Origin of the sequence: Rivularia sp. UHCC 0363 (genome assembly GCF_034931125.1) — a bacterium.
GTDB lineage: Bacteria > Cyanobacteriota > Cyanobacteriia > Cyanobacteriales > Nostocaceae > Rivularia.
Window position 1 is genome coordinate 1 of the sequence record NZ_JAYGHM010000063.1, and the last position, 46,236, is coordinate 46,236.

The window sequence follows — 46,236 nt, forward strand, 5'->3', positions numbered from 1 at the left end:
TAACTCCTAACTCCTAACTCCTAACTCCTAACTCCTAACTCCTAACTCCTAACTCCTAACTCCTAACCTAATCTTCATACCAGCTAGAACGCCAAGCTGCTTCTGCGGTAGCTATAGTACGTTCTCGCTGTTTCTTTTGATACTCTCTTCCCAGCTTGCCTAATTGATTCAAAATATTGCGAATCTGCTTGCGTTCGTGAGAAAGTTTAACGTCAGCAAACTCAATTTCAACTAACCGCAGGTTTAGAGCCATGACTTGTGTTAAGTTTTCGGAGTTCAATTGTTTTTCTTCGCTTTCAATTCCTACCACCAAGCTCAGTAAATTGGGAGGTCCGGGCATGATTTCTGTAGATGCTTCCGCTGAGGCTGCTGCGGCTTCTAGAATGCTTTCTGGCAACTTTTGAGGTAAAATATTGATTTTTTGTAATAGACGATTACCATCACGAGACAAACTTTTCAATTCGTAAGCAATAGCTCTTTCTAAATTTTTTTGCCAAGCAGCTAATTCCATCGGATTAGAAGTATTAGGGCTAAACCAGTTTTTCCAATCTTTGCTGAGTGGGGGTTCTAGCGAGAACATGGGAGCAGAACGATTAGACGAAAAAGATGGTATTTTAGCATTTGGAGGAATTGAAGTATAGGTAGCATTTGCAGAAAAATTATTTGCCAGGTTGATCCGATCTTCCATTTCCAGTTCTCGGGCAATTTCTTCTAAATCTTCATCGTCTTCTATTTCCAGTTCTCGGGCAATTTCTTCTAAATCTTCATCATCTTCTATTTCTAATTCCTGGGCAATTTCTTGTAAATCTTGCTCCTCCAACTCCAACTTTTCTTCTATTTCTGCTTCTTCTAATTCATCATCAACTTCTTCTAATTCCGGATCGTTAATTAAAGCTTGCATATCTTTGGATGCAGATTTTGCTAAATTACGCATAGCTTGCTGTAATTTCTGGCGTTGATTTAAAGATAATTTGAGAAATTTTTCTGGATAACCCTGAGTACACAGATGATAGCTTGCTAAAATCAACTGTTGAGATACCGCTTGTCCCAAAACAGATAAATAACTCTCATAGGCATTTTTGAGTTGTTTTGCGATCGCCCCTATAGCTTTTTCTAGCTCGACAATATCCTGTTCTATTCGCTCGATTGGTCTTGCCATATCTGATTGTTTTCCATTTTATCTTAGTGGTACACAAGTACGCAATTATCCCTACGTAACCACTGCTAAGATTTGAATTAACACAAGAGTAAAAAGTAATTTCAGTTTAAGTTTTTTAATTTTTGAATTGCTCGCGTTCAAAATTCCTAAAGATGCAATTAATTTACCAATTACCAATTACTAATTACCAATTATTTACTTAATATATGAAAAACAGGTCAACCGAACCGAAGATTGACCTGTATAAAAACGAAACTACTCTCAACTGAATTATTTATTGCCCAATTGTGCGGCAACTTCATCAGCAAAGTTTTCTTCTTTTTTCTCAATACCTTCGCCAAGAATATAGCGGTCGAAGCGAGTAATAGAAATTTCTCCGCCGACTTTGGAACCCGTTTGTTTGACCAATTCTTCAATCGATGTACTTTGATCGCGGATGTAAGGCTGATCCAACAAAGTCATTTCTTGAAGACGCTTATCGATTCTTCCTTGAACAATCTTTTCTTTAATATTGTCAGGCTTTTTCGCTAAGTCATCGCGTCCCATTTCGATTTCTTTTTCTTTATCAGAAATTTCAGCGGGAATTTGATCTACACTGATGTACTCAACGTTTGGACAAGCAGCAACCTGCATGGCAACGTTTCTTGCTAAAGTTTGAAATTCTTCGTTACCAGTAGCAGCTTCCGAATCGGATTTGAGTTCAACTAATACACCAACTCTACCGCCAGTATGAATATAGCTGTCTACAACACCTTGGTTATCTCCGGATAAGGAGTAATTAACAAAACGTCGGACTTTGATATTTTCACCTAGAGTCGCGATTGTTTCAGCAATAAATTGCTCAACCGTTTTGTCCTTACTTTCTGTGTAGGGTTGAGCTAATAAAGACTCAACGCTATCAGCCGTCGCCGCTTGCTTAGCCAAGTTTTGCACTAAGGTTTTAAAAGCTTCATTGCGAGCAACAAAGTCAGTTTGACAGTTGACTTCTAATAATACGCCAACTTTACCATTAGGCTCAATATAGGTCTCAATTAAACCCTCAGCAGCAATGCGATCGCTTTTTTTAGTTGCGCCAGTAATGCCTTTTTGGCGTAACCATTCGGTACCTTTCTCAATGTCTCCATCGTTTTCTTTTAGCGCTTTTTTGCAGTCCATCATCCCAGCGCCAGTTTTCCGCCGTAACTCCTGGACTAATTTTGCAGATATTTCCGCCATATTGCCTCAATTTCTATACTGACAGTTCCAATCGCTCTCCGGGATTGAGTATTTCTATATTACTCGTGCCGTGGGATATTCAGAAAATTTTGATCTAATTATCTCAAACCTAAAGTATAAAAAAGCAGGAGGCAGTCTAAATAATCAACATTTGTATTACCGTTCGTGCCTTCCTGGTTTCTGAATTCATAAAATTGTTTAGACTTTAGTCTTCAGAGTCATCTTCATCACCACTATCATCGAAGGATTGATCGGTTGATTCCCCTTCGTCTTCGTAATCGTACTCTTCCTCGGAGCCTTCATAATCGTACTCTTCATCACCATCCAATTGACCGTGATGACCTTCATAAATAGCATCCGCTAATTTACCTACGATCAATTTGATCGAACGGATCGCGTCATCGTTAGCTGGAATGGGAATATCCACCACATCCGGGTCGCAATTTGTATCTAACATAGATACGATTGGCAATCCCAATTTCTGACATTCCTGAACTGCGTTATACTCCCGGCGTTGGTCTACAATTATGACCACATCGGGGATTTTCCGCATATTTTTGATCCCACCGAGGTATTTTTGCAGCTTTGATAATTCCCGACGCAGCATTGAGGCTTCTTTCTTCGGCAATAAATCCAGCGCACCGCTATCTTCACGACGCTCTAAATCTTTTAAACGGTCTACCCGTGTTTTAATAGTCGTCCAGTTGGTGAGCATTCCACCCAACCAGCGCTGGTTGATATAGTGCGCTCCACAACGACTTGCTTCTTGAGCAATGATTCCCGCAGCTTGTCTTTTAGTGCCAACAAACAGAAACTTCTTACCTTGTTCTGCATTAGTTCGCATATAAGAATACGCATCTTCCATCAACTGGGCTGTTTGCACCAAGTCGATGATATGCACTCCATTACGAGAAGTGTAGATATAAGGAGACATTTTCGGATTCCATCTGCGGGTTTGATGTCCGAAATGAACTCCTGACTCCATCATTTGAGCCAATGAAACAACAGCCATATTTTTTCTCCGATTCGGGTTAAACCTCCATCTAGTTGCATTTCCTGACTGGAAACACCCGAATTTCTAGATGTGCGAGATTAGAAAACTTTTCTAATTTACCACATAAAAATGCTGTGTTTGGGGGGGAAAACCGAATTTAAGCGTCAATTGTGTTTTTTCTGAAAGGTGAATAAAACTGAGTTAGAACTAATTGATTAATTATACTTAGATACATATGAATCTACCGCCATTGCCTACCAACGAAGATGATAGACTCCAAGCGCTCCTGCAATATCAAGTCCTAGATACAGAATCCGAGCAAGCATTCGATGACTTAACGGCGATCGCAGCACACATTTGTAATACCCCCATTTCTTTAATCAGTTTGGTAGATAAAGACCGGCAATGGTTTAAATCTAAGATTGGTTTAGGAGCAACACAAACACCTAGAGAATTAGCTTTTTGCGCTTATACCATACTTGACCCAGAACAAATGCTGATTGTACCTAACGCCCAAGAAGACGAAAGATTTGCAGATAACCCGTTGGTAACATCCGATCCTAATATTAGATTTTACGCTGGCTCACCTCTAGTAACACCCGATGGATTTGCGATCGGGACGCTATGTACTATCGACACCAAACCGCGAAATCTCAGCCCTGAAGAAATAGAGACGCTACAGGCTTTAAGCCGTCAAGTAATTAGTCAGTTAGAACTAAGAATTAACTTAGTTAAATTAAAGCAAAATATCACTAATCGCGAGCAAATAGAGATAGATCTACGCAGTACAAATAAACAACTAACTAATACTTTGAAGAAGCTAAAACAAACACAAGTTCAACTTATTCAAAGTGCCAAAATGTCGAGTTTGGGTGAAATGGTAGCTGGAATTGCCCACGAAATCAATAATCCGGTCAACTTCATTTATGCAAATCTTAGTTACGTTAATCAGTATGTTAATGACTTGCTTAACTTGCTATCTCTTTACGAGCAGCACTATCCCAATCCTCATCCCGAAATTAAAGATCAAATTGAAGCAGTAGACAAAGATTTTTTGATTGAAGATTTACCTAAAATATTATCTTCAATGGACATGGGAGCCGAGCGCATTCAAAATATTGTTTTGTCTTTACGTAATTTTTCTCGATTGGATGAGACTCAAAGAAAACCTGTTGATATTCATGAAGGTATAGATAATACATTACTAATTTTGCAGCATCGGTTAAATGCAACAGCCCAGCGCCCTGAGATCAAAATTATCAAAGAGTATGGCAAAATAACAAAAATAGAATGCTATGCCGCACAACTGAACCAAGTTTTTTTTAATATATTATCGAATGCAATTGATGCTTTAGAGGAAAAATTTAACAATCACTTAGAAAATAATCTCACCCAATCGCCGACAATTCTAATTCGTACTAATATTTTTGGTAACAATCATTTTGTAGTTAGAATTGCTGATAATGGAACGGGAATTGCAAAAGAAATTCAACCAAAAATATTCGACCCTTTCTTTACAACTAAACCAGTAGGCAAAGGTAAAGGTTTAGGACTCTCAATCGGCTATCAAGTTATAGTTAAAAAGCATAACGGTACCCTAAAATATAGAACTACAAATGGAAAATGCAGCGAGTTTGTCATTGAAATTCCAATTCAAAGTAATTAGATAATATTAGTTAAATAGGTTGACGTTGAAAATTGTACAGGAATGGCCGCAATTGTCACAAGACCGAGGGAACGGTGCGTGACACATAAACCTTATTATTGCGTTATAAATCAAGCGAAGTGTTACAGCACCCTACGACCAAAATATGCCAGTTGCGTAAGTCCTATGTAATTAAGACAAGGGAGTAGGCAATAGGGAGTAGGAGTAAGGCTTTTAATCAAATTTACATTTTGTTACATAGTTGAGTTTATTTGTGCCAACTTACTTCAAATACAGGACTTACGCAAAAATAACGTAATTTCGTCATTGCGATCGTAGGGAAGCAATCCTAAAGCCTTGTTTTCCGTCACGAATTACGAATTACGAATTATACTCACGACTGCGTAAGTCCTAAAACAGAAGGCAAAGCCTTGTTAAAATGCATTACAAAGTAGAACCTTGTAACGAGATTCTAACTATATTTTCTGTTCTTTTTTCGCTTCCACGTAAGCAGCGTAAACACCTTGGACGTTATACCAGTTCAAGAAAATTCGAGCTAATTCCAAAGCTAATTGCGGTTTACCCGATTTAATTAACTGTCGCAATAAGGGAGCCATCGTCCGTTCATTTACGGCACCATTCAGCGAAAGCACACCCCAAAGTAAACGGTGTATCCAGGTCATTTGAATCATCATTCGCACATTCCAAGTGGGATGTTTTTGATAAAATAAAACTCCCATTCGTCCCCGTTGAATTTCCTTATCAATCAAATTAGGAATCTGCTCTAAATTGAAAGCAGGATGCCAATGATAACCCACAGCTTCGGGACATTTAATCAACTTTAAGCCTAAATTTTTCAGCCGCACGCCTAATTCTAGATCTTCCCAACCATAAAGTTGAAAACCAGTATCGAAAAGTCCAGCTTCCTCTAACCAATGTTTGGCGATCGCGACGTTTCCCGTAGCAAAAAAAGCAGCGGAATAATCGGTTAATTTATATGGTTCGGAAGTTGGATTCTCGAAGTTCGCAGTATTAATTACCGCACCATAAGTAAAAAACTTGTCATTGCCAAACTTTTCCTTTGCCTCAGTCAGCGCATCTGCATGAGCTTGCAGAAAAGCTTCCGTAACAACTAAATCGCTATCAATAAAAATAATTGTATCGCCTTTCGCTTTTTCTACACCCAAATTCCGCGCCGCAGCTGGTCCCATGTGTTCTTGCTCGAAGGTTCGGACGTGGGGAAATTCATCTTTATGTGTTTCCAACCACTCTAAAGTCCCATCGTTAGAACCGTCATCAACCAAGACAATTTCGTAATCCGATACTATACTAGACGCACTCAAAACTTGTAGCTCTAAAGCTTTGAGGCACTTCTCTAAAATCGGCTTGCGATTGTAAGTCGGAATCACAACACTAAAAAACACAGTCTCACCCCCAACACTATTCCCTTCAGCATAGGACAGCTATAAATCTTATGCTGTTCCTTGCCTTACTGTGGTTACGGAAATTGTGTAGAAATACATAACTATATATAAAATATTTTATACCTTTATTTACGTATTATTCCCAGTTTGTAAACTGGGAAATTCTATTCTTATGGCTTCAAAGTTACCTTGTGACCCTTTCGACGTAAGATCAAACCAGTTCCAACGATTCCCGTCAATAAACCAAAAGCATTAGTTGATTCTGGAACTTGTCTGGGTGTTTGCACGGTGAATTTTAATGTCGCGACACCTGGAGCGGGAGCATTTTGATCTAACGGAAGTTTATCGTTCTGCTCAAAAGTTATTTTACCGTTAGCGTTCTCAAATATTCCCGTTCCTCCAGTGATGGTTATGGTACCTCCACCGCTGACTCTACCTGGAAAGTCTGGAGAACCTGGAGGAAAGAAGTTAATTGTAGCCATATCATCAGCTTTACCAAATAACTTATTAGCACTGTTCCCGAAATATATATCAGAATTTTCTTCTGAGTTAGGTATTCCTAATCCAACACGCTTATCTATCACAGATTGCGGTGGATTTTCTAAACCTAAGACATTGGGATTTGCGTTGAATTTAAATTGTTGAGTTACTGGTACTTTATTCCCATCCTTATCGGTAATAGATTCCTCCGATACTAATTTACCGAAAGTATTACTTTCAAAATTAGTTAATCCGAAAACAGTATTATCTTTAGACGTACCTGAAATATTAGCAGTAAAAAACCCCGATTGTTCTTCAATTGGCATCAATGTAAATAGCGTATTGTATGTAATCTCGAATTCTTTATTTACACTTGTTTGTGCTTTTGCGCTTTGTACATTTAACCCGAAAGCCACGCAAGTCAAAGCTACGGGAATCAACCATTTAATTTGCGATTTCATAATGATAGATACCTAGATTAATAAGATAACCAATTTTGCTTATATATACGTTTTAGGGAAATATTATATTTAATATATCTTCATAGTAGAATGATTTTGAATGAAGAGAATCAAATTCCTAAACTTTGATAAAATTTAGCTAAAAATACTTCAATCAAGCATTAAAAAATTAGTACTTTGAGTTATCGATTTACGAACAAATTGCTTGCAAAAAATATTGAGAAAGTCGCTTGTTTTACCTTTTATACTTCTATGTCAGTTCATCAATAGCTGCGTTTTTTCAGAATATTTTACTAAAAAGCACATTAAAAACATCGCTTTTGCCTTGATTCCTTATACCCTGCATCGAACGGTATTAATAACCACAATCTAAAAACTAACAGTTAGGAAGTTAGATTATATTTACTTGTTCTTTTAGGTAAACATAGAAAATTGGTTTAATACGCATTGATGAAATTACATCAACTGTTATCGATGCAAGCTTAAAGCAAGTTTAATTATTATCGCTTCAAAGTAGTTTTACGACGCTTCTGACGTAGAAACAAACTAGCCCCTAATGCTCCCGTAATCAGCCCAACAGTGGTTGTTGGCTCTGGAATTTGATGGGGAACTTGGAAAGAACCGCTAATAATAGCTTCACCTAAAATAGGAGCAGTTGGATTTGGATCGAAATTGCCGTTTTCCGTAAAAGCCAAGCTGCCACTAGCACCAGTAAATCTACCAGCCCCACCCGTGATATTTATAGAACCTTCACCCGATACCTTGAAGGTTTGAAAATCAAATAAAGCTGTAATTTTACTAAATCCAAACAGCTTATCATCACCACTACCAAAGAATTCGTCTGTAAGCAAAGGAAAAACTGCTGGATCTAAACCTAAATCTGTTGGATCTGCACTAAACGTGCCTACACCAGTCCCAGGGTCTATACGACTATAGTTTTCGCTCATAAAGTTAGTTAAACCGTAAGGAGCATTACTGTTTGTACCTGAAACAGACGCTTTTACAACATCTGAATTATCAATAGGTGTAACAGTTACTTCTGTGTCATAAACGGTATTAAATGGAAATGTCGTATTTGCGGCAGCCCTTTGTATATTCGACCCGATACTAAAGGAAGCTAAAGCTACTGGAATCAACCATCTAATCTGGGAAGTTATCATAAACTAAGCCTTTATACCTAAGTAATGAATGTTACGTTAACAAATCAGCAAGTTTCACTTGTCTATAATTATCAGCCAAAATACTGAGGATAAATATAAAAATCACGTATTTTTTGCTTAAAATTTAGTACAGCAAATTATTTTATTTTCATATAGCTTATGTAAAAATACTTATATTTTATTTGATCGGTACTCCGCCATATAAGTTATGGGGGGGTCGGAGTAGTGCGAGCGTCCCGCTCGCTCGTTGCTTTTAGCTCGCTGGTTGTAACGAGCGTTCACGAAGTGTGCGCTTCCCTGCGGGAACACCTTGCGGTGAACGCGCACACTACCCTTCGGGCAAACTTCGTTAACGTGAATCTGCGCTTACGCACACGCACTACGAATATATTACTCATCAAAATTAATGTGGTAGACTACTAGTTTCTTCAAAGTCAACGACAAAATTTCTCGCTCAAAATCAAAAAGTCCTTGATTTTACATTTGATATCCTGTCAAATCATTAACCCTTCATTTATGCTGAAGACTTTAGTTACACCAATACTTAAGCAGGTATGTATACAGTCTGTAAGAAATACTTAATTAGTAGAAATACTGAGGAGAATATACCTAAATTAATTGGATAATAAACAATCGTCGTTTTGCAGCATCAGAAAATAATCAATGGGTCGCGCTAAAAAGGTTGTCTTAGCATATTCCGGTGGAGTAGATACATCAGTATGTATCCCCTACCTCAAACAAGAGTGGGGAGTAGAAGAAGTAATTACCCTCGCAGCAGATTTAGGTCAAGGTGAAGAATTAGAACCAATCCGTGAAAAAGCTCTCAAGTCCGGTGCAAGTGAATCGCTAGTAGTGGATGTCCGTGAAAGCTTTATTAAAGATTATGCATGGTTAGCCATTCAAGCTAACGCTATCTACGAGAATCGTTACCCCCTAGCAACTGCTCTTGCACGTCCGTTAATTGCCAAAGCATTGGTAGAAGCAGCCCATAAATATGAAGCGGATGCGATCGCGCACGGTTGTACTGGTAAAGGTAACGACCAAGTTCGTTTTGACGTAGCCGTTACAGCGATGAATCCCCATCTTAAAATACTCGCACCAGCAAGGGAATGGGGGATGAGTAGGGAAGAAACTATTGCTTATGGGGAACGTTTTGGTATTCCTTCACCAGTGAAAAAATCTTCCCCTTACAGTATTGACAAAAATATGCTCGGTAGGAGTATTGAAGCTGGTTTATTAGAAGACCCATCCTACGAACCCCCTGAAGAAATCTACGAAATGACAAAGGCGATCGCGAATACTCCGGATGAGCCAGAGTACATCGAAATCGGTTTTGTTAAAGGTATTCCCACGACTTTCAACGGTGAATCCAAAAACCCACTTGAAATGATTTCCCTACTCAACCAATCGGTAGGAAATCACGGTGTAGGACGCATCGACATGATCGAAAACCGTTTGGTAGGCATTAAATCGCGGGAAATTTACGAATCTCCGGCAATGGTGGCACTAATTCAAGCCCATCGCGACCTAGAAAGTTTAACTTTGACAGCGGATGTCAGCCACTACAAGCGGGGTATTGAAGAAACTTACAGCCAATTAATTTACAACGGTTTGTGGTTTAGTCCGCTCAAAGCAGCACTTGATGCTTTTATTCAAAAGACACAAGAGCGAGTTTCCGGAACAGTGCGGATGAAACTTTTCAAAGGTAACGCGATCGTTGTTGGTCGTCGTTCGGAAAGTTCCCTTTACAATCCTGAATTAGCAACCTACGGGGCTGACGATCAATTCGACCACAAAGCTGCCGAAGGCTTTATTTACATTTGGGGATTACCTACTCGCATTTGGTCGCAGCAGAAATAATAGGGAATAGGGAGTTGGGAGTTAGGAGTTAGGAGTTAGGAGTTAGGAGTTAGGAGTTAGAAATTAGTACCACCGGACTTATTAATCAGTGTCATCAGTGTCACCAGTGTCATCAGTGTCATCCATTTAATCTGTGTTCGGAGTTAGAAATTAGTACCACCGGACTTATTAATCAGTGTCATCAGTGTCATCCATTTAATCTGTGTTCGGAGTAGGAAGTAGAGGAAGAGGAAGGAAATGTTGACGCAAATAATCATACTTAGTTATTCCCAATTCCCAATTCCCAATTCCCTACAAAAATTCATTCCTCACTAGTTATCTCCTTAACCTGACGCGACTCTAGCCACAAAGGTACAGCGATCAAAGCAACAAGAATCAACAATGCCAAAATAGCAAATTGACCTACCCACTTTACCAACTGTTCTAAAGGGACTGCTTTACCAGCGAAGAAAGCCAAGGAAACCATCGTCCCAGCCCAAGCACCAGCACCCAAAAAGTTGTACAGCATAAATTTTGCAAAAGGCATTTCGGCGATACCAGCTAATGGTGACGCAAAAATTCGCAGTAAAGCGAAAAATCTGCCAAAGAATACGGCTTTAGCAGCATTTTCGCTAAATTTTTCTTTTATACCCAAAACTTTAACTTCAGAAATTCTTAATAAACTTGCGAGACGCATTAGCAACGGCCAACCACCAATGCGACCGATCCAGTAGCCACAAGTGCCGCCAATCGCAGCACCTGCGGCTGCATCTCCCAAAACTAACCAGTAATTAAGTTCATTATTCCCAGCCAAAAAACCGCCCACCAAAGTTACTGTTTCACCAGGAAGCGGAATGCCTAAATTTTCTAATAAAATACCTACAAAAATTGCCCAATAACCGTATTGATGAGCAATTTCCTGAATATTCTCCAATGATATGAAATCGAGAGACATCCAGCCTTACCATATTTATATAATTTTACATTTCTATATCTTGACTCTTTTCAAGATAATGTGTCAACGAAGTTGCAGTTTATTTTGGTAACGCATTCCTCACGCATAGAATGCGGGGGCTTTTAGTAGTCCTGTCCACCAACGGTGTCAAAGATGTTCACCTCCAATCACATTAGCTTCCGAGCCTAATCGGTGCGGTTACGACTAAAAGAGAGTGTACTGTATTTATCTTTTAGACAGTAGCTGCAATACGCATAGTTTATTATACTTAGTTTCATGCGTGAATATAATTAATTAGTTAAGATAAAATATTTGATAGTTGTTTATTAAGTTAGGAATTTGAAGAGTTATAATTTTTCTTCGTTCAACTTAAATGTATTTAATAATACTTGCTAACTGTATATTGCTTTACCACAACCTTACACTTCTTAGTATTGATAGCAATAATTTCACATAAAATTCATAAAACTACGAGAAAATTATAAAAATTTTGTAAAAGAAGCAGTTGTTACGGAAAAAGCAAATCCCTTATGCATATACTGAGAGTTGTTTGGAAAAATTATACGACATAAATACTGATTAAATTTATCTCAACGCACTGCCCAAAACCCGATCTAATATGTATGTAAAGACGGTAGGCTTCTAGTTGAGAAAACAGTATTTGTGTCTGTTTTTGTTTTTTCTTCAGTACTTCAATTACTTAGTTAAATTTATGACTTTCACATTAGAACGTCAAGTTATTGTATTCAAGCCCGAAGGACGTATGGATTTACAAGGTGGAAATACCTTGAGTGAAAAGATAGATCGGGTTGTACCTCACCCAGAGCAATTCTGGGTTATAAATTTACAACTAGTAGATTTTATGGACAGTTCTGGTTTAGTTAGCTTAGTTAGAGGACTTAAAATAGCGCGTCAATCCAATTGTCGTCTAGTTCTTTGCAATGTTACGGCACCAGTTCGCTTGGTTTTGGAACTTACCCATCTAGATTCTGTGTTTGAAATTTTTAATACTTACGAAGACGTTTTGAGCATCATATAAAAACAAAAATTTAGCTGTAGCGAGCTAAATGATTGTTAACCCGATCTCAAAATGCCGAGATTTAATTTTAGTCCCGGTAAGTAATCAAACTCAAGCTTTAAGGCTATTGTTAGTCAATATATCGATATCAACCGTTGTGCTAATTCACTTTTTATATAGACAAACTTCACTCAGCAATTAGCTAGGAGTGATGTTGAGTTGATGGAATTTTCTTCAACTTTTTGCACAAAAGCAACAGAAGAATTTATCAGTGGGTAAAATTGGTAATTATTCGTTTTTTTATCGTTTTACCCAAGTAATTCTTCGTTTTCCCATGTCAATTTTACTGTTTTTACAATTTTAGAATCTAATATTTATTTTTGTATAAGTGTTTTTTTAACTAAAACAAATTTGAATTCTAAACAAATTACCTAATATAAACCACTCAATTATCCCGTAGCTTTTTAAAATCAACCAGTAAGCTACAGGTACATATAAGACTAAAAAGTAATCTTAATAATTAATATTTTGAATTAAACATTTGGTACGGTAGAAATACTACCTGGAGGATTTGAGCGAGGAAATGAAGGCAAATCAATACCGCTGTGAGAAGCCGTGCGAGATTTAAGTGCTAAACGGTAGCTTACACTTTGCAATTCTGCCTGCAACTGACGGTTTTCCTGCTGTAGCACCGCTAACTTATCTCTAACCGGAGCCATCCGTTCCTCGAACTTATGACGATAGATTAAAGGTAATTCCTGCACCACCTGCTCTAACATCCGACTACGATCCGTTAATTCTTGAACCGATTGACGTAATTGATAAATTTCGCTGTCGCGAGTACTAATTTGCTCTTGGTAAAAATTGACCTGTTCTTCTACTGCTTGCAGTTGTTCTCGTAAAGCATTTAGCTCAACAGAATGACGTTCGGAAACTTCTGGCTGGGGCATAAAATCGGTATTACCCTTGACCAGTCGGAATAGCTCTTGAGACAACTGCTGCACTAATTGGTCTCGAAGCTGTAACTCTTGACGCAATTTTGATACTTCAGTAGAGAGAGCTTGGATGGTGGAGTTATCTGTTTGGCTCACAGTGTCTTATAGTTTACTTGATAAATCTTTTCCACGCTTAGAGCAATAAGTATATCGATCGCTTAAAGGTAAGTATCTGTTAATTTAACATCCTCAGCCGTAATGGCAAGGGAAAAGGAATATATTTTTTTACTTTTATTAAAGATTAAATTTTGGATGTAGCGAATTGGGATAGTTTTAACTAAAATCCCAAAATACTGATTACCAAAACTTAATCTTATTTGACGTTCGATCCTAGAAGATAATTATCTTTCTTGAGCGATCGCTGCGATCGAGACTTCCTCTACGGCTGTCTCCTCTTCTGATGTTGGGTGCTTTTGTTTAATAGTCAAATAGCGAATTACCTCTTCGCTTAAGCGCATCGCACGCTCCATAGGAGCAATTGCATCACCCTTGCCAGTGTAATTCATTTGGACGTAGACACCATCCCGATGTCTATTAATCTCATAAGCTAAACGACGTTTACCACGATTTTGGATTTCGAGATTTTCAGCCCCATTCTCTTTGAGTAAGTTCTCGTACTTAGAAATATTTTGCTCTACCTGCTCGTCTATCAAGTCTGGTCGCAAAATATACATCGTTTCGTAGTATGTAGCCATTTATTTTAATCTCCTTTTGGACATTTGGCTGCCAATTTCAAAGAAAGCCGCTAAGTAATATAAATTACAATACTCAAGCAAACAAACATTTTGAGCAGCAAGGAATTATAATCTTACCAGTTTTTGATTTTAATTGACGACCCTTTAAAAATCTACTTTGTGTGTGTAGTTAATTAAACCGTTCTTGTGACATGAGACTAATTCCCAAAAATCCGAGCCAGCTTATGTTTACTCAAACAAGTGTCAATCAATTTTTAGGCAGGAATAAATTCCTTTTTTTAATTGCCGATCGCAAAATATTAAGCATAGTTTGGGCATAACTTATAGTATTGGTTTACAAACTCTAAAAATGTCAACCTATACCAATTGAACAATCTGTAAACAACGTGAAAAAAGATATTGAAAAGGAAGTAATTAAGCTTATGGCACAGCGTTATGTGCGAGTTCAAAATACTGAAGGTATAATCTACTATGGTTTGCTACAACTCGACCTCAATGTCCAATTACTCGATGCTCCACCTTGGTTACAGGGTCAGCCAACCGATTTAAAATTAGCACCAGATAGCTACCAAATTTTAGCTCCTTGCTCTCCTTCTAAAATTGTCGCGGTAGGTAAGAATTACGCAGATCATGCTGCTGAAATGGGTACAAAAGTACCAGAGGAGCCGCTGATTTTTTTAAAACCCCCTACTTGTATTATTCCTTCAGAAACTGAAATTCAGTATCCAAAAGTTACGCAACGGGTAGATTATGAAGGAGAACTAGCGTTAGTTATTGGGGAATTAGCGACTAAATGCACTCCTCAAACAGCCCAAACTAAAATTTGGGGTTATACCATTGCGAATGATGTAACAGCAAGAGATTTACAAAAGTCCGATGGACAATGGACTCGTGCTAAAGGTTTCGATACTTTTTGTCCTTTAGGTCCGTGGATTGTCAGAGAATTAAGTCCCGGTGCTAGATTGCAAACTTTTTTGAATGACGATTTAACTCCCGTTCAATCTGCTTGTATCGACCAAATGGTGTTTTCACCTGAGATTATAGTTGCTTATATAACTCAGGTGATGACGTTATTGCCGGGAGACATAATACTTACAGGTACACCTTTGGGAGTTGGCCCACTACATTTTGGCGATCGCGTTCGTGTAGAAATCGAAGGTATTGGTCGTTTAGAAAATACTGTAGTAGCTAGTAAATAAAAGTTTAGTCAAATAGTTCGTCTTCAAAGCTACTTATCTAACGTACCTGCATATGAACTGCATCACTAATTGCGGGAATTTCTGCGTAACGACCCATAACTGTTTGAGCAACACAATACACAACAGACGCAATCAAGCCAATAAAAATCGTATTGGCTAAAGTTTCAATCGCAAAGTTAGAACCAGGAACTGGACTTAAAAGACTAATCAGAAGACCGCATAAAGATAGCACGATGCTTAAAAGAATAGCCTGCATCGTATTAAAGCGGATAAAATGATTTATTTTCTCATTTCGCACTACCAACATGAATAAAGCGAAGAAAATAATCAGCCCCGCAAAAGGTATGCTCCGATAAATCCCTATTACAGGTAAAATTGGCAGGAGAATCACGCCCAAAGCCGGAAACTGATTTAACAAGAATTGACCGAACCCTATGCCTTCAACTAAGGGAAGCAAATAAGGCAAGCAAGCAAAAATTCTATCTTTAACATTTGTAGACCCGCGCCAAGCCATGCTGCGTTCTCCTATACTTAATTTAACTGACCAAATTTAACTGACCGTATGAACCTAGAATAACGCAGTCACTTGGTTTTTCGTTTGATTTTTATTTAGATTGGATTATTTTATATTGGCAATGCGAAAGCCCATGATGCACTCATACCAATCCGGCTGTTGCTCAGTAATTTTACTAGTAGCTCGTCCACAACATAATTTACCTCCATACCAACGAGGTTGACCGCTTTCGTCGGCAAGTACGCAAGATTGGCAAACTTTTTTTGGGGCAATAATTTGCTCTTTGATTACAATTACTAACATTTTACCACCCGTTTAAATGAGTATTAATTATTCCATATCTATAATTTTATATATACGTGAATCGCCTTAACGTTACCCGCGTTGAGTAAGCAAGCTGAATTTTCATCTGCTCTAAAAGAAGCAGGCTTATCGCTCAGTTATATATATTGAGTGTATTCTATTAGATTTGATTTAATTTTATACGTTGAAAATATAAATATTGAAAATTTTTCGTAAAAAGTAATACATTAAAATTTTTGTAAACTTAAAGACTCTCATCAAACCTTTATCTTGCGTCTAATAATAAATAAATAGTATTAACTTGGAATTGATAAGTAAATCGGCACAAATAAAACCAACTATGTAACGGTTGGGTAAACTGGTATCAAAGCCTTGTCCCTACTTCCCCCAACCCTACTCCCTACTCCTTACTCCCTTTTCATAACTGTGATTTTTAACGCTGACCTATTTAGTTATTTCATGATTTGTAATTTTGTATCTTAATAGTTAAGAGACCAATGACCTTTCTTAATTGTTAACAGAAAAAGATATAAAATCAAATTCTGTGCGTTGTTCGCATAACCTCTCCTATAAGAGAAAGCAATCGTGTAAACTTTCACAGGATATATAGCTCAAGTGACCAAAACTAATTCAGATTTTCTTGCTTCATCCGACCCGATAGTGGCAGAGTTGATTGATAAAGAACTAAAGCGTCAACAAGACCATCTGGAATTGATTGCTTCAGAAAACTTTACTTCTGCCGCCGTACTGGCTGCTCAAGGTTCCGTACTGACGAATAAATACGCTGAAGGATTGCCAGGTAAGCGTTATTATGGCGGTTGTGAAGTAATCGACCGGATCGAACAAATAGCGATCGACCGTGCTAAACAGCTATTTGGTGCTGCTCATGCCAACGTCCAACCTCATTCTGGAGCGCAAGCTAATTTTGCGGTATTCCTAACGCTACTGGAACCGGGTGACAAAATTATGGGGATGGATTTGTCTCACGGAGGACACCTAACCCACGGTTCGCCGGTAAATGTTTCCGGTAAGTGGTTTGAGGTTTGTCATTACGGTGTTAGTCAAGAAACAGAACAGTTAGATTACGAACAAATCCGCGAGCTGGCGCTAAGGGAGCGTCCCAAGCTCTTGATTTGTGGATATTCAGCTTATCCGCGCGTGATTGATTTTGAAAAGTTCCGCAGTATTGCTGACGAAATTGGTGCTTATTTGCTAGCGGACATTGCTCATATTGCTGGTTTAGTGGCTTCCGGGCTTCATCCCAACCCGATTCCTTATTGCGACGTAGTGACCACAACTACCCACAAAACTTTACGGGGTCCAAGGGGTGGTTTAATCTTGACTCGCGATGCTGACATGGGTAAAAAGTTTGATAAATCAGTTTTTCCCGGTACCCAAGGAGGACCTTTAGAACACGTTATTGCTGGTAAAGCGGTAGCGTTCGGGGAAGCACTCAAGCCAGAATTTAAAGATTATTCGGCTGCTGTAATTGAAAACGCCCGCGCTTTGGCGAATCAGTTACAAAGTAGAGATTTAAAAATTGTCTCCAACGGTACAGAAAACCATCTTATGCTCGTAGATTTACGGTGCATTGGCATGACGGGTAAGAAAGCAGACCAATTGGTTAGCGGTGTAAATATCACTGCCAACAAAAATACAGTTCCTTTTGACCCAGAATCACCCTTTGTAACCAGCGGTTTAAGATTGGGTTCTCCAGCAATGACAACGCGGGGCATGGGAGTAACAGAATTTACCGAAATTGGTAATATCATTGCCGACCGTTTGCTAAATCCCGATTCCGAAGCGGTTGCTGGAGATTGTCTGCGACGAGTGGCTACTTTATGTGAGAATTTCCCTTTATATCAACATCTGGGGCTTCCCGTACCGGCTTTGGCATAAATGGTAAATAGCTTGATTTTGAGGAATTTCCACAAATAATTAATTGGAATTTTCCATGAATACCCGATCCTTTCATAGGATTCAAATAAACCCCTTTTTTAGGGGTTTTTTTATGGCTGTAAAACTACATACTCAAGACTTAAAACCAAACTTACAAATATACACAGTGGAATTGCTGAGTTAAAAGCCTAAAGATAATTAATATTATTAACTTATTATTACGAATCTTTATTAAAGATTAAGACTTTACAGATTGCTTTAAGAACTCTTTACCAGCTTTTTAATAAAAAACGCGATAAATACAAAGAAACAATAAATATTTAATAGTTTGGTAGCATTATTCACTTTAAAATACTAGGATTACGGTATATTTTTTTTGTTTACAGACAAAAAAACTAAGGTAATTTACTGATAAATCGAGTATTTTACGAAAGTGCTGTAAAACTGTCTTAAAACAAGGATGATCGCGCAAGGACAAATAAATCACTTGTACTCGATATTACTTCTTATTCTTAAGTTAACTTTTGCCGTAAACGTGCAATAAAAACGATCGCAGGCAAAAATATGGCAAAACGATGCGAAGTCAATTGCAAAATGTAACGGAATGCAAAGTATAATGAAAACTACGAAATGCAGAAAAATATTAAATTAAAGTTTGGTAAATGCGAGTAGCTATCGCCGGAGCAGGCTTGGCAGGGCTTTCCTGTGCCAAATATCTAGTTGATCGAGGACATACTCCCGTAGTCTTGGAAAGCCGAGACGTACTGGGGGGCTTAGTCGCAGCATGGAAAGATTCTGACGGCGACTGGTATGAAACTGGGCTGCACGTATTTTTTGGGGCTTATCCCAATATGTTGCAATTACTTAAAGAACTCGGTATTGAAGACCGTTTGCAGTGGAAAAAACACACAATGATCTTCAACCAGCCGGAAAAACCAGGCACTTACAGTCGCTTTGACTTTCCGAATTTGCCAGCACCGTTAAATGGGATTGTGGCAATTCTGCGAAATAACGATATGTTGACCTGGAGCGAAAAAATTGAGTTAGCTAAAGGATTAGTTCCAGCTATGTTGCGGGGTCAGAAATATGTTGACTCCACAGATAACTATACTTTCTCTGAATGGCTCAAGCTTCAAGGAGTAGGTGAGGAAGTACAGCAAGATATTTTTATTGCTGCTTCTAAATCATTAAATTTTATTAATCCTGACGAAATATCAGCTGTCGTGCTGTTGACCGCTCTCAATCGCTTTCTTAAGCAAAAAGACGGCTCAATGATGGCTTTTTTGGATGGTTCTCCCACCGAGCGTCTTTGTCAACCGCTGGTAGATTATATCGAAGCTGCTGGTGGGGAAGTAAAGGTAAATGCGCCTTTGAAAGAAATTTTGCTCAATCCAGATGGTAGTGTCAAAGGATTTTTGATGCGCGGTTTACATGGAGCATCCGACTATATCGAAACCGCCGATGCTTATGTTTCGGCAATGCCGGTTGATGTGATTAAAGTCATGCTACCAGAGCCTTGGAAGGATATAGAATGCTTCCAAAAGCTGGATGGATTAGAAGGCGTGCCGGTAATTAATATACAGTTGTGGTTTGACCGTAAACTTACAGATATAGACCAATTATTATTTTCGCGATCGCCACTTTTGAGCGTTTATGCCGACATGAGCAACACTTGTCGCGAATATAGTGACCCAAACCGTTCTATGCTGGAATTAGTTCTTGCACCAGCAGACGATTGGATTAATAAATCTGATGCGGAAATATTGCAAGTAACTCTTGCCGAACTGTCTAAACTGTTTCCTCAGCACTTCGGCTCGTCCGAGGAGGAAGCCAAGTTACTGAAACATCATGTGGTGAAAACACCGCGCTCAGTTTACAGATCGACTCCCGGTCGTCAGGAGTACCGTCCAGAGCAAGCTACTCCCATCTCAAACTTTTTCTTGAGTGGAAGCTATACCATGCAACCGTTTTTAGGAAGTATGGAAGGAGCAGTACTTTCTGGTAAACTAACAGCGCTCGGTGTGAATAAATCATTTTCAGTAAAGAGTTCTTCCAGCGCGCAAATGCCTTCCATCCAGCCTGCAACGAATGCTGCAACTGCCTGATTCCCCCCCATGCATGAAAACGTCGGTCTCTGTGGATGAGTCCTACCAAATTTGTCAGCAAATCACAGCAAAGCATTCCAAAACTTTTTATTTGGGTACTTTGTTGATGAGTCCGGAAAAGCGACGTGCAATTTGGGCAATTTACGCCTGGTGTCGTCGTACTGACGAATTGGTAGACGGTCCTGCTGCTGCTATGACTACTCCCGAAACTTTAGATTTATGGGAAAAGCAGCTCGAATTAATTTTTGCTCAACATCCCCAAGAAAATGTTGATTTAGCTCTTGCGGATACTGTTTTGCGTTACGACATGGATATTCAGCCCTTTCGGGATATGATTTCCGGTCAGCGCATGGATTTGTACCGCGATCGCTATAAAACTTTCGATGATTTATATCTTTACTGTTACCGCGTAGCCGGTACTGTAGGTTTGATGTCAACAATGGTGATGGGAATCGACTCCGAGCAAAATACCGCTCCTTGGAACCGTCATAAACAGCCGTATATTCCGACTAATGAAGCAGTCAATTTGGGAATAGCTTGTCAACTAACCAATATTCTTCGCGATGTTGGTGAAGATGCCCAACGAGGGCGAATTTATATTCCCATTGAAGATTTGGCGCGTTTTAACTACACCGAGAATGATTTATTTAAAGGTGTAGTAGATGACCGATGGCATTCCTTAATGAAATGCCAAATTCAACGAGCGCGTCAATTTTACACCCAAGCAGAAACAGGAATTAGTTACCTACATCCAGACGCTCGTTTGCCAGTGTGGGCAGCTTTAATCCACTACAGTCGCATTTTGAGCGTTATTGAGCGTAATAACTATGACGTATTTAATCAACGCGCCTACGTACCGCAGTGGAAAAAAATCGGAACTATACCTTTTGCTTGGTTGCGATCGCAAATAACTTAGGTATAAAGAACATCGCCGCACTGGGATATTAAGTTTATCCTAGTGTGTATACAATTTTTTTAATTTAAATGTTGACTTGTTCTTTGTCATCTGCTAAGATTCATATTTGTTAGACCGGGAGAGATGGCTGAGTGGTCGAAAGCGGCAGATTGCTAATCTGTTGTACGATTAAGGTCGTACCGAGGGTTCGAATCCCTCTCTCTCCGTTATTAATTCAAATTGGTTTACTCAATAAATACAGCTAATGGTGCGTTTGAACTTTCCTTTGAACGCACCATTAGTTTTATTGTTAGGTTATGGCTATTAACTAGCTTCTATAAGCCACTAAAGTTATAACCGACTCCCACGGAAAGACCAACGTCAGTTTGGTCAAAAAATGCTGCATTAACAGCCGCTGTCGCAGTGAATTTGTCTGATAGCGGTACGTCCACACCACCAGAAATCAAAAACGATAGCTGTGAATTATTGCCAGTTGCTAAAGCTAATCCGGCTCCAACATAAGGAGCAAAAGGCAATCTTTCCCGGAAAGGATCTGCTGCTACTTGGTTAAAAGAAAAATCATAGGTTACGGGAACCAAAATTACAGTATCGTTACCAAGTACGATTGAGGGACGAACTGATAAAATATCTGTCAGTCCAACTTTACTGATAACCATAAAGTTACCATCGCCTAAAGCGGAATCGCCACCCAAACCAATATTTCCTGCAACCCCAATATAGCTAGAGCCACCGCGAGTAGAACCACCAAAATCAATATCCGCTTGCGCCAAATCTGAAGAAGGGGGTATAGATGGTTTTAGATTTGCTTGGGGATACTGTACGTCTTCTTGATACTGACGAGCAAGTTCCGCAGATGAAGTTGCTGTTGTTCCTGGAACGGGTGCAGAATTTTGAGATATTTGGTTATCTGTATCAGATGTTACCGATTCGGGATTAACCGATAAATTTGATTCCTGAGAACTTCCATCAGAGAAACTGGGGCTGAAATACTCCACATTGCCGTTTTCTTCTTTAGAAGAAACTTGGTTGATTGATGGTGCAAACAAACCATCCGCAGTGTCATCTACTGTTTGAGCAGACACAGATAATCCACCACTTAATAACGTAATTGTCAACGAGAGCGTAAAAACGCTTTTACGAAGAAAAATATTATTCACGTCCACTCCTAAAAGAATATAGCCACTTAAATATTGACTAGCTTATTTCTAATCTATTTTTGGCGATATTTAACATTTAACACTAAAAAAATATGACTACATCCTTAATTAGGCAGAATTTATGTAAATTTACTGCATTTAAAATATTTCTAATATCGTTAGTTCAACGGTTGACAAAAAAACATTATTCATATATATGATTATCTCATGATTTTGCTCTTAGATAACACTTGTGGTGCAATTGCAAATATTTGACTTTATATTCGTCATCTACGATGAATATTGATATAGAATTTTTTGTTCGATCCAGCTAATTTATTAAATCTCTTCTCAATACTGTTTACAAAGATAAACGAAAACGACGAATTTTGTTCTAAAAACTCTGTTAAAAGAATTTCATCAACTATTTACCAAAAAATGATACAAGATCTATATTTCTTTATACACATTTTAAAAAAGATAATTATCGTATTTCAAAAAAAAATCAATATACCGTAGTACTTACTAATTATATTTAATTTTCATGAAAAATAAGTAAAGACGTAATTGCCGTTTCAATTTATATGATATCTTAATTTATAATCGCGGTTTAGATAACAAACAATATTTATCGGCTATTTCGTTATTTTACATACATCAAATTATTTCATATCTAAAAAACCTCTTCAAATTATTTTTTTTAGATTTCTATTCCAATTATAGAAAAGATTACTAATTATAATTAATTTAAAGCTAATTTGAAGCAGAATATAATTTTATTATCTAAAAAAATAATTTATGTTTTATGTTACGGAGGTACTATATTTTTTTAAGTTTCCAATTAAATTTATAAACATGGTATTGATTTTATAGTTAAATAACTTGAGTCAGACCTGCAATCCAAAAAATATAAAAATAGTTATCAGCCTTACTAAAAATGCCATGAAGAGAATTAAGATTTTGAACTTAGAAATAGATAATTGGTCAAAAAAAGAATTACTAGATAACTTAAAATCAGGTGTAATATTTACGCCAAATGTAGATCATATTATTAAGCTTCAAAGAGACTCGGAATTTGTTCGAGCTTATAGTATCGGAGACTATAAAGTTTGCGATAGTCAAATACTAATGTATGCATCTAAGTTTTTAGGCACCCCAATTAAAGAAAAAATATCTGGTTCTGACTTATTGCCTGCGTTTTGTAATTATCATAGAAATAATGAAGATATTAAAATTTTCCTTTTAGGTGCGGCTCAAGGTATAGCTAATAACGCACAAAAAAAAATTAATCATAGGATAGGAAGAATGATTGTTGTTAACTCTTATTCTCCACCTTTTGGCTTCGAGCAAGATGAAGCAGAATGCCAGAAAATAGTAGATATAATTAATAGCTCAGATGCTACGGTGTTAGTAATAGGGTTGGGTGCGCCAAAACAAGAAAAATGGTTATACAAGTATAAAGATAGCTTAAAATATATCAAAATATTTATGGCGTTAGGAGCAACTATTGATTTTGAAGCAGGAAATGTAAAAAGAGCGCCAAAGTGGATGAGTGAAATCGGATTGGAGTGGTTATTCAGGTTATTATGCGAACCAAAAAGGTTATGGAAAAGATATTTATTAGATGATATTCCTTTCTTGTTCTTAATTTTGAAACAAAAATTAAATTTGTACATAAATAAAGACATGAAGGATAACCAAACTTTTTTAATTGATAAGTATTAGCTAATTTAATATCAAGCCAAATTATCAATTTTTGGCATTCATAGTTATCTAATAATTAAATAAAGCGGCAGATTAAATATTCTGACCGCTGTTTATTTATCAATAATTTAGGTTCTTCAGTACGTAAGTAGGTGGGTGGAAAAATTTATAACTATGTCATTGCGTTAGCGAAGCTTCCCGAAGGGTACGGAGCGGAGCGAAGTGAAGCATAAGACCGAAGCGGTCACGCTCCGCGAATCTGCGCTTACGCACACGCAGGAGTTTCGAGCATTTTACATTTGGTTATATAGTTATGTTTATTTGAGCCAACCTACTTGTAGCAACCCTAAATCATTTGTAAAAAGTCACAAGTAGGTTGGCGTTGAAAATTGTATTTAAGACAAGGGAGTAGGAGTAAGGCTTTTAATCCAATTTACATTTTGTTACATAGTTCGGTTTATTCGTGCCAACTTACTTAGTTACTAATATTTAGAAGTCTAGTGCGAGCATCTTGCTCGCTGGCAGAGTAGCGAGCAAGATGCATGTCCTTACGGACACGCTGCCCTACCGCACTACTTATTTATATTTCACGAATCATTTAGGACTGCTATAGGATTAGCATTTGAATCAAACCTTCACCTTTTAAAGACAATAACCCTTCTGTTTTACAAAAGGGTTTTTTTATAAAGGGTAATATCAAAATGTAATAAACATTTTTATAAGTTGCGCCGATTAAATGCATAAATATAGCTGTTTTCTAATACTTATTTATGCATGATTTTATACTATTTGTGCCACTGAAATCATCTCAGCTAAATTCTTTAGATAAGCTTGTCTAACGAGCATTTGAGGAGTGCTATTGAGTCCGACTTTACTTAAAATTTCTTCCCAACGATATACCCAGTCATGTCTTAGTAGTGAGTTTATAATATTATCTTTACTTATCTTTTGCAGCTTTTCCGGTTGTGTATCTAATTCGTTAATTATATCTACTATAACAGTGGTATTGTCAGGTACTTCAATTACAGCTTCAGACCAGTCAAAATGCATATTATAAGCTTCACAAACTGGTGGAGTTCCAATCATTACTGCTCCTGCTGCGGCTCCTTCAAAAAAGCGGGAACCTAATTCTTCTTGACCACCAGTTTGATTTCCGCTATCAAATTTTGCTTTATTCGCAATGAAATAACGACTTCTTTTGATTAAATTACTATACAAAGTTCGATGTTCTTGATAATTCCTCATTTCTAAACCTTTGAGAGAATCATATAGATAAAGAAAGTTTTTGCGTTCCGTAAATTCTAGTAAAGATTTATGAGTAATTTCTGAACGACGACCAATACTATAAATATCGATATGTCTCTGAGAAACCTGCGGATAAGGACAAAACTTTACAGCATCGACGGCATAGGGCAAACTATAACAAGGACGTTTAACTAGTTGACTTATAGCATCAACACTTTTGCTCTGAGTAGTAAATATATAGTCAAAGTCTTTAGCTAATTTTAAACAAAGTGCAGTTTTGGGATTTTCCAGTTCCTTAGTCCAAAGTTCATCAATCCATAATACTGCTTTTTTACATTTGCCACGCCATCCTTTGATCGCATTAATACAGGTCATATCCCAAAAATGTTGGCAAATAAAGAATAATAAATCATATTCTTTCTCTATTACTAATTCCTTACAGCCAGAATGTAATAATTTGCTTTGACTTGACACTGAACCCGCAAAATTAGCCGCTTTTTTGATTACTTTAGATTTAAAGTTGGGTACGTATGTTGGTGTAATTAAATCGGCATAATCAAAACTACTAATGACATCTTCAAATTCGTATTCAGCAGAACGAAAAGCTTCCGAATGAAACCCTCGCATTGATACTACTAAAATACGGGGTTCTTGATGAGAATTAATTAAGGGTTTTTGAATATTTAAGTTAACTTTTGATTGAAAATTCCATTTGTGCGTAGTTTCTAACATGGTTATAATCATTCTTTATCTATAAAATTTATTTATCGGCATCTATTAATGCAAAAATTTGATCAGTACTAACGCAAAATTATTTATATAATTACTCGTGAGTTATATAAACCTTCCCTATTCCCTCCCCAGAAGAAATGTTTAATTTATTTTGCACGAGTACTTATTAACGTAGTATCTTGCTTAAAAGCGCCTGTTTTGGGGCATTTACTGTTTGCCAGTCATTTTGCAATATACCTCCAGTACCTTTACTGTTAGGATTCCAGCACCAATAAGCAAAGCTCAAATTATTCTTAGCGATATAGTCTACAAACTTTTGTTGCCAGATACCTTCTTTGGATTTACTATCAACATGATATCCACCGAATTCTCCAACCAAAATGGGAGCGATGCGTTTTGTCGCAATATAGTTAAATCCTGTTTCCCAACGTTGGTAAAGATTTTTGGGGAATGCTGCATCTTTAAACCAAGAGACTGTTGCACCACCGTATTCGTGAGGAGAATACACCAGCTTGTGAGGTTTTTTCAAATGTATGGGGTATTCCCGAACACCCTCTAAATTTGCGCCCCAAAAGTAGCCATGCTGCTGCTGATTGGGTACATTTTTTTCTACCCCCTCTACCACAATCAACCAGTTAGGATTAACTTGAAGAATCTTGTCTCCAGCCTTTTGGGCTGCTAACCGCCAATCTGTTGAAGTATAATCGGTTCCCCAACTTGCACTACCGTGGGGTTCGTTTTTCAAATCTGCACCTATAACGTTGGGTTGATTTTTATAGCGTTTTGCTAAAAGAGTCCAAGTATCTATCCAATCTTTTTCTGTAAAACCATCTCCATACCATAGTTCTGAAATATGCCCATCTTTAAGACAGTGACTATCTAATAAAATCAACAATCCTTGTTTCCCCGCTTCTTGGATAATTAAATCCATCACTTGCAGAGGAGTTTTTCCATAAAGTTCTGCATTTGCGCCAATAGAAAAATCGATACTATTGATAGTAGATGATTTAAGTGCTTCCACTGAATAGGGTAAGCGAATTAAGTTATAACCTAAGCTTTTAATATGACGGAGCATTTGCTTGTAGTCTTTTACCCATAGACCATGAGGTGCGTGGGTTTCAACTTCAATACCAAACCAGTTAATACCGCGTAATAATACTACCTTACCCCTACTATCAACGATGTGAGAACCTTGTGTAGAAAAGGGAGGCACAATGGTAGTAGCTGCGACAGAAATATTACCTTTAAATACGGCGATTAATTGGGAAGAGCAAATTAAACTTATAGACAATAATCCAAATACTAAGCCAGTCAGAATATGTTTTTTGAACCTTTTCGACTTGATGCTTATTTTAAGAACATTAAGAATACTAAAAATCCAGATCCCCTGTTTCAAAGAATTGAAGATAATACGGGTAAATCGATGTACTTGGGCAATGCGTGAGTTAAGCAGCATAGTTGTTTTATTGTTTTCTGCTTTTATATATGAGTGAAAAATACGATTAAATTAACAGGAATGGCCGCAATTGTCACAAGATCCTGGTTGGTGTGTGACACGAAGTTGCGTAAGTCCTAATTAAATAGAGCTTACTGTACTCTTTACACTGTCGTAGAAATGTTCTCGTCGCAGCACAGACCATGTAAGCCTATTGTTGTATAGCTCGGAATCTTGATTAAGCTCCAATAACTGCATTAATTTTCTGGCAAAACTTTCTGGTTCATCGGCTATTTTAATAGCAGATGGATAGCTAGAAATGCCGCGCATGGCTGTATTTGTAGCTACTATTGGACTTCCAGAAGCGATCGCATCCAGAGTTTTGATCTGAATTCCACCACCACTAACAGAAGGAATCGCGATAACTTTGGCTAATGCCATAAATGCTTGTGCATCAGTCACAAAGCCACAATATTTGACATTAGGATATCGTTCGATTAGCCATTTGGCACCAGAACCAGCAACATGAATAGATATATTTGGAGGTAAATGGGGATAAACCGCTTGAAAGAACCACTCTAAACCAGACTTGTTCGCTTTCCACGTCCAGCTACCTATTATTCCTATGTCATAGTTTTTAGAAGTAGAATTTTTTGGTGGTATTGTCCAGCTAGAAGGCAGATGAAACACCTTACTGATTTTGTTTTGAGCATGAAAATAATTGGAATCATGAGATGTTAACGTCCATACTTGCTTTGAGAAAGCAGCTAAATGGTCTTCCATCTTTTTGATCAGACGAGCTTCTCTTTTATATATGTATTTTGATAAATGTTTTTGGGCATTTTTTAACTGTGTTTCGTAAAGTTGATGCTCGACATTATGAGCAATAAATATGATTTGGGACTTACGATCAAACAAAGGTAATAACCAACCCAATTGAGCATGGTCTATAAAGATAATTTCATAGTTATTAAGCTGTAAAATATTTTTGATTTTTGTAAAATATTTTCGAGAATAATATTTAGCCGCTGAATAAGGAAGTTGTTTCCAGAAGCTTAAAGCCATCCATAAGAATGAATAATATTTAGATTTTTCCGTTTCTATGTATCGTTGTTCAACTACAACCTCATGCTCATTTTGATTGGTATCATCCGGACGTTGATATCCGACAACTAACACTTCATGTCCGCTGTATTTTAAAGCGTTAATAAAAGACTGAGATGCAATTTCACCACCAGTTCTTCTTCCACTCGGAAGAACGGTTGTTATATACAAAATTTTCATATACTAAAATTTAGAAGTAATTATATTAATGACTTTATGTCTGATACAACTTCCTGGATTACTTGAGTTCCGAAGAGTGATTCAAGTAGTGTTTGCTCGATGCGAGTTTTTTGGAAGTTACAAAGTAAATTAACAATTGCTGCTGCAAAAGATTGTTTATCTGAAGCAATTTTGAAATACTGCTTAACAGAAAGAGGTAAACCCGCCACTCCTTGAGGTGTAGAGACAATAGGTAAACCTGCCATTAGCATTTCTAAGGATTTGATGCTAACCCCGCTACCTGTTAAAACTGGATTAATTAAAACGCGCCCGGAATTATAAATTTGTTTGGATGATGATGGATTTATGCTCAAATCTACGCCATCAGTATGTTCGCACAGTTGCCTAATTTTATTTATCGGTTTCGCTCCAGCGATTAAAACTTTGACATTGGATAGTTGAGAGCGAATTTCAGGCAGGACTTGAGTTAAAAACCAAATAATCCCGGCTACATTATTATTAGAATACAGGTTGCCTAAAAAAACAATATCATATTGAGAACATTGATTATTCTCTTGATAATTCTCATTGATATTTTGATTAAACTCCATCAAGGGAGGTAAATAGCGTCCATTTCTAAAGCCATGAGACTTCCAGAATTTTAAATCTTCAGTAGAAATATCATAGAATAAAAGACTATTTTTCAATAATGATTTTTCATATTGTTCTAAATGAGAAACTGATAAATATCTTTTAAGTTTACTTGTGCCGATCGCAGAAGAAAATAATCGTTGGTAATATAGATGCTCAATATTATGACAACGAGTAACTATAGGGATATTGCAGTATTGGCTTAGTTGAGACGCAACATCTCCACCATGAATACCATCCAACCAAACAATATGAGGCTTAAAAGCATGAACTTGAGAAACTAAATGATTTAAGTTTTGTCCTCTAACGAGTCTGGAAGTAACTTCTAAAGGATAGCGAAATAGATTAAAAAACCTATAAGTTTTAGCGCATAAACTATATTGAAATGGAATAAAATAAGTAGAACTAACATACTTTTTGATTTCAGCTATTTCTTCATAATGTGGAACTCGGTCAAACCAACATATAAGCTGTAGTTCAACACCAATTTGAGAAAAAGCTTTGATTCTGCGCCACATATCTATTCGTCCGCCATGAATCGCAGGATAAGGGATGTCATGGCATACTAAAGTCATCTTCATCTTGATATTTCTTTGATTATTGCTGTTAGTTATGTTCGGTAAAAGTTTTTATATTCATCCATTCTTGCTCTATTGCAGTATTGTATTGATAAGTTTTGGCAACAGGATACTCAATAGCAAGGGAAAAAACAGTAGAAACATAGATGATCCAGAAAATACTATTAGTTTCTACAAGAGTGCTTTCGCTGATGTTGTACATAACTAAAAAAGTTAGATACATCAAAGGCCAAGCTCCCTCTATACATTTGGTGATTCGCAACCACATCACTCCTCTGAAATAGGTAGTAATAAAGCTCAATAAAAATACCGATAAGCCTGCAATACCTAATTCTGCGAATAAATCCATGAAGCCGTTATGTCCGTAAGGACATTCCCAGGCAAGGGTTCGCCAAAGATAGGCTGTTATCTCACTATCCCAATCTCTCCAGACAGCATTAAATCCATAGCCTAACCAAGGTCGTTCCCAGATTAAATCAAACATTGCACTCCATATATCGGTGCGTCCGGTTAGGGTTAAATCCTTGCCTAATGCATCGGCAACAACGGGTAAATTATCTATCAATAACGTAGATATACTCCCAACCGTAAGTATTAATGCGATCGTTAAAGGTATTAACTGGTTGTAATTGCGCCGCCAACTTCTGTAAAGAGGCAAAATAGCTGTTAGTGACAGAAAAACAACTAAAGATGATTTGGAAGTTGAAAGTACGATTAAGGCAATAGAAAGAATATAGCCAGCCCAGGGAATCCAGCGATATCTAAAGTTACGGATAGGATTACTCATAGCAACAAATAAAAACACCATGCTGCTGAGAACCATCAATCGACCCAAGATATTTTTATGGGTCATGATTCCACGCCAAGCACCCGCATGAATCCCTCCTTCTTGAACGGTCATTAAGCCATATTTTGGTAGCCCAATAGCAAACATAAAGCTCAATGCAATTACTAAACCCAGAGCTACGGCTAATAGCTGTAGTTGTTCCCTCAAGGTAAAACGCATTGCCATGTATACGGCAAATACACTTGTTCCTAAAAGTAATCCACTACGTCGTGGAGTAATATCGGGCGCGAAAGTCCACAATGTTGAAGCTATAACAATTCCTAAGAATAGCCATATCCAAATATTTTTTTGTGCAACGCGGACAAAATTTTTCTGATGCTTCGCTATTAGCAAGAAAGTAATTGTATAGATTCCCGTAAAAAATTTGGGACTGTAGGGGTCGCTACTTATTCCCCCACCACCTCCACCTTCTATAAGTACAGGTATTAAGGCACTTGTAGAAAGAAAAAGAGTAAATACAACGAATATCTTTTCGGCTAGCTTTGGTAACTTTGGCATACCGAATATATTTCCTAATATATTATTTTTATATAGATGAAAATACCTAAAATTTAAAGGTATCGCCAAACTTCACAATTATTTTAAGTGAATTAACTAATGAAGTTTTTTAATTAATGAATCAATTATCTTATTTTGTCAATAGATAATTTTCAGTTTATCCGACCATTATAATTGTGTTTAATAACTTCACATTTTTCATATAAATCAATATTTGGAAAACTGCTAAGAACTGCAATCAAAGACTTACAGACTTAAGTGCATGGATAACATTTTCTAGATACTGAATATAATATTAAAAATATTATGCGTATTTTTACTTTTTTTAGCAATATTAGCAAATGGAAATTTCACTCAATCTTCATCAGATAGTCCGATATCAGTAAAGATTCTATTAATTAGGGTTAATTCGCGATCGAGCAAGATATGTTGAGCGTATCGCCCTATTATTAAGTTTCAAAGAAGATATGTCGCAGCGTGTCAGAGAAATTATTGAGATGTAGTAAGATGCAAATACCTTAAAGTAAGATATCTAAATCTAACTACTGTATTCATACAATGCTATGGACGCTGCCGACGAACGGCAATATGTAAGAAATAACCATAGTAAGTATTCAAATTATCTTTACGAACAGGTTCGCAACACAATGTTCACAACTGCGTTATTTTCTGAAAGTGGATATTAAATTGTTTGAAATGAGATTTTGAATGGAAACACAAATGCCAACAAAAGAACAGGATTTGCATTCTCTAAGTAAAAGTGAATCGTTATCTAGAGAGCCGTATTGGTTATTAAGAAGACCTGAAAATGTTGAAGAAAACATTCCTTTTAGTCACATTTTCTCAATTTTACGTCGTCGAGCAGCTTTAATTGCTAGTGTCGCACTTATCGCAACGACGGGGGCTGCTTTCTGGAGTTCAACTCGTACCCCTACGTATGAAGGCAAATTTCAATTATTAGTTGAACCTTTAAGAAATTCTGAAAGCGAACTGCTAGTTTTACTGTCTCAAACTCTTCAGCAAGATGTAAATAAAATTACAAGAGACAATAGTACATCTTTAGATTATCAAGCTTTGGTAGAGGTCTTAAAAAGCCCGAAAATTATAGAACCTGTGGTGAAGGAAATTCAGACCAAATTTCCAGGGGTTAGCTATAGCAAACTAGTTGGTGATAGCAAGTCTGGAAAAGTACCTAGTGCGGTTAAAGATGGTAATTTGCATATTAGCCGACTTTCGAGCGGTGAGATTGAATCCAGAGTTATAGAAATTCGCTACAAGGATTCCAACCCCGATAAAGTTCTGTATGTGTTGGACAAAGTTTCTCAAGCTTATCGAAAGTATAGTCTCGAACAGCAGCAAACGAATTTACGTCAAGGAATCAAATTTGTAGAACAGCAGATTCCCAAATTGCGGTTGCGAGTTAATACGTTGCAAGGACAAATGCAGCTTTTTCAGCAGAATTACAACTTATTTAATCCCGAACTTCAAGGAGAACAATTACTTACCAGGGTCGATGAACTTCGAGCGTCGAAAACAGAAACGTCGAAAAAACTTGCAGAAACCAAGTCGCTTTATGCTTCGCTACAGAAACAGTTAGGAATGCCCCAACAAGCTGCGATCGCGGCTTCAGCTTTAAGCGAATCACCGCAGTATCAAGAAATACTCAAACGAGTTCGAGATATAGAAGCTGAAATTGCCACCGAGTCGGTACGACTAAGCGATGCAAATCCGGTAATGCAGTCCTTACGGCAGCAGCGTCAGAAATTAATCCCTTTATTAAAGCGGGAAGCACAATTAGCTTTAGGCTCTAATGCATCCGAAGAATTACTTAATCCCCAGGTTGGAACTTATCAAAATTCGGTTCGTCGGGAACTGATTCAGACAATGGCTGAAGCTGCAAACCAGATTCAATTATTAGAAGCGAGCTTGAAAGCTACCGATGATGCTTTAATCGAATTAAACAAGCAAATCAAACAATATCCAGCAGTTGCTGGTAGATATGCCAACTTGGAGCGGGAATTGCAAGTTGCTACCGATACTCTCAAACAGCTTTTAGGCAAGCAAGAAGCGCTACGGGTAGATGCTGCTCAACAGGAAGTACCTTGGGAATTAATTATGCCTCCAAGGGTACCGCTAGATAAAAATGGTAACGCGATCGCGGATGCTTCTAAAGGTAAGATCTACATTCTTTTAGGAGGAGTTGGGGGTTTGCTACTAGGTGTTCTAGCTGCTTTTCTTCTGGAGAATGTTCAGAATGTTTTCCACGATTCGCAAGAAGTTAAACGAACCGCGAAACTACCTTTATTAGTTACGATTCCTTACTCAAAAGAAATCAAAAGATTAGCTCCTGCCGAAAAGGAATTAGTTTATACTCTTGAAACAGAAGAACGCTGGCTGCTACAAAATGCCGATGCTAAAAACGAACACCACACGAATCCCTACAAGCAAGCTTTTTACTCTTTGTATACTAGAATCCAAGCTTTAAGAGAGCAAGCTACTATTTGTTCGATAGTTGTGACATCAGCGACCCCAGGAGAAGGTAAATCTACTGTGGCAACAACCTTTGCTAAAACAGCCGCAGAAGCTGGTTTGCGGGTGCTGTTGGTGGATGCTAATTTACAAAATCCTCAAGTGCATCACAGTTTGGGCTTAGTAAATACCCAGGGACTAAGCGAAATACTTTCCCAAGGTTTAGATTTAAACGATGCAGTTGGACAGTCCCATGAAGAAGAAAATTTATTTGTAATTACCGCAGGAGAGATACCCCGCAATCCTGCAAAGCTGTTTTCTTCACCGAGAATGCAAAATTTTGTCAAGCGATCGCAAGCTGATTTTGACTTGGTGGTGTATGACACTCCCCATATTTTGGGACGTTTGGACACCAGTATTTTAGCTACTCATGCTGATGGAATTTTGATGGTTGTAGGACTAGGTAAAACTGTTCGTCCTTTATTTTCAACAGCACTGGATGAATTAGAAGCCGGACGCAATCGGATCTTAGGTTTAGTTACTAATAGTTTAGAATCCTAATTAGTTAAAACCGCTTTGCCGATTGATTATATGCACATCAAAATTTAATAATTTCCTAGTACACAAATCGTGATTTCTTTAAACCCAATTACCAGGTATATTGAGAAAAAAGTATCTAGCCAGTTCATTCGTAATCTTGGCTGGCTAGGTATGGCTGAGATATTTTATAGAGTCTTACGCTTAGGATTAGTAGTCATTATTGCCAGGTATTTAACTCGCTATGATTACGGTTTGGGAGCGATTATTCTGGCAGTGCGCGAGTTTGCGATTACTTTTGCTGATGTCGGTATCGGTGCCAAGATTATCCAAGCTGATGAAAAAGAACTTCCGCAGTTATGTATTTCTGCTTTTTGGTTGAACTGGCTGATTTTTGCCAGTTTATTCATGATTCAGGCTATTGCGGCATTTCCTATTGCTTGGTTTTATCAAAGTAAAGATATTATTTTTCCAATTATTGTTACTGGAATAGCTTATTTAATTTGGCCGATTCACGGTATTCAAAAAACTTTAATTCAAAGGGAAAGCCGTTTTAAAGTTATAGCATTTACCGATACAGTTCAATACTGCATTTCGGGTATATTGACGGCAATATTTGCTGTAATGGGTATGGGAGTATGGGCATTTGCTCTGCCGGTAGTTATAGTTGCTCCCTTAGAAATCATCATATATTACAAATATCATTCTTGGCGACCCAAAGAAGGATTTACAACACTATATTGGGACGAGATATTAAGTTTTGGCAAAAATATTCTCGGTGTGGGATTATTAAAAACGTTAAGAAACAATTTAGATTATTTAATAGTTGGACGTTTTGTCGGAATTGAAGAGTTAGGAATCTACTTTTTTGGTTTCAACGCTGGATTGGGAATCAGTTTAAGCATCATTAATGCCATTAGTTCGGTCATGTTACCTCATTTATGTGCTGCCCGTACAGAATGGGTTGAATTCCAGCATCGTTATTTCCACAGTCTGAGAACTATTGCTTTTATAATTGTGCCTTTTGTTTTATTTCAAGCTACTTTAGCTCCTATTTACGTTCCCATTGTTTTTGGCAAACAGTGGATACCAGCTATCCCAATTTTGATCTTAATTTGCTTATCAGCAATTCCCCGACCTTTTGCAGATGCAGCATCTCAATTATTAGTAGCTGTAGGGAAACCTCATTTAGATTTGCGGTGGAATGTTATATTTACTAGCTTATTTGCGCTCTTTCTATTTATCGGAGTTAACACTCAAGTTGTTGTTAGTACTTTTTTCGGTGCCGATACTGTTAACAGTTTGACATTGATATTAGGAGAACATTGGAAAGTTGTTGGAATAGCCACATCTGTTTTATTGGTTCATATAATTTTCTTACCGTTTTTTACAATCTGGGCTACACGTCATGTGTTTCCGAAGAAATTACAGAAGTTGTAAAGATTGATCATGAGAAATGTCATGGTTAAATTTTAATTGCTTTGATATGTCTTGATATTGAATTTTTCTTCAGGTGTTGGAGGTTGAAAATATTTTGTAACAGCCTCAAACTCTGCATCAGTAGTAAATGCTGAACCTTCAGATTTTTCTTGACTTCTCATCTTCAATTGCTGCTTGCAAAGTTCATCTGATGCAGCTACATAGTGAAGTAAATGATTTGCTTGTACAGAATCAAATATCGAACGGAACCAATTACGTTGCTTGGGAGTATTTCCGGGAAAATCGAGAACTATTGATATACCTTGTAAAAGAAGATATTGAATATGCTGCACCAGTATTGCTTTTAATCTAGGTGAATACTTGAGATAGTCATCAAAATCATTGATTTCTTCTGGATATAACTTTGATAACCAATCATCTTCGGCTATTAAAACAGCATTATTTTCTTCAGCTATAGACCTTGCTAAGGTTGATTTTCCACTAGCCATTTTGCCACAAAAAAAGTGTAAGGTTGGTTTTTTATTCATTACTATTTTGTAGGTTGGATTAGTTGGTAGGTTGGGTTATACACGAAAATAAAATTTCGTTTGTAACGCCAGCTTTATAATTATTGTGTCGTAACCTAACATTACTCTTTTTTAATAAATTGCGATATTTAAGAATACCCCCGAAAGAATTTGTTGGGTTACAGCGCTCTTGTTAATTTCTTGTTAAACATCATTATCCTTCGTGCGCTTAACCCAACCTACAAACTCTCTATCTTCCTAATCCATATTACAAACCGCTGACCTAAACTGTTGAGAAACAAAAGGTAAAATTTCTCTACTTTTAGCGTTTGCTTTCCCTTCTGTAAACACTACTAATAAATAAGGACGCTTATCCGGTATTTCTATATAAGCTGCATCATGAAGTACCGAAGAAGTCCAACCGGCTTTTGACCAGATTTTTGCTGTTTGCGGAAGACTACCACCTAAAAAACCCGTAACTTGGTCTTCTTCTACATCTTTCGGTAACTCTTCGGGGTTTAAACTCCGCTCGATCAGATTCATCATTTCTTGAGAACGGGTTGCGCTGACTGCAACCCCACCAACGATCGCGTGCAATAATCTGGCGATCGCATTGGTATTTAGCATATTACGATTTTCTAATAACTGTCCGTAAAATGCCCGTTCTCTTCCGTAAGGTCCATCACCCCAAGTTTTTTGACATACGTTTACTGTCTTTAATTCTTCCCATTTCAAAGACTGCAAGTAGCGGTTGACTATATTGCGCTGCTGTTTCCAAGTTTCAAATGGTCCGGGGGGTAATTCCGGCCCCGACGTAGTGCCGGTTAATACATCGACAATCAAGCTGGTAGCATCGTTACTCGAATCTACAATCATATCGCGCATGGCTCGCTCTAACTCTGCGTTCGTCTGTGTCATGCCTTTTTCGAGCCATTCGTGTATCGCTAACAAATAAAATAGTTTAACTACAGAAGCCGGATAAATTGTTTCTACACCGCGATAAGTAAAACCACGTACAGGATGATTCCAAAAGGCATCTGGAGTTAAAGCACCACCAGTATTTACAGGTACCGGGGGATCGTAGACAATCCAAGTTACAGCAATTTGGTTACGAGCTAACGTAGAAAATTCGTTCCAAGTAGCCTCTAAAATACTATTACCAAGTGTTTCAAGTTGTTCGTCGCGCTTAAAGAAAAACATAGTCACTGTCCGATTTTGAATTAAACTTCGTTGTTATTACTTACAAATTTTTATGTTTCAAGAGGAATTGCAAGCAAAGGTTGATTATATAACCGAAGCCGATTTAAATATCTACGATTCTCCCGAATGTCAGGGTCTGTCAACTCAAGCACAGAAGGGGAGATATTTACAGCTAATGGTAGAAACATTAAATCAAACTTCGGTACAGGTATGCTTATCTGAAGATAATTATCCCGGTTGGTTATTAATTAGCGATTTAAATTTATTATCACCAGCGACCGAACCATTACAGACTAAATCATTTTCGGCTGCGGAGATACAGAAACTTTTACCCTCCGTCATCGCTTTTACCCAAAAAGCCATGCAACAACCAAATTACTATCTTTGGGGTGGTACTGTAGGACCCAATTATGATTGTTCGGGACTGATGCAAAAAGCGTTTGGTTCGGTAGGAATTCGTTTACCCAGAGATGCTTATCAGCAGGAAGCTTTTGTCCAACAAGTTTGTACTGTAGAAAATTTCGATCAAAAGTTCTTACAACCAGGAGATTTAATATTTTTTGGTACTCCTCAAAAAGCGACTCATGTAGGGCTTTATTTGGGAGATGGTTGCTACATCCATAGTTCTGGTAAAGATAAAGGCAGAAATGGTATTGGGATTGACCGTCTTTCGGAACAGGGAGACGAGGTTAGTCGGTCATATTATAAACAGTTACGCGGTGTCGGAAGGGTGGTAAGCAGTTACATCCCGCAAAAAGGCTAAGGATATATACAACAATGATCGGAAATGGGTTGTCTAATTTAACGATTGAAGAAGATACGGTGTCTTCTGTTCTGGATGTTTCGGTTGTAGTACCAGTACATAACGAAGTGGAAAGTTTACCTCTTTTACTGGAAGCAATTTCATCCACTTTGATTGAAAGTAATTTAAGTTACGAAATTATCTGCGTTGATGACGGTTCCACGGACGGTTCCGTACAATTGCTTAAAGACCAAGCACAAATCCGCACCGATTTGAAGAGCATAATTTTGCGTCGTAATTACGGACAAACTGCGGCAATGGCAGCAGGTTTTTATCATGCACGGGGTCAAGCTATTGTAACTTTAGATGCCGATTTGCAAAACGACCCTGTGGATATCCCTATGCTGTTGGCTAAGTTAGAAGAAGGCTATGACTTAGTAAGTGGTTGGCGCAAAAATCGCCAAGATGCGGCTTTAACCCGCTTATTACCTTCCAAAATCGCTAACTGGTTAATTCGTCGCATCACCAGCGTTAATATTCATGATTACGGTTGTTCTCTAAAAGCCTATCGCACCGAACTTGTAGCAGATATGAACCTGTACGGAGAACTGCACCGCTTTTTACCTGCCTTGGCATATATCGAAGGTGCCAGAATTACCGAAATCCCAGTCCGTCATCACGCACGGCGTTTTGGTAGCAGTAAATACGGTTTGGGTCGTACTTTCCGAGTAGTGATGGATTTATTTACGATCACTTTCATGAAAAAGTTTCTTAACCGTCCCATGCACGTTTTTGGACTGTGGGGCTTGATTTTTATGGTATCCGGTGGGGGAATAAGCATTCATCTAGCTTGGGCTAAATTAATCTTGAGTCAAGACATTGGCGATCGTCCTTTATTGATTTTAGCCGTGTTGCTTTTGGTGACTGGGGTACAGCTATTTTGCTTCGGGTTGTTGGCTGAGCTATTAATGCGTACTTACCACGAATCCCAAGGTAGACCAATTTACAGGATTCGGGAAGTTGTGGGGAGTAAGGAAGTAGGGTATGGGTAATGGGGAATGGGTAGGTTGGTTAAGCGCACGAAGAATAATCATGCTCAAGAATAAACTATGTTAGCGCTGTAACCCAACATTTTTTGATGGAGTATTCTTAAATATCTCAATTCAGAAAAGAGTAATGTTGGGTTAGGACACGATAATATAAATTCCCGTGACAAAGGAAATTTGCCGTTTTCGTGTCTAAGCCAACCTACAAGCTAAAACTAATTGATTATAGTTACAGAGTATTTCTCAAAGGCTGAATCAACAGTGATAATAGATATATTTTCAACTATAGATTGAGCAATTATGAGGCGATCAAAAGGGTCTCTATGATGAAGAGGTAGGGTCGCATTAATATAAAAATGTTCTAATTTAATTTCAAGTAGATTGATACTACTTTTAATAATTTCTGACTCAACGAATTCTTCATACGAAGCATCAAACGTTAACTTTCCTAAATTATACTTTATCGACATCTCCCATAGACTAGCTAGACTTAAGTAAATAACATTATTCTCATCTTCAATTAAAGATTTTAAATTATCTTTCAATCGAGGATTATCATTAACGAACCACAGGAATATATGAGTATCTAACAATAAATTCATTCCATATATTCCTGAAAGTCTTCAAGAGGTTCGTCAAAATCGTCACTCATCCAAACTTTACCTTTAGCAGTTCCTCTTTTTAAAGGTCGTTTTATGGGTGAGATTTTGGCTACTGGTTTGTCATCTTGAGTGATAATAATTTCTTCTCCATTAATAGCTAAATCAAGAAGTTTGGATAAATTGGATTTCGCTTGAGTTATATCTAGTTGGGTCATAAGTATAGTTGTAACCTGCTTTTTAACTATTTATCTTAGCTTCCTGCTTCTGCGGGGTACCACCTGACAAGGGTAGAAATTATTATCTTTTCTGATCGTGCTATGTAAAGTAATGTAACATAGATTTAGTAGTCTTTTATTTGTTCCGAACTGTTGAACTGTAAATAATCAGCTACAAGTTACATACCTCACACAATAATTGCATCTGCTGTGAAAGTTTTATTCTCACTTGATGGTCAAATACGGCGAAATCTGCTGTTTTTATTTGCAGCAGGTTTATTGTTTTGGGCTAGTTTGGCTTCGTTGCTACCAACTTTACCGCTTTATGTTGAAGAGATTGGAGCAACAAAACAGCAAATTGGCGTGGTAATGGGCAGTTTTGCCATTGGATTATTACTATTTCGCCCGTTTTTGGGTCAATTAGCAGATAAACGCGGTCGAAAAATTGTGTTAATAATTGGTATTTTATCCGCAGCGATCGCACCAATTGGCTACAATTTTGTTCAATCTATACCGCTGTTGATGGTAGTAAGAGCTTTCCACGGTATTAGTATAGCGGCTTTTTCTACGGGATTTTTGGCATTAGTTGCAGATATCGCACCTGTAGAAAATCGCGGAGAATTAATTGGCTATATGAGTTTGGTTAATCCGCTTGGTTTAGCGATTGGTCCGGCTTTGGGTGGTTATTTAATGGAAGCTTATGGATATACGCCATTATTTATATTATCTAGCACTTTGGCTTGTCTTGGATTGTTATGTACGATCCCAATTATTAATCCCATCGTACAAGCACACGAGCAAATTATTCTTGATGACAGTCCATTTTGGCGAAAGTTGATTAGTCCCAGGGTGAGAATTCCGGCTGTTATCTTGTTAATGATAGGTTTGATTCTCGGAACTTTACACACATTCGTACCGTTATTTATCAAATCAACCGAAGTCGATTTAAACCCTGGATTATTTTACACGGTAGTAGCGATCGCCAGTTTTTGTTCTCGGTTATTTTGTGGAAAAGCCAGCGATCAATTTGGTCGCGGTTTGTTTGTCACCTTAAGTTTAATTTGTTACAGTATAGCGCTAGTATTATTATGGACGGCGAATAGCTCTGAGGATTTCTTATTCGCCGCAACAATCGAGGGAATTGGTGGTGGTACGATAATTCCGATGATTGCTGCGATGATCGCAGATAGAGCTTATCCCCAGGAAAGAGGAAGAATATTCAGTTTATGTATGGTTGGCTTTGATATTGGTATAGCGCTTGCAGGACCAATTTTCGGTGTAGTCGCGCAATCAATTGGTTATCGCAACATATTCGGATTTAACTTTGCGATCGCCTTAGTAGCAGTAATTATCTTTATTACACTATCAAGTAAAAATTTACCTGCTTCCTTACGCTTCGCTTTCGGACGTGGTATCGATGTTTACTCGCTAAAAAAAGTTAACAGTTAGCAGTTATAAGTTTTGAATTTCCACCTTTGACCTATTCCCTATTTTTTCAACAAAGTAAACCAAAACCGAGAACCACCACCTTCACGGGGTCTATAACCGATTTCTCCTCCCCAACGTTCGACGGTGATTTTGCAAAAATAAAGTCCTAGTCCAGATTTACCCGTTTTTTTCTCCCCTTGAGTAAACTTTTGAAATAAAGTATCAGCGATTTCTTCTGGAACTCCGCTTCCTCGATCTTCTACACTGACAAGAATATATTCTTCGTCAGTTACTTTTAGGTTTATAGTAACCGTAGACCCCGGAGGACTATGACGGAAAGCATTTTCGAGCAAGTTGGCGAAAATTCGGTCTAAACGCGATTTATCACCAACTATTCGCCAATCTGCGGTTGGATCTATATCTTCGGAGAGTTGTAACTGTATTTGATTAAGTGTAAAACTTGGCGTTAATAATTCGATCGCATCCCGCGCAGCTACTAAAATATCTGGTGTCTCAACGTCATCAGTGAAGCTTTCTAAGGATTCAACTTCTTGAGAAAATGCGTTCAAAATTTCTCGAATCAGCATTTCTTGCTTGATAGTTTGCTTTCTACCGATTTCTAAACGTTCTTTACCTTTATCTGTTAAATTTTCCAATTCTAATAAAGCCAAACAACAGTTAATTCCGCTTAACTGTCCGGCAACATCATGTATAATGCAGTGAATTAAAACTTCTTTTTTCTGATTTTCCTTGAGAATATGTTGATAACTTAGCTTATTTTCTCTAGCTTGCTGAATTAAGCTTTGTTTTTCAATGTAAGCATCGCTCATCATTTCAATCAGTAATATTTTTTTCTGATTTACAAACAAAGTTGTAGCTTCAAAATGAAATTCTTGACCAGATATATCTAAATCGCTCCATATCCCCGATTTTAAGTGTTTCTCATCATTATTTTGCCAATATTCTTCCGCATCAATTAAAAAGTTCTCTAAGAAAGGAAACTCTTCTTCAGGAATTAAAAGTTCCATTTCTGGTTTAAAAGTCCTGCGACAAAACCGTCTGACCCACTTAGGGATATTTCCAGAAATTTTAAACTTACCAACTTCAAGCCGTTTTAAAACTAAAATATCCAAAGCGGCAAAAATTTCTGATGCGATCAATTCACTCATAATTAAACAGTCACACAATCAAGACTTATTAAATATTTTTTCTCGCCGATATAATATTACTACTCTTTGTTATTTCTGCTGCGTTAAATGGGAAGAATTTACTTCCTGTTGAACTTTAAATATTTGGATTTCGTCCCAAGTTGCATCTAATAGTAATACCCAATCTCCATCTTTTTCGGGAAATAAATGCACGTCCGCACAAATTCCATTATTAGTTTTGACACAGGGTAGAAACAATGGAAAACCATCAAGGGGTAAAAGTCCTTCCAGGAAGAAAATTTGTTCGCTAGCATTTTCTCCTTGTTGTAAATTAGTTACTCCATATTCCGTTAAATCACCACCCCAAATAGCTAAACATCCATCTTTATTCACAAAAATATATGCCAGAGAACGGCTTTCTTGCATGAAATTAACCAGATAACTACTGACAGGAAATGGAATATCCATATATTCATCCTTCCAGTATTTTGGAAGCAAGTGTATTAAAAATTTCTTCTACATTTAAGCCAGTTTTTGCACTCGCTTTAGTCACAATCCACCCTTTTTGTTCAACAGCTTCAATACTTGCAGGGTCTAATTCCCATTGATCTTGTAAATCCCACTTATTTAATACCAAAATAAAAGGTATTTTACCTAAGTTTTCTTCAACTCGCTGTTGTAATTCAACAGCTTTTTGTAAAGTGCTTTTTCGGGTTCCATCTACCACCAACAAATAACCAGATGAACCTCTCAGATAAGAAGTTCTTAATTTCTGAAATTCATCTTCCCCATATAAGTCCCATAGAATCAAATTTAATTCTTGTTCGTTGACTTGTAATGTTTTTTTATCAATTTTCACACCCACGGTAGTTTGATATTTTTCCGAAAATATGCTGTAGACAAATTTTGTTACCAAGCTTGTTTTACCAGTCGCAAATGCACCTACCATACAGATTTTTTTCTGGAGCATTAAGCCTATCATCCTTTATTTAGCAATGTCGTCTATGATAACTTTGAAAGAGACTCTACGATTGAATATTTTATCTTTTTCACTTAATTCCGGACGTAAAATCTGCTCGGAACCTAATGCTTTTGTACTAAAATTATTTCGACCAATTCCTACAGATCCAAGATAAATTAAAATTCTCTTAGCACGATCTTGAGAGAGTTTGATATTCGCTTGTTTATCTCCTGCGGTACTTGTATGTCCGGCAATTTCAATTAATACATCTTTTTTTAATGTTTTACTCGCATCAATCAGTTTTCGTAGTTTCGGTACTAATTTAACTACTTTTTCTGATTCACCGGGTAAAAATTCGGTAGTATCGTTTTCAAAAAGTACTATTACTTGTTCAATTTCTTTTTTATAAGCATTAAGCTGGTCAAAATCTAAATCGGTAATGTCATCTTGATATTTAGTAATACCCAAAAAAGATAGCGATGCTGTTCGTTCTCTTGCTGACAAAATCCATTTGCGAGATGCGGAACCTGTAGCATTCAACACGCCATTTTGTTCGAGTTTAAAGGTAACTGTTTCGGGCTTTTGCAGTAACTGTGCGGCTCTTTTAATAGTAATTTGCGGTTCTAAAGATACAAAAGGCTTCCACTGATAAACAACTGTTTTAGTATTGAGATTAGCTTGTTTCATTAGCTGTTGCGGTTCAACTGCTAACGGATCGCGCATACCTGCAATAAAATATTTGCCATTTCTTTGATCGGTTTTAATTACCACAATTCCCGGTTGAGCGTCTAAATTTTTTACATAATTATCCCAGCGTCGATTATCTCTATTGACAAAAAAGCCCCAACTAGCTAACACCATTGCCAGTAAACCTATAGAAGCCCATGCGTAAATATATCTTGTTTTATTCGGATTTGTATAACGAGATTCCAGACAAGCTTTTAAATATGGCTGACTGACCACAAACGGTTCAGTATCCCCAGAAAAATTACGGATTTCTCTACCGAATTTTAGATGTATCTTTTCTAAGGTATTTTTAAATACAAACCTTAAATCTTCCGGTGCATTTCCGCGAATAATACCCGCTAAAACGGCTGTTGGTCCTTCTTCAATCCAAATAGTCAGTTCCCCAAATTCTAAAGTATGCAGTCCTTCGTGTTTCTGCACCTCAAAGGAGTCCTTCACAAAATCTTGAATTGCTGTCAACATTGCTGAAACTAAAGTCGGGTCTTGAGATGTCACCTGGGATGCGACAAGATGCTGCAAAATCAATCCGGTGTGTTTGTCAATCAGAAACACCTGTTCTACACGATAAACTAGCGTCCGCAGCAGTACAACTTCCGCAAACGATTTCCCCGTTTGTCTAGCTTCTATTCTCCACTTCAAACTTTGCGGTGAAACGCTGTGTTCCAAAGCATAATTGAACGACTGTAACATCTCATCCAAAGCAGTAGCGATCGCCTTTCGTGTAGCAGGACCAATAATCGGGAAAATAGCCTCGGAAAGTACGTTAATATCTTTCTTTACAGAAGAATCGATCGCTTGCTCAATAGTAGGAACCATCGCTTCGCTTAGCTGTTCATCCTGCATTGTCCGCAAAACAACTGCTTCTGGAAGCATTTGACTGATATCTTCAGCGTCAACTTGAGGATTATCAAGTTTTTCGTAAAATCGATGAAGTTTCGGTGGGTCGATTCCTAAAAGCAAACTTCGCAACTCGCTTAATTCACCTAATTCATTATTATCTTTAACCTGATTGTTTAAGGATTCTTCAGTTAATCGATTACCGTTATCACTCATCCGTACAACTTTTTACCTATTATCAATAAATCAAGTTAAATAGAAAAATCATTCATTTTCAAGTATTACTCGTTTAAAAATGAATGATTTTTGTCAATTATTATTGAGCATTCAGCCGCAAAGCTAATTCCGAGAACAAAGCAGCTAATTGAGAACGGTCAGTTTTTTGATTACGAAGTTCGTAAGTTTCCCGCTCTAGTAAACCGACAATTTCTTCATATTTTTGTCGAATATCATCATGTAAGTTCTGAGACTGACTAAAAATTTGTTGACGTAACTCTCGCTGAGTTTTACTTGCTTCTTCATCAATTTCAGTCATCTTTTTTTCTAAAGATTCAGCAAGTTTTCTCTGATCTTCAGTAATTGCTTTTAATGCTTCATCACGCTTGACCTGCTCGTTTTTGGTCTTAGCACCCAAAGCATCTGCTTCTTCTCGAATATAACTTTCTAGCGAATCTAGCCGTTTTCTCGTCTCATCTCTTAAATCCGTACATTCTTTGACCAAACGCTCTTCCAAACGAGAAAATTTCTTATCCAACTCCCGCATTTGAGAGCCAACTAAAATGTCTCTAACTTTGTGCAAACTATTATCATTAATCTCAGCATTACTATATCCTAAAGGCTTGTTAATATCTCTAGTTGATAATATTTGTCCTGCTTGGATTGCTTCTAAGGAAATATGATTATTTTGTTCTTCTGACGAATTCATGCTTCAAATTCCTAATAAAATCTTTCTACTTTGCTAAAAACTTCGTAGTTTTATCCATATAGCCTCATGTCAGTACATACTATTTTATACTAGTACTGCTTAGCAGGAAAAGTAACTACTTTGTTAAGTAGCATCTTAAAACTAGCTAGTAGGCAAAAAGCATCCTCCTTTGGATTGACATTAGATTATACATTCAAGAACATTATTATTTGTATAAGTATTATCAGGTAGATTATTAAGGTTTAATTAACATTGTGAGAATATTTCTATGTGTATAAATTTTTATCGATTGTGTGATGTTTCTAGATCGATGTTCAAATCTAAATTAGCGGTTATAGCTAAATATAGGATTACTCCCCAGAATATTG

Annotated in this window: 39 protein-coding genes and 1 tRNA gene; 14 read left to right on the forward strand and 26 right to left on the reverse strand. The window is 37.4% G+C overall.

Annotation, left to right across the window (positions count from 1 at the left end; all coding sequences use genetic code 11):
- Positions 1–67: 67 nt before the first annotated feature.
- The 3 genes from VB797_RS27065 to rpsB all read right to left on the reverse strand — a co-directional run bounded on the left by VB797_RS27065 (position 68) and on the right by rpsB (position 3,386).
- Complete coding sequence (locus tag VB797_RS27065; RefSeq protein ID WP_323240865.1) at positions 68–1,159, reverse strand: hypothetical protein; 1,092 nt, start codon at positions 1,157–1,159, stop codon at positions 68–70.
- A gap of 270 nt (positions 1,160–1,429) precedes the next feature.
- Positions 1,430–2,374: a translation elongation factor Ts gene (gene tsf, locus VB797_RS27070; protein WP_323240866.1), complete on the reverse strand. Its 945-nt coding sequence runs from the start codon at positions 2,372–2,374 to the stop codon at positions 1,430–1,432.
- Between the two features lie 205 nt (positions 2,375–2,579).
- Positions 2,580–3,386: a 30S ribosomal protein S2 gene (gene rpsB / locus VB797_RS27075; RefSeq protein ID WP_323240867.1), complete on the reverse strand. Its 807-nt coding sequence runs from the start codon at positions 3,384–3,386 to the stop codon at positions 2,580–2,582.
- A gap of 217 nt (positions 3,387–3,603) precedes the next feature.
- Between rpsB and VB797_RS27080 the strand changes: the two genes are divergently transcribed.
- Entirely contained in the window at positions 3,604–5,034 is a 1,431-nt protein-coding gene (locus tag VB797_RS27080) for an ATP-binding protein (protein WP_323240868.1), read from the forward strand.
- Positions 5,035–5,489: 455 nt separating this feature from the next.
- On the opposite strand, the gene VB797_RS27085 is transcribed toward VB797_RS27080, so the two are convergent.
- From VB797_RS27085 to VB797_RS27095, 3 genes are all read right to left on the reverse strand, one after another.
- Positions 5,490–6,437 (reverse strand): glycosyltransferase family 2 protein, encoded by a 948-nt coding sequence (locus VB797_RS27085; protein ID WP_323240869.1) that lies wholly within the window; start codon positions 6,435–6,437, stop codon positions 5,490–5,492.
- Between the two features lie 170 nt (positions 6,438–6,607).
- Positions 6,608–7,378 (reverse strand): PEP-CTERM sorting domain-containing protein, encoded by a 771-nt coding sequence (locus tag VB797_RS27090; protein ID WP_323240870.1) that lies wholly within the window; start codon positions 7,376–7,378, stop codon positions 6,608–6,610.
- A 500-nt stretch (positions 7,379–7,878) separates the two neighbouring features.
- Positions 7,879–8,538, reverse strand: a complete 660-nt coding sequence (locus VB797_RS27095) for a PEP-CTERM sorting domain-containing protein (RefSeq protein WP_323240871.1) — start codon at positions 8,536–8,538, stop codon at positions 7,879–7,881.
- Positions 8,539–9,201: 663 nt separating this feature from the next.
- Between VB797_RS27095 and VB797_RS27100 the strand changes: the two genes are divergently transcribed.
- Complete coding sequence (locus tag VB797_RS27100) at positions 9,202–10,398, forward strand: argininosuccinate synthase (protein WP_323240872.1); 1,197 nt, start codon at positions 9,202–9,204, stop codon at positions 10,396–10,398.
- Positions 10,399–10,699: 301 nt separating this feature from the next.
- Here the strand turns inward: VB797_RS27100 and VB797_RS27105 are convergent, their stop codons facing one another.
- Entirely contained in the window at positions 10,700–11,332 is a 633-nt protein-coding gene (locus tag VB797_RS27105) for a DedA family protein (protein ID WP_323240873.1), read from the reverse strand.
- Positions 11,333–12,044: 712 nt separating this feature from the next.
- Here VB797_RS27105 and VB797_RS27110 point away from each other — a divergent pair.
- Complete coding sequence (locus VB797_RS27110; protein ID WP_323240874.1) at positions 12,045–12,371, forward strand: STAS domain-containing protein; 327 nt, start codon at positions 12,045–12,047, stop codon at positions 12,369–12,371.
- A gap of 512 nt (positions 12,372–12,883) precedes the next feature.
- Here the strand turns inward: VB797_RS27110 and VB797_RS27115 are convergent.
- Together VB797_RS27115 and rpsF are read right to left on the reverse strand one after the other, a co-directional pair.
- A complete protein-coding gene (locus VB797_RS27115; protein ID WP_323240875.1) occupies positions 12,884–13,441 on the reverse strand; it encodes an Npun_F5560 family protein in 558 nt (185 codons plus the stop codon).
- Positions 13,442–13,686: 245 nt separating this feature from the next.
- Positions 13,687–14,040, reverse strand: a complete 354-nt coding sequence (gene rpsF, locus VB797_RS27120) for a 30S ribosomal protein S6 (protein ID WP_323240876.1) — start codon at positions 14,038–14,040, stop codon at positions 13,687–13,689.
- A gap of 422 nt (positions 14,041–14,462) precedes the next feature.
- On the opposite strand from rpsF, the gene VB797_RS27125 reads away from it, so the two are divergent.
- Positions 14,463–15,239 (forward strand): fumarylacetoacetate hydrolase family protein, encoded by a 777-nt coding sequence (locus tag VB797_RS27125; RefSeq protein ID WP_323240877.1) that lies wholly within the window; start codon positions 14,463–14,465, stop codon positions 15,237–15,239.
- A gap of 37 nt (positions 15,240–15,276) precedes the next feature.
- Here VB797_RS27125 and VB797_RS27130 read toward each other — a convergent pair whose 3' ends face one another.
- Together VB797_RS27130 and VB797_RS27135 are read right to left on the reverse strand one after the other, a co-directional pair.
- Positions 15,277–15,753 (reverse strand): Tic20 family protein, encoded by a 477-nt coding sequence (locus VB797_RS27130; RefSeq protein ID WP_323240878.1) that lies wholly within the window; start codon positions 15,751–15,753, stop codon positions 15,277–15,279.
- 105 nt (positions 15,754–15,858) lie between these two features.
- Complete coding sequence (locus tag VB797_RS27135) at positions 15,859–16,056, reverse strand: hypothetical protein (RefSeq protein WP_323240879.1); 198 nt, start codon at positions 16,054–16,056, stop codon at positions 15,859–15,861.
- 615 nt (positions 16,057–16,671) lie between these two features.
- Between VB797_RS27135 and glyA the strand changes: the two genes are divergently transcribed.
- The 4 genes from glyA (at position 16,672) to VB797_RS27155 (ending at position 21,182) form a co-directional block, all read left to right on the forward strand.
- Entirely contained in the window at positions 16,672–17,955 is a 1,284-nt protein-coding gene (gene glyA, locus VB797_RS27140) for a serine hydroxymethyltransferase (protein ID WP_323240880.1), read from the forward strand.
- Positions 17,956–18,617: 662 nt separating this feature from the next.
- Complete coding sequence (pds, locus tag VB797_RS27145) at positions 18,618–20,060, forward strand: 15-cis-phytoene desaturase (RefSeq protein ID WP_323240881.1); 1,443 nt, start codon at positions 18,618–18,620, stop codon at positions 20,058–20,060.
- A complete protein-coding gene (gene crtB / locus VB797_RS27150) occupies positions 20,044–20,976 on the forward strand; it encodes a 15-cis-phytoene synthase CrtB (RefSeq protein ID WP_323240882.1) in 933 nt (310 codons plus the stop codon). Before pds ends, crtB begins: the two co-directional genes overlap by 17 nt.
- A gap of 117 nt (positions 20,977–21,093) precedes the next feature.
- A tRNA-Ser gene (locus tag VB797_RS27155) sits at positions 21,094–21,182 on the forward strand.
- A 108-nt stretch (positions 21,183–21,290) separates the two neighbouring features.
- On the opposite strand, the gene VB797_RS27160 is transcribed toward VB797_RS27155, so the two are convergent.
- Positions 21,291–22,133 (reverse strand): hypothetical protein, encoded by an 843-nt coding sequence (locus VB797_RS27160; protein ID WP_323240883.1) that lies wholly within the window; start codon positions 22,131–22,133, stop codon positions 21,291–21,293.
- A 921-nt stretch (positions 22,134–23,054) separates the two neighbouring features.
- Here VB797_RS27160 and VB797_RS27165 point away from each other — a divergent pair.
- On the forward strand, positions 23,055–23,837 hold the full coding sequence (locus tag VB797_RS27165) for a WecB/TagA/CpsF family glycosyltransferase (RefSeq protein WP_323240884.1): 783 nt from the start codon (positions 23,055–23,057) through the stop codon (positions 23,835–23,837).
- Between the two features lie 759 nt (positions 23,838–24,596).
- Here the strand turns inward: VB797_RS27165 and VB797_RS27170 are convergent.
- The 5 genes from VB797_RS27170 to VB797_RS27190 all read right to left on the reverse strand — a co-directional run bounded on the left by VB797_RS27170 (position 24,597) and on the right by VB797_RS27190 (position 31,065).
- Entirely contained in the window at positions 24,597–25,793 is a 1,197-nt protein-coding gene (locus tag VB797_RS27170) for a glycosyltransferase (RefSeq protein ID WP_323240885.1), read from the reverse strand.
- A gap of 166 nt (positions 25,794–25,959) precedes the next feature.
- Positions 25,960–27,249 (reverse strand): glycoside hydrolase family 5 protein, encoded by a 1,290-nt coding sequence (locus tag VB797_RS27175; protein WP_323240886.1) that lies wholly within the window; start codon positions 27,247–27,249, stop codon positions 25,960–25,962.
- A gap of 120 nt (positions 27,250–27,369) precedes the next feature.
- Positions 27,370–28,512, reverse strand: coding sequence for a glycosyltransferase (locus VB797_RS27180; RefSeq protein WP_323240887.1), 1,143 nt, complete (start codon positions 28,510–28,512; stop codon positions 27,370–27,372).
- A gap of 20 nt (positions 28,513–28,532) precedes the next feature.
- A complete protein-coding gene (locus tag VB797_RS27185; protein ID WP_323240888.1) occupies positions 28,533–29,717 on the reverse strand; it encodes a glycosyltransferase in 1,185 nt (394 codons plus the stop codon).
- A 31-nt stretch (positions 29,718–29,748) separates the two neighbouring features.
- A complete protein-coding gene (locus tag VB797_RS27190; RefSeq protein WP_323240889.1) occupies positions 29,749–31,065 on the reverse strand; it encodes an O-antigen ligase in 1,317 nt (438 codons plus the stop codon).
- 720 nt (positions 31,066–31,785) lie between these two features.
- Between VB797_RS27190 and VB797_RS27195 the strand changes: the two genes are divergently transcribed.
- Both VB797_RS27195 and VB797_RS27200 read left to right on the forward strand, forming a co-directional pair.
- Complete coding sequence (locus tag VB797_RS27195) at positions 31,786–34,095, forward strand: GumC family protein (protein ID WP_323240890.1); 2,310 nt, start codon at positions 31,786–31,788, stop codon at positions 34,093–34,095.
- Positions 34,096–34,164: 69 nt separating this feature from the next.
- On the forward strand, positions 34,165–35,511 hold the full coding sequence (locus VB797_RS27200; RefSeq protein ID WP_323240891.1) for a lipopolysaccharide biosynthesis protein: 1,347 nt from the start codon (positions 34,165–34,167) through the stop codon (positions 35,509–35,511).
- A gap of 32 nt (positions 35,512–35,543) precedes the next feature.
- Here the strand turns inward: VB797_RS27200 and VB797_RS27205 are convergent, their stop codons facing one another.
- Together VB797_RS27205 and VB797_RS27210 are read right to left on the reverse strand one after the other, a co-directional pair.
- Complete coding sequence (locus VB797_RS27205) at positions 35,544–36,038, reverse strand: ATP-binding protein (protein WP_323240892.1); 495 nt, start codon at positions 36,036–36,038, stop codon at positions 35,544–35,546.
- 237 nt (positions 36,039–36,275) lie between these two features.
- The gene (locus VB797_RS27210; RefSeq protein ID WP_323240893.1) at positions 36,276–37,217 is read right to left on the reverse strand and encodes a serine hydrolase; all 942 of its coding nucleotides are present in this window, start codon (positions 37,215–37,217) and stop codon (positions 36,276–36,278) included.
- Positions 37,218–37,269: 52 nt separating this feature from the next.
- Here VB797_RS27210 and VB797_RS27215 point away from each other — a divergent pair, with 52 nt between their 5' ends.
- Both VB797_RS27215 and VB797_RS27220 read left to right on the forward strand, forming a co-directional pair.
- Positions 37,270–37,980 carry a C40 family peptidase gene (locus tag VB797_RS27215; RefSeq protein ID WP_323240894.1) on the forward strand — a complete coding sequence of 237 codons (711 nt, stop codon included), beginning with the start codon at positions 37,270–37,272 and terminating at the stop codon, positions 37,978–37,980.
- 14 nt (positions 37,981–37,994) lie between these two features.
- A complete protein-coding gene (locus tag VB797_RS27220; protein ID WP_323240895.1) occupies positions 37,995–39,011 on the forward strand; it encodes a glycosyltransferase family 2 protein in 1,017 nt (338 codons plus the stop codon).
- 209 nt (positions 39,012–39,220) lie between these two features.
- Here the strand turns inward: VB797_RS27220 and VB797_RS27225 are convergent, their stop codons facing one another.
- Positions 39,221–39,607 carry a type II toxin-antitoxin system VapC family toxin gene (locus VB797_RS27225; RefSeq protein WP_323240896.1) on the reverse strand — a complete coding sequence of 129 codons (387 nt, stop codon included), beginning with the start codon at positions 39,605–39,607 and terminating at the stop codon, positions 39,221–39,223.
- Positions 39,604–39,822, reverse strand: coding sequence for a type II toxin-antitoxin system prevent-host-death family antitoxin (locus tag VB797_RS27230; RefSeq protein ID WP_323240897.1), 219 nt, complete (start codon positions 39,820–39,822; stop codon positions 39,604–39,606). The genes VB797_RS27225 and VB797_RS27230 overlap by 4 nt, the downstream gene beginning before the upstream one ends.
- Positions 39,823–40,032: 210 nt before the next feature.
- Here VB797_RS27230 and VB797_RS27235 point away from each other — a divergent pair, with 210 nt between their 5' ends.
- Positions 40,033–41,271 (forward strand): MFS transporter, encoded by a 1,239-nt coding sequence (locus tag VB797_RS27235; protein ID WP_323240898.1) that lies wholly within the window; start codon positions 40,033–40,035, stop codon positions 41,269–41,271.
- Between the two features lie 38 nt (positions 41,272–41,309).
- On the opposite strand, the gene VB797_RS27240 is transcribed toward VB797_RS27235, so the two are convergent.
- The 5 genes from VB797_RS27240 to VB797_RS27260 form a co-directional block, all read right to left on the reverse strand.
- Positions 41,310–42,419 (reverse strand): HAMP domain-containing sensor histidine kinase, encoded by a 1,110-nt coding sequence (locus VB797_RS27240; RefSeq protein WP_323240899.1) that lies wholly within the window; start codon positions 42,417–42,419, stop codon positions 41,310–41,312.
- 69 nt (positions 42,420–42,488) lie between these two features.
- Positions 42,489–42,866, reverse strand: coding sequence for a hypothetical protein (locus VB797_RS27245; RefSeq protein WP_323240900.1), 378 nt, complete (start codon positions 42,864–42,866; stop codon positions 42,489–42,491).
- 4 nt (positions 42,867–42,870) lie between these two features.
- Positions 42,871–43,368, reverse strand: a complete 498-nt coding sequence (locus VB797_RS27250) for a Rab family GTPase (protein WP_323240901.1) — start codon at positions 43,366–43,368, stop codon at positions 42,871–42,873.
- Between the two features lie 15 nt (positions 43,369–43,383).
- Entirely contained in the window at positions 43,384–45,159 is a 1,776-nt protein-coding gene (locus tag VB797_RS27255) for an OmpA family protein (protein WP_323240902.1), read from the reverse strand.
- Positions 45,160–45,259: 100 nt separating this feature from the next.
- Positions 45,260–45,868: a hypothetical protein gene (locus VB797_RS27260; RefSeq protein ID WP_323240903.1), complete on the reverse strand. Its 609-nt coding sequence runs from the start codon at positions 45,866–45,868 to the stop codon at positions 45,260–45,262.
- Positions 45,869–46,236: the final 368 nt, after the last annotated feature.

Bases quoted from the DNA above. Each gene is read 5' to 3' on its own strand.
- VB797_RS27065 (WP_323240865.1), bottom strand. From the start codon at position 1,159: ATGGCAAGACCAATCGAGCGAATAGAACAGGATATTGTCGAGCTAGAA.
- tsf (WP_323240866.1), bottom strand. From the start codon at position 2,374: ATGGCGGAAATATCTGCAAAATTAGTCCAGGAGTTACGGCGGAAAACT.
- rpsB (WP_323240867.1), bottom strand. From the start codon at position 3,386: ATGGCTGTTGTTTCATTGGCTCAAATGATGGAGTCAGGAGTTCATTTC.
- VB797_RS27080 (WP_323240868.1), top strand. From the start codon at position 3,604: ATGAATCTACCGCCATTGCCTACCAACGAAGATGATAGACTCCAAGCG.
- VB797_RS27090 (WP_323240870.1), bottom strand. From the start codon at position 7,378: ATGAAATCGCAAATTAAATGGTTGATTCCCGTAGCTTTGACTTGCGTG.
- VB797_RS27095 (WP_323240871.1), bottom strand. From the start codon at position 8,538: ATGATAACTTCCCAGATTAGATGGTTGATTCCAGTAGCTTTAGCTTCC.
- VB797_RS27100 (WP_323240872.1), top strand. From the start codon at position 9,202: ATGGGTCGCGCTAAAAAGGTTGTCTTAGCATATTCCGGTGGAGTAGAT.
- VB797_RS27105 (WP_323240873.1), bottom strand. From the start codon at position 11,332: ATGTCTCTCGATTTCATATCATTGGAGAATATTCAGGAAATTGCTCAT.
- VB797_RS27110 (WP_323240874.1), top strand. From the start codon at position 12,045: ATGACTTTCACATTAGAACGTCAAGTTATTGTATTCAAGCCCGAAGGA.
- rpsF (WP_323240876.1), bottom strand. From the start codon at position 14,040: ATGGCTACATACTACGAAACGATGTATATTTTGCGACCAGACTTGATA.
- VB797_RS27125 (WP_323240877.1), top strand. From the start codon at position 14,463: ATGGCACAGCGTTATGTGCGAGTTCAAAATACTGAAGGTATAATCTAC.
- VB797_RS27130 (WP_323240878.1), bottom strand. From the start codon at position 15,753: ATGGCTTGGCGCGGGTCTACAAATGTTAAAGATAGAATTTTTGCTTGC.
- VB797_RS27135 (WP_323240879.1), bottom strand. From the start codon at position 16,056: ATGTTAGTAATTGTAATCAAAGAGCAAATTATTGCCCCAAAAAAAGTT.
- pds (WP_323240881.1), top strand. From the start codon at position 18,618: ATGCGAGTAGCTATCGCCGGAGCAGGCTTGGCAGGGCTTTCCTGTGCC.
- crtB (WP_323240882.1), top strand. From the start codon at position 20,044: ATGCTGCAACTGCCTGATTCCCCCCCATGCATGAAAACGTCGGTCTCT.
- VB797_RS27165 (WP_323240884.1), top strand. From the start codon at position 23,055: ATGAAGAGAATTAAGATTTTGAACTTAGAAATAGATAATTGGTCAAAA.
- VB797_RS27170 (WP_323240885.1), bottom strand. From the start codon at position 25,793: ATGTTAGAAACTACGCACAAATGGAATTTTCAATCAAAAGTTAACTTA.
- VB797_RS27175 (WP_323240886.1), bottom strand. From the start codon at position 27,249: ATGCTGCTTAACTCACGCATTGCCCAAGTACATCGATTTACCCGTATT.
- VB797_RS27180 (WP_323240887.1), bottom strand. From the start codon at position 28,512: ATGAAAATTTTGTATATAACAACCGTTCTTCCGAGTGGAAGAAGAACT.
- VB797_RS27185 (WP_323240888.1), bottom strand. From the start codon at position 29,717: ATGACTTTAGTATGCCATGACATCCCTTATCCTGCGATTCATGGCGGA.
- VB797_RS27190 (WP_323240889.1), bottom strand. From the start codon at position 31,065: ATGCCAAAGTTACCAAAGCTAGCCGAAAAGATATTCGTTGTATTTACT.
- VB797_RS27195 (WP_323240890.1), top strand. From the start codon at position 31,786: ATGCCAACAAAAGAACAGGATTTGCATTCTCTAAGTAAAAGTGAATCG.
- VB797_RS27205 (WP_323240892.1), bottom strand. From the start codon at position 36,038: ATGAATAAAAAACCAACCTTACACTTTTTTTGTGGCAAAATGGCTAGT.
- VB797_RS27210 (WP_323240893.1), bottom strand. From the start codon at position 37,217: ATGTTTTTCTTTAAGCGCGACGAACAACTTGAAACACTTGGTAATAGT.
- VB797_RS27215 (WP_323240894.1), top strand. From the start codon at position 37,270: ATGTTTCAAGAGGAATTGCAAGCAAAGGTTGATTATATAACCGAAGCC.
- VB797_RS27220 (WP_323240895.1), top strand. From the start codon at position 37,995: ATGATCGGAAATGGGTTGTCTAATTTAACGATTGAAGAAGATACGGTG.
- VB797_RS27225 (WP_323240896.1), bottom strand. From the start codon at position 39,607: ATGAATTTATTGTTAGATACTCATATATTCCTGTGGTTCGTTAATGAT.
- VB797_RS27230 (WP_323240897.1), bottom strand. From the start codon at position 39,822: ATGACCCAACTAGATATAACTCAAGCGAAATCCAATTTATCCAAACTT.
- VB797_RS27240 (WP_323240899.1), bottom strand. From the start codon at position 42,419: ATGAGTGAATTGATCGCATCAGAAATTTTTGCCGCTTTGGATATTTTA.
- VB797_RS27245 (WP_323240900.1), bottom strand. From the start codon at position 42,866: ATGGATATTCCATTTCCTGTCAGTAGTTATCTGGTTAATTTCATGCAA.
- VB797_RS27250 (WP_323240901.1), bottom strand. From the start codon at position 43,368: ATGCTCCAGAAAAAAATCTGTATGGTAGGTGCATTTGCGACTGGTAAA.
- VB797_RS27255 (WP_323240902.1), bottom strand. From the start codon at position 45,159: ATGAGTGATAACGGTAATCGATTAACTGAAGAATCCTTAAACAATCAG.
- VB797_RS27260 (WP_323240903.1), bottom strand. From the start codon at position 45,868: ATGAATTCGTCAGAAGAACAAAATAATCATATTTCCTTAGAAGCAATC.